Genomic DNA, 55,847 nt, shown 5'->3' on the forward strand with positions numbered 1-55,847 from the left:
CTAAGCAGATTGAAGAGATGCTGATGGAAAAAGAAAGATTGGCAGCATAAAAAAGTCTCCTATTTTAAGTTGCAATTCCAGTAACAGCTTCTTCAAAATAGCTCATACAGAAAGTGATTTCGTAAAAACCTTAGGGCTTACTCTTTTGGATGGCCGCGATATTGATTTTACCCACTCCCCTGCCGACAGCGCTTCGGTTTTGTTAAATGAAACAGCCGTTAAACGAATGGGATTAGAGAACCCAGTAGGAAAATACCTGAAATGGGGCCAGGAAACCTATACTATAGTAGGGGTGATAAAAGATTATATCATGGATTCGCCTTATGAAGATGTACAACCATTGTTAATCCTGGCGAGTAATCAATACATGTATAATATCGTGATTCGTTCTAACCCTCAGCTTCCGATGTCCCAGACTATTCAGGGTATTGAAAAAATCATAAAAAAGTTCAATCCTGCTTATCCGTTCTATTCTAAATTTGTAGATGAACAATATGCCAGGAAGTTTAACGACCAGGAAGAAATGGGAACGTTGGCGTTTATATTCTCTATGCTGGCAATTTTCATATCCTGTTTGGGTCTTTTTGGTTTAGCTTCTTATATTGCAGAAACCCGAACCAAAGAAATCGGAATCCGTAAAGTACTTGGAGCTTCTGTGACAGGTATCTGCACCATGTTGTCTAAGGACTTCGTTAAATTGGTTATCATTTCCCTGGTTGTCGCCTCGCCAATCGCATGGTGGGCAATGAACAAATGGTTGGACGATTTCACTTATCGAATCGATATGCAATGGTGGATGCTGGCTATCGCCGGAGGATTGGCAATTATTATCGCATTGCTCACCGTTAGTACGCAGTCTTTAAAAGCGGCATGGACAACCCCGGTAGATAGCTTACGGAATGAGTAAATAGTAATGAATGCGGTTATTTCACCCTTTTTCAGAAACTTATAAATTAAAACGTATTTCACAAACTAGGTGAAAATTCAAGAAATACCATCCCTCCCCTCCTAACAGATTCCAGAAACAATTTTAATCGGTTCCGTTTTTTGGTTTTTTACGGAAAGCCGTAAACTAAGAAGTAAGTAGTGCTTGCTAGGAATCAGAGAAAAATATCAATTGATATACGATCTTTTTTCGTCTCTCGCTTGGTGAATCTAATTTTTTTAGTATTTTTGTTTATACTAAACCTTAAAAATTACGGCATTCTCGGACCTAACCAGGAATTAACATTGAAAAAGATAAAAAACCAAATCGAAATATACCAAGCTAGTGATGGCCAAACGAAGATCGAGGTAACATTCGAGCAGGATACTGTGTGGCTAGATACCAACTCCATGGCGGCGATTTTGGATGTTCAACGACCGGCCATCGTTAAACATATAGGCAATATCTATAAATCTGGCGAATTAAAAGTAGAATCAACCTGTTCCATTTTGGAACAAGTTGCTGCGGATGGTAAAAAAAGAAAAATTAACTTTTATAACCTTGATATGGTTATCTCAGTGGGTTATCGAGTTAATTCTACAAAAGCAACATTATTCCGCCAGTGGGCTACCCAACGACTGAAAGAATACCTTGTGCAAGGCTACGCCATCAATGAAAAACGGTTGGCACAAAAGCAGCAAGAGGTACAGACTTTAAAAGACGGAATCCGCATTTTGGGCCGTGCCATAGAGTTTATTGAAAAAGAAGAAAAGCCAAGAAAAAAAGTTGGATACGAAATCGGAAACTCACGTTAATAAAAATTTGAATGAGGTTAAAAACGATTGATGCGTCATCATTAACACCGACGGAAATGCAAGGTTATTTGCACTACGCCATTGCACCCCGGCCGATATGTTTTGCATCCACTATTGATAAAAACGGCGAGGTTAACTTAAGTCCGTTTAGTTTTTTTAATGTGTTTAGTGTCAATCCGCCGATATGCGTTTTTTCGCCAACAAGCAGGGCGCGGGATAACACCACTAAGCATACGCTTGAAAACGTTTTGGAAATACCTGAGTGCGTGATTAATATTGTGAACTATGATATGGTTCAACAGACCTATTTAACGAGTACGGATTATCCGAAAGGAGTAAATGAGTTTTCCAAAGCGGGGTTTACTCAATTGGCTTCGGAGACGGTAAAGCCACCCAGGGTGGCGGAATCGCCTGTTCAATTGGAATGTGTAGTGAAGGATGTGATATCGTTAGGGAAAAACGGAGGAGCAGGTAATTTGGTTATTGCAGAGGTGAAACGGATTCATATCAATGAAGATATTTTGGATGCCAATGGCAAAATAGACGCTCATAAAATAGACCTGGTGGCTCGTTTAGGCGGTGATTGGTATTGTAGGGTAACCCGCGATAATTTATTTAAAATTGCCAAACCAATAGATTATGCCGGAATGGGTATCGGCGTAGATGCTTTTCCTGAAGCGGTTAAAAACTCCAACGTATTAACCGGGAATAATTTGGGCTTATTGGGGCTTGTTAAAACGCTACCATCCGATGACGAGGTGGAAGCCTTTCGCAATACCGATGAAATGAAAGAACTGCTTGATGCTGCCATCGACAGCCATACCCGCACCATACGCCTGCATTTAAAAGCCAAGCATTTATTGGATAACGGCCGTGTAATGGATGCCTGGAAAGTATTGTTGATGTAGCTTGTACACCTTGTCATTTCCAACGGGAGAGATCACCAGTTTATAGATGACCTCTAATTACGTTCACAGGTACCTGACCTGCCATCGAAGAAGTCCGTCCATCACGCCGCGGTATCACTCAACACATTAGACCCCACCACTACATTGGCGGTAATAGGTTCATGATATTCTTCGATGGTATAATTCACAAAATTTGAGAAACACCTTCACTCCCCTCTTATGTTGTCACAGAAACAAATTTAGTCGGTTCTATTTTTGGATTTTTACGGAAAACCGTAAGGAAGGAGAAGTGTATAAAAAAAGCCATCTCTTGTGACCGAGATGACTTAAAACACTCTTATATCAGTTGTAAACCTACAACTTCTCTACTACCGCCAAGGGCAGTTTTAAACTTTCGGCAATGACGTGGTTGGCTACACCTGCTTTTTTAAAAGATTGCGCAGAGGCCAATTTCTCTTGATCTGCTTTTAAGCGCTCTTTTTCAGCTGCTTTTTCAGCAGCCTTTTTCTCAGCAAGCGACATCGCGCTGTTCCATAACCATTTGTCCTGCAAACTTGCTTCGTATGCCATTCTTTCCTCCTTTGTTAAATTGGACACTTCTGCTATTTTAAAAATACGCTGAAATATCCGTTTGTTCATGAACGTTGGGATCTTATCCGCCTTACTTAGGTTATTCAATAGCCAGAACCACCGATCCTTATCCGTTTTGATTTCCTCGTCCTTTTTTACAGACCGAGCATAAAATAAAAAAAAATTAAAACACGTTTTATGCGAGCTCTCGCCCACCTTTTGAAACAAACAATAGGCGAAACTTAGGGAGTTCTAGGAATATATAGCTCAATTTACTGTAAAAAATTCTTCCCGAATCTTTGTCTATCAGGGAGATACTCTTCAAATACCGTTCCCGTTCCTTTTCATCCATCCTGAATTCCAATATGCCTATAAAAATCACTTCCGGTAGTTCAAAGTTCCAGTATTCGACCCCTTTGGGATATTGGCTGCTTATAAGCCGCGATGTACTGAACATAACCCGCTCCTTGAAGTTATCGTGGTTCATGCGCTGCATTTCCACAATGATTTCTTCTCCATTATCACTTGTACATCGCAGATCAAAAATTACTTTCTTCTGATCAGCTGTTTCGCCCAAATATTCTGTCGGGCCATATACAAGGCTTTTAATACGTTTACTACTTCCGATCAATTCATTCAAAAAAGGGATCAATATATCCTGATGGGCAGGTCTTCCAAACAAAAATTTGAATCCAAAATCACTCCCCGGATCGATATATCGACCAACAGCAGGGTTGTCCAAGTTGTTTTTAGTCATGCTTTGATATTTAGGTCATTTACAAATATACCAAAACACACCTAAATACTAAAAAAATTAGCTTTATTTTGTAGCTGATTGTCGAAAACAATACCTATTGTTAGGATGAGATTAGTTAACCTAAGATTTTCTTACTTTGCGATAAAGAAAATCTTTCTCTTCCTCAAAAATTTTGCTTACGGCTTCCATATCTATATACAGTTGATTTTACACGATCATAGCTAAAAAATTCCAGTTACTTATTCTTCAATTTCTGTAAACGTTCTTTTGCTGAAGGGATGACGTCATCATCTTCTTCATAGTTTTTAATCACACTTTCCAATGTCTTCCTCGCTTGGAGCTTATCGCCTTTGCCCGCATAGGTATCCGCAAGCAGGATGAAGCTTTTGGCCACCCAATAGTCGTATGACGCCAGGTTGTTGATCACATCAAAGGCCGTTTCCTGGGCTTTGTCGTATTCCTTGCCTTCATACTGCAGTTGCCCCATGCGGTACCGTGCTTCTGCGCCGATTGCTGTTTGGCTCTTCTGCGCCGCCAGATTCAGTTCCTTCATGGCGAGCTCCGCTTTCCCTTCCTGCAGCAGGACCCGCGCGCTGTATAAGTGTGCCTTGGCAAGGTCCTCGTCTGATGACCGATCGTAATTCTTAATCAACTTCACATACTTGGCCACCTGCTCGAAGTCGCCGATTTCGAAATAACACATCATCAGGTTTGTTACCGCGTAGCCATAATGTTTTTTATACTCTGCAGTAAGCTCAAGTTTTTTTAGGTGTACAATGGCCTCGTTGTATTCCTTCAAGCTCAGGTATAAAGCAGCCACCGTCAACAAAGTATTCTCCGTATACTGGCTCGTCCAGTCGTTCAGGATCATGTTCAGGTCGTGCAGCGCTTCCTTCGGGTGCCCGGTATGGTACAAACTCACCCCGCGGATATAACGGGCATGTTTTTCCTGTATGGGTTTCGGGAATTTATCAAAATACGCATTGATCGCTTCCACAGCTGGTCCGTACTCTCCCCTGGTAAACAAGGAACGCGCTGCCTGGAAAGCCAGGTTGTCCTGCTCCGCGGCACTCAGATCACCGATATTCGCGCCGGTCGCATAATGAATATAACTCGAAGCGTCCCCCTGATCCAGGTAGATGTTTTCAATGGAACGTAGCGCCTGCCTTGCCTCATTGCTTGTTGCGTATTTTTCCACCACCTTCTGGAAGGTGGCCAACGCCGCTTCGGTGTCATCTTTATTGTACTGGACAAGACCGATGGTCATCAATGCCCTGGGGACATAGCTGCTGCGGGGATATTGTTCGATCATCTGCTGCAGCCCTTCGATGGCGGCATCGTAATCTTCCATAGTGAAATACGTATACGGGACCTCAAAAGCCACGTCATCGGCATAGTTCGAACCGGGAAATTGTTCAACAACGGACCTTAGGGTGCTGAGCTTGGCTTCATTGTCGCCCTGCAATCCCTGGATAATGCCGCGCTGAAACAACGCATAGTCCTGATTGGGAGCTTGGCTGTTGATCAGCTGGTCATAGTATTCGTTGGCCCGGTCGTAATTGCGCAGGGACAAATAGGAATCGCCCAAACGTGCGATCACGTCATGACGTACATTTTCCTCTAGCGAACTTCCCTCGCTAACCAAAAAGCGTTCAAAATAATCGGCAGCTACGCTAAAGCTATCGTTGCGGAACGCCGCATAAGCCAGGCCATAATTTGCATAACTGTATACATTGGTGTTTCGTGCGGCGGGCAACTGGAGGAACCGGGAAAAGTTTTCCACCGCCTCCCTGTACTTGCGCACTTCATACATCGCCTCCGCTTTCCAATACGTGGCCAAGGCCGCCATTTCTGCATCGATCGGAAATTTTTCCGATCGCATGAACAGGGATATGCTGTTTTCGAAGGCACGCTCATTATAGAACTCCAATCCGCGGTAATAGGTTACCTTTTGGTAGACCCTATCGGCTTCCCGCCCCCTGTTGTCGAACGATTCCAGCATAGCTACCCCTGCATGGAAATTGCTCGTGCCCGACAAAACGGCGGCCAACAGTGTTTCCACATTCTCTGTTTTTTCAGCATCAGGTTCACGATCCGCATATTTCTGAGCGATATATTGCTGGAGGACCTCCCGCGCAGCCTGGACGGAGTCCAATTCATATAAGATTTTGGCATAGTTAAACAACCCATCCGATTTCAATGCCTGATCGAAATCCAGTCTGGACGCTTTGACAAACGCATTCCGTGCACCTTGCTTATCGCCCGTTTCTACGGCAATATGGCCCAAAGTAATTAATGCGCCCTGATAAAAGGCATCCGGATCTGCCACCTTCTCCAGAATAGCTGTTGCTCTTTCGTGTTCGCCTGCCAGGTAGGCGATGGAGCCGATCCGGAAATTATCGATATTGCTGCGTGAAGCGTCCGGATACCGTTCAATTAATTTAACGTAGTAAGCTTGTTTGAATTTGTTTTGTGCAAAATACGTGGCGGCGGCGATCTGGCGCAGCTCGACCGCAAGCGATTCCCGGTCGAATTCCATATCCGGGCTCCGGCGGATCTTTACGGCATCGGCCAGCATCGGCCGGTAATCACGGACGACATCGATGGACCCCATAGACGCAGATTGCCCTTCGTCCCGCTTCTCACTGGCTTGTCGCTTCTCTTGCTGCTGTTCTTCCTCCTCCTGCGCATAGCCCATAAGCAGCAAGGCTGAAAAGGCCGCGGTAAGCAGGTGTTTCAGGTACTTATAGCCGATCCTTTCTTTTAATATCATTGTTGGTTTGTATTTCTGAGCTCTTCCAAACATTTCTTCGTCAAGGTGATAAAATCCCAAATTACATTTCTTCATAACCAATCAAATTTACGTATTTAAAACATTTTTCACAGAATTGCACAAGGAATTAATCAAATGTAATTACGTCATCCACAATTTCCCGATCTTTGGCAATGTAAATAGCTGTCGTGCCATTAACTTCGTCGTTTATGATCGTCCAAAGATTCAGAAAATCCTTCCTTGATTTGCTTACAAGCTTCAGGGGTTTGCATACATGAGCGGAATTTGGTTTACCGACCTTTGGATTATGGAAATAAAACAAATAGCACTGGGCAGCCAGGGTTTGGTTGTACCGGTGATCGGCCTGGGCTGTATGGGTATGACGGGCTTTGAAGAAGGACATATGTATGGCCCTGCGGATGAGCAGGAAGCCATCGCGACGATTCACCGCTCGCTCGAATTGGGTGGTAATTTTTTGGATACCGCCGATCTGTACGGGCCGTTTAAAAATGAGCAGCTCATCGCTAAGGCAATCAGCGGCAAACGAGATCAGTATATTTTGGCCACCAAGTTTGGCTGGGAAATCGATGACAACAATAAAGTTACCTGGTCCATTAATGGTAAAAAGGACTACGTAAAGAAATCTATAGAACGTTCGCTAAAGAATCTCCATACCGATTACATTGATCTATATTACCTGCACCGCCTGGATAAGAATACACCGATCGAAGAAACGGTTGAAGCCATGGCCGAATTGGTTAAAGAAGGTAAAATAGGTTATATCGGTCTGTCGGAAGTATCGTCTGAGACGGTTAAGCGGGCGCATGCCGTGCACCCGATCACCGCCGTACAAAGCGAGTATTCTTTATTTGAACGAAGGGTGGAAGAACGCGGGGTGTTAGCAACATTAAACGAACTGGGCATCGGGTTTGTAGCTTACTCGCCATTGGGCCGTGGGTTTTTATCGGGACAGATAAAAAGCATCGATGACCTGCCGGAGAACGATTTCCGCAGAGCGATCCCGCGTTTCCAGGGTGAAATGTTTAATAAGAATATTGAATTGGTCGAAGCTATCGAAGCCATGGCTGAAGCAAAGAACGTCACTTCTTCTCAGCTGGCTTTGGCCTGGATCATGAGTAAAGGGATTTTACCGATCCCGGGAACGAAACGCAGAAAGTACCTGGAGCAAAACCTTGCGGCGACTACCATTGAGTTAACGGAGGCGGATCTTTCCCAACTGGAAAGCATCGTGCCTTTGGGTACGGATACGGGCGCACCTTATGATGAGTTCAGTATGGGCTTAATTGATTAACTTTGTATATGAACGCCATCAACTCCCTATCAGAATTTCACCGACTGCTGTCGTTGCCCGAACCGCGACACCCGCTGGTGAGCGTGATCAATCTGGCGGAAAGTGTTTTTTTGGAAGACGCTATCTGGAAAGGCTTCGTTAACCGCTTTTATTGCGTGGCGCTCAAACGCGAAGCCAAAGGTAAGATCCGGTACGGACAGCAGCATTATGATTACGATAAGGGTGTATTGAGTTTTACCGCGCCGAACCAGGTGCAACAACTGGACCTGCAAAATATCGAGTGCGGGTCCGGTTATCTCCTGATCTTTCACCCCGATTTCCTTTTGCACCATACTTTGGCGAACAGCGTTCATCGCTACGGTTTTTTCGATTACGCGGTTAACGAAGCGCTGCACCTGTCGGCCGAGGAAGAAGATGACCTGATTACGATCCTTCAAAAAATTGACAAGCAGTGCCAACATATTGATAAGCATACCCAGGAGATCATTCTGACGCATATCGAGAGTTTGCTAAAATACTCCAACCGTTTTTATGAGCGGCAGTTTTTGACCCGCAAGAATAATAATTCAGCACTGCTAACCAAATTCGAACGGTTGATCGACGACTACTTTAAGAGTGACGTACAGGGTTTGCTCACAGTACAATATATTGCTGCGCAGATGAACCTGTCACCGAACTACCTGAGTGATCTGCTTCGGATTCATACCGGGCAAAACACACAGCAGCATATTCATGAAAAACTGATCGCGAAAGCCAAAGAAAAACTTTCCACGACCAGTCTTTCGGTCAGCGAGATCGCCTATGCATTGGGCTTTGAACATGCCCAATCCTTTAGCACGCTTTTCAAAAAGAAGACAAATTTATCACCGTTGGAATTTCGTCAGGCTTTTAACTGATTACCGGAGATTAGCTTTTTAAAATAATAGGCTTTCTGAGAACCATCTTGAATGCGCTTTATTAAAGCTTTACTTTTATACCTCCGTTTATAACAAAGCCATCAACTGGGGCGTAAATATCGCGAAATACCGGATTGCTAATGCTTCCTGTATAAATGCTATCAAACTTGGTCTGCCGAATATCGCCGAAATTCTCAAAGTTGATGAAAACCGAAAAGCGTTCGTACAGCTTTTCTGCCATGAACCCCGGCGGTCCAGTAACTTTTCCCCGTCGCCCCATCATTGAGCGTCTGTTTCCTGAAACAAAAGGCTTCTAAGCCGATTTTCCACTGGTCCATACTTTAATTCCATTCTCTTCACACGGTCGATATTTTACCAAGCTCCTTGCATACCGAAGATTATTGTGTATTTTTAAAAGCTGTACATGACGTACTGACTGCCTTCAAAGCGTTTAAAATTATGGCTGGAAGTGAAAGAATACTCAAACTCAGTTTATTTTTCTTGATTCTATCGGTTTCATCTTTTGGGCAAAGTCCACTTCAAACACAATTTGAACAAATTGCTAAAAACACAAAAGGCAATGTCGGCGTTTGTGCATTGATTATAGAAACAGGAGAATCAATATCATTTAATGGCGACAAAGCGTTCCCCATGCAGAGCGTTTATAAGTTTCCCATTGCAATGGCAGTACTTAAAAAGGTAGATGAAGGAGAACTTTCATTAGATAAAATGATAGAAGTTGATCAATCGGAGTATATCCCTAAAAACGGCCATAGCCCGATACGGGATAACTTCCCCAAGGGCACCAATCTTACAATAAGAGACCTTTTAAAATATAATATAGAAGAAAGTGACGGCACTGCATGCGATGTGTTGCTTCGACTTTTAGGTGGAACAAAAAATGCAGAACGATACATTCATAAACTGGGAATAATGGACATCGCCATTTCGACCACTGAAATGGTGCAAGTGGCAAATGATACCATCCAGTATCAAAATTGGGCAACGCCCAAAGCGATGAGCCAACTACTGAAGACATTTTACGCAGCCGGAGACCTTTCTAAAAACAGCAGCGCGTTGCTTCTAGGATACATGTCTGTATCGTCACCTTATTTTGACCGAAGAATAAAGGGATTATTGCCGCAAGAAACAGCTGTTGCCCATAAGACTGGTACGGCAGGAACGATCAACGGCTTAACAAGAGCAACAAACGATGTAGGCATCATTACACTTCCTAATGATCAACATTTGGCCGTATCCGTTTTTATTTCTGATTCTTATGATTCTCAAAAAGAACGCGAATTAACTATTGCTAAAATTTCAAGAGCAGCTTTTGATTATTGGGCAAATCGGGATAACTCTATAGTTCGACAATAGCAGGCCGGGGAATGTCCCTTTTTTCTGAAATGTGTATGTTCATCTGCGAAATGTTGTTTTTCAAAAATATACATTTTCCTTCCGGAAAGGGTTTGTCTAAAGAACATTAAGAGAAGCCCATCGTACTTGATACGGAACTGGCTTCTGTGAGTAAAAAAATCAGATCTGGCACTTATCGTCCCTTGGACCAACGCGTTTACGATTCATTGGTGAGCGCACGGGATGAGTCAACGGTTATTTTTCTTCCAGATCAGCAATGATTATTTTTTTCATTTTCATTACTGCCTTAAAGGCATATTCCTGCTTTGCCTTGTCCTTATTAGACTCCAGTTTAAAATATTGCTCCGGGACTATTTGCCAGGAAAGCCCGTATCTGTCTTTCAGCCAGCCGCAGGGACCTTCACTGCCGCCATCGGCGGTGAGCGCTTCCCAATAATAATCTACTTCAGCTTGGTCCTTGCAGTGCACCACAAATGAAACAGCTTCGTTGAATTTGAACATTGGCCCGGCTGCTAATAGCTGGAAATCCATTCCCAGGATATGAATAGTAGCGGTATCAAATTCGCCTCCAGCTTCGGGTTGGTTTTTAAAAGCTTTGTGTGATTTCAGTTTGCCATCTTTGAAGACGGACAGGTAGTATTCTGCCGCTTTTTTAGCATCATTTTCTATCCATAAACATGGGGTTATTATTTGCTTTGCCATCGCTTTTTAATTTTAATCGTTTTTGTATAATTTAACTATTACTTGTTAATTTCATTTCAGTATTTCCATTTAGCGTCGTTTTCTTTTAGATCGCTTAGCCGGTACTCAGCTATTTTTTTAATGAGGTCGATAGCTAAGGGCTCATCATAGCGGAATTGAATGCTGTCCTTATTAGTTTTATAATTTGCCAATTCTTTCAGGAAAGGTTGCATTGCAGGTGCCGTAGGAACGAAATTCAAATGATTTTTGAATGCCGCATAGGAAAACAGAATCCTGTTTTCGACAAACGTAGGGTGTCCCCACTTTAATTCTTCTGAAGCATTCGGCGCTACTTCTTTTAAGATTTTCCGAATTTCCTTCAATTGCTGTTGTGCGTTTTCGGGTGCAGCGTTGATGTATTCATCTATATTGCTTGGTTTGGCATTTGGTTTCATAATCTTGTGTTTTAAAACATTAATCGCTATTACAAAGATGCACAACTATTTAGCAATCGTGATGTGCATTAATGACAACAAAAGGGTGATTTACGACAAACTTTATTTTGCATTACAGGCTGTGCAGAAACTTAGTGTGCCCCGGGCATTAAGATGGTTTTGTAAAGCTAACGATGGCCAAACACAGATCGAGGTAACGTTTGAAAAGATACCGTTTGGCTGAGCAACAACAGACGGCCAGTTTGTTTAAACAGAATATTAGTCTGCACATCAATAATCGTCTTTAAAGAAGGAGAGTTAAATAAGGTAGCAACTGTCAAGGAATCCTTGGTGGTTCAACTTGAAGGAAGTAGAAAGGTTAAGCGGAAAATAGATTAGTATAATCTTAATATTATCATTTCTGTTGGATATCGCCAAATCTTCACAAGGTACTATATTCCGCCAATGGGCCACTCAAAAAGACTGGTACAAAAGCAGCAAGAGGTACAGACTTTAAAAAACGGCATCTGCATTTTGGCCCGTGCCGTAGAAAATAAATATAAGAAACTGACGTAAGACTTAATTTCCTATATCCGAATGAGTTAATGTCTTAGCGATTACTTCCCGCAACCTTTCCGAATTCGCATCGCCCCATTCACCTATAGCACCGATTACAGGGATTAAGCTCTTCCCAAATTCTGTAAGGCTATATTCCACTTTTGGAGGAACCACGGGGTAAATTTTACGGGTGACAAGTTCATGCTGTTCCAGTTCCTTTAACTGAACATTCAAAACCCGACGAGACGCATCAGGTATTTTACGTTGCAATTCACTTGGTCGTTTGTGCCCTTGCCCGATAAACCAAAGTAGGCGCATCTTCCACTTGCCATATAAGACCTCGCCTATGAGGTCAAGTCCGCAATTTAAGTTCGGTGTTGTTTTCCGTTCATACATATTGCAAAGTTACACCTATGTACGAAAATGTACAGTATGGGACAAATTTATCACTATATGAATCGTTTATCCGTACTTGTGAGATCATATCATACTTCTGAAATTTGTACAAAAGAACTTTATATGGAGCAAAAAATAGATTATCAGAACGAGTTATCAGGTAAAATTGCCTTGGTAACCGGAGGTACAAAGGGCGCAGGAAAGGCAATTGCCAAGCGCCTTAAAAATGCAGGAGCTAAGGTTATTGTAACAGCGAGAAATGTACCGGAGTCTTTCGAAGAGGATTTCTTCTTCATCCCAGCAGACTTAAGCAGAGCCGAAGGAGCTGGAAAGGTGGCTGATGAAGTGTTTAAAAACTTTGGAGATATTGATATACTGGTTAACAATCTGGGCGGATCAGATACGCCTGGAGGTGGATTTGCCTCTGCAACCAACGAGAATTGGGAGGAGACGCTTCAAATTAATTTATTGGCGCCCGTACGGCTGGATAGCGCTTTTTTACCTAAAATGATAGCGAAAAAAAATGGAGTGATCATTCATATAGCGTCCATACAGGCAAAATTACCATTATATGAATCTACGCTTCCCTATGCAGCGGCAAAAGCAGGGCTGGTTAATTATAGCAAAGGATTGTCAAAGGAGGTTACGCCGAAGGGAGTGCGTGTGTTGACTGTTTCTCCCGGAGGAATCATGACCGATGCAGCCAAAAGGATGATGGAAAGGATATCCAAAAGCAATAACATTACGGTACAGGAAGCAGAACAAAGTGTCTTGGATGCTCTGAGAGGAGTTCCTTTTGGAAGATTTGCCCAACCCGAAGAGGTAGCCGAATTGGTAGGATTTTTAGTTTCCCCTAGGGCAGCTTATTTGACGGGTGCTGAATTCGTGATTGATGGGGGAACCGTTCCAACGATTTAATGGATCCGATATGTCAGCATATGTAATTTTTATCAGAGTTAAAACACTCGATAAGACCGAACTTGAAAAATATTGGTCACTGATAGAAGAGACCATGAAAGGACACCCAATTGAAGTTTTGGTACCCTATGGAAATTTTGAAGTACTTGAAGGGGAACAGATCGAAGGTGTCGTTGTCGCAAAATTCCCGGATATGAAATCGGCAAAAAAATGGTATAACAGTAAACCTTACCAGGAAGCAGCCCTACATAGACAAAAAGGAGCTATATACCACGGTATATTGGTAGAGGGTACTGCATGAAAAATAAATCAAAATATAAAAATATGAACTTACCAAAAGCAGTCGCCGATTTGGTGAAAGCCCAGGACAACTTAGATAGTACTGCGTATGCAAATTGTTTTAGAGAAGCAGCACATGTTGTTGACGAAGGCAAAACCTATGCAGGCCGAACCGCAATAAAGAACTGGATCGAAAAAGCCAACAAGGAATACAAAATTGTAATGAAACCTATTGACTTCACCACAGCGGCACAGAACCATATTTTATCAGCTGAAATTTCCGGAAAATTTCCCGGAAGCCCTATCACGTTGAAATACCATTTGGAATTGGAAGAAGGGCTGATCAAATCACTGAAAATCACCTCATAGGAAATTTATAATCCGGCAGGTTAATTCTATGGAGGCTCCGGTTATCACCAAATTTTGAAACAACACCCATGTGGACATTAAATTTTTAATTCGAAAAACGATGATTGGAAAACTTTTTATTGCCGTAACGCTACTTCTTTTATTAATACCCGAGATTCGCGCACAGAGCAGCAACAAGGGTAATCAATCCGGGATTGTATTATCGGAACGAATTCTACCTGCTCCGGAAGCTGTTTTCAAGATGTTTCAGAATGCGGGCATGAATCCTGTACCCCATGAGCTGACCGATCTGGAAATTCAAAAGGTCGAAAAGGCCTTTGCTCTTCTACCTCCCTTGCACCGAAAAATTTTACAGGAACATTTGTACAGCATCAGCTTTATGGACAATATGCCCAATACCGCACTTACATCTCCTATCGAGACAGCAGATTCGACTAAAAAGTTCAATATAACCTTCCGCGCCGAAACACTTCACGAAACGATTTCCGAGTGGGCGACTTGGAAAGAAAATACTTACTATATTCAACCGGAAGATTCTGCATATCGTATAAAAGTAGACGGTGGGAAGCTCGATGCGATTGTATATATTTTACTTCACGAAGCTACACATGTAGTAGATGCCGTTTTGAATATTACACCACATCCGGATGATAAAGATGTGGTGGTTGAACCCACACCATTTACCTCAGGCATTTGGTACAAAATGAACGTGCCAAATAAAGAATTCATCATCCCATCGTTAGAAAAAACACGCTTCAGGAGCGGCAAATCGGTGTCGGTTTGCCATGTTTCAGCAGTCTACAGCTCACTTCAACAGACACCATTTGTTTCGCTTTATAGTATGGCTTCATAGTTTGAAGATCTCGCTGAAATAGCGACAATCTACCATTTGGTAGAAAAACTTAAGCAACCGTTTCGGGTGTCGGTGATGAAAAACAATAAGGAGATTTCAAGTTATGAACCATTTAACAATGGATTAGTTAAAAGGAGAATCCGTTCATTGGCAATGTTCTATGAATCGTAAATAAAAACAACTGTTTGAACAGAAAGAAATATTCCAATTGGCAAATGAAACAAAATGAGCAATCTGCTTTCAATGCTGCTGTCAGTTGCCTACAGATTTTGACGGTACTGCTTCCGGATGTGAGGCCAATATCTTTTTCATCTCCTCCAAAACTGCAGGCTTTTCCTTGGCTATATTTTTCATCTCTACATCCGAGTTCTGGTAATCGTACAGTTCATATTCTGCTGATTCGACCGGTGCTCCGATCTTCTTCCATTCTACCAAACGGTAACGGTTCGTACGAATAGCCCGACCTAAACGTCCACCACGTGGAAAGCAATGGTAGGCATGATCGCTGATATTAGCGTTGGGATCTCGGAGCAGCGGTACAAGACTGGTACCGTCAAAGGGCTGCTCCACTCTTGGCTGCGAAAAACCGGCTAGCTCAACTAAGGTTGGATAAATATCTACTGTTTCAACAAGCTGAGAAGTTGCCGTAGCGGGCTGTGAAACACCAGGGGCAACAACAAGCAGGGGAATTTTGTTGGCCCGTTCGTAATTGACGTGTTTAGTCCATATCCCCATTTCGCCCAAATGGTAGCCGTGGTCTCCCCAGAGCACAACAATGGTGTTTTCATCAAGGCCAGACTCTTCCAAGGCGTGTAGCACCTTGCCAATCTGCGCATCCACATAACTGACTCCGGCATAATAACCATGAATAAGTTGCTGCTTTAATTCGAGCGGAAACGGATCCTGCTCTGAAGACGGCCGTATCGGCTTATACTGGTCTATTTCCGTGTCACGCTTTACTGCATATGGCGGAGCATCTTCGGGTGCTTTTTCATAAGTAGGTAAAGGGAGGTTTTCCTTTTGGTAAAGGTCCCAATATTTTTTGGGCACAGAAAATGGAAGATGGGGTCTGGCAAAGCCTACGGCAAGAAAAAAAGGTTGATCATCCTGCTTATTCTCACTCAGCTCCCTAAGCCGTTTAACCGCCCGGGCGGCCGTCCGTCCATCCGCATAAGCATCGTCAGCAACTTCTGGCGACTCCCAAGCCACTCCACGCGGCAGACCTTTTGCGCTTTGATTTGAAAACAAGGCCTCCTCTCTGGTGAAGCCCTCCTGCTTGCTCGCCGGATCGACATATTCTATTACCAGATCCTTATGATGTGGCACGCTCCACGATTGCTCATCATTGTATGTACCGTGCCCAATATGGAATACCTTACCCATCGACTCGGTGTGATAGCCTTGTCCTTTAAAAAACTGGGGCAATGTTGTGGCATTTGGGTAATAGTCACGGAAATTCTGACCAAACCCATAAATACCCGATGATGAAGATCGGCTTCCCAACATTAAATTAAACCGAGAAGGTGCACATACCGCCTGATTAGCGTAGGCCATATCAAAACGCATTCCTTTCGTTGCGAGCCTATCCATATTCGGTGTGATGGCTACCGGGTCTCCATAGGTACCTAGAGCCGGTTTTAAATCATCCACTAAAATAAACAGTATATTGGGTCGTTTTTCTTTGCTATTTTCGTCAATGGCCCATCCTGATAAGGGACACAGGGCTATAAATAAAAGTGCTACAAAGAGACCCCAGGTTTTCTTTTTCATCATCTCAATCAATAATTTACGTAATCAGTAGCTGTCGCCATCCGTACAGGTTAGCAATGTGACTGCGAATTTCAAAGCTAATAAAAAGTAAACGATATCATGGATCAATTTATAGCCTATTTGTCTCAAGTTCCCTCCTTGCTTTTCTATAGTCCATGGTGGATATTCAAACAATTCCGATTGATATTAGCATATAGTTATGCCATCAATGAAAATGGCTGGCACAAAAGGGGTTATCTGCGTTTGATAAAATTATTGCTATTTTTGCGGAAGCATTTCCAATTACATTTGTTTTAATTGATAATTCCAAACGATGTATCAAGAGATTGATTTTTTTATGATCAAAACAAAAAGCGAATCAGGGCAGTTCACGATGCAATGGATGTGTTGAGCGGTAAATGGAAAATAGCCATTATCTCCTCTATCTGCTATTACAATAAAAGGAGGTTTTCTGATATCTTAAATGATGTGGGGGGAATCTCCAACAAAATGTTAAGCAAGGAATTAAAAGAATTGGAAATCAACCGGTTGGTTAAAAGAACTGTTTTAGATACGCAACCGGTAATTGTTCAGTACCAGCTTACCGAATACGGACTCACGTTAAAGAGTATAATTGATAACCTGGCAGATTGGGGAACAGTCGGGCCCTTGGCAATTCGGCTACCAAACCGAGCTTGACAATAAGGTTGTCCATTCATTCTAGTAACTCGTCAAAATGAATTGGCAGCTTGTTAATTCGCTTACCGGTGGCATGGAATACGGCGTTTGCTATGGCTGCCGGCATGGCGACTAAGCCGATCTCCCCTACTCCTTTAACGCCTAACTCATTGATCAGCTCATCTCTTTCTTCAGCAAATATAACTTCCAATTGGTGGACGTCGGCGTGGGTGGGGATATGGTATTCGGCCAGATTAGCGTTGACATATTTGCCCAGGTTTTCATCGATAACGGACTCTTCCTGCAATGCTTTGCTGATTCCCCATACCATGGATCCACTTATCTGGCTATGGGCTGTTCTTGGATTGATAATTTTACCGGCCGCCACAGCAGTAACGGCACGGGTTACGGTAATGGTTTTTAAGTCTTTATCTACCTCCACTTCTACAAAGGATGCGCTGTGTGTCATTTTACTGTACTTCCGCAACTTTAGCAAATGAGGCTTACCCATTTTGGTGGTTTTAATGGCCTGCCCTTTATTGGCCGCCACGATTTCCTGAAAATTGATATGCACGGATGGTTCGTTCACCAGGGCGATTCTCCCGTTTCTAAAAACTAAGTCTTTTTCATCGGCATCCGCCAAAGGTGAATCGGACATCTCCTTTACTTTTTCCAACAGTTTTTTCTTAAGGGCTTTCGCTGCCATAACGATAGCCACACCGGTAGAGCTGGTCATGGATGAACCTCCCTGAAACATCGAGAAGGGCTTTTTACTATCACCATAACCGAAAATCACATCTTCAATAGGCAGTCCGAGTTCATCGGCAGCGATTTGAGTCATCACGGTAAACGTCCCGGTCCCGATATCGGTAACGGCATTGTTTATCATCAATTTTCCTTCTTTTGTGAGAATCGCCTCGATGCGCGACGGAAACTGATAAGCGTCCCACACGCCAGTGGCCATGCCATAGCCGACCAATTTATTGCCGCGTGTCATGCTGCCGGGTTCTGGATTGCGGTTGCTCCAGCCGAAGCTGTCTGCCGCCTGCCGGTAACATTCCCTGAGCGCCTTGCTGGTAAAAGGCTTTTCGGTCGACGGATCGACCTCGGCGTAATTGCGTAACCTTAGTTCAAGTGGATCGATCCCCAACTTGTAAGCCAACTGGTCCATCGTACATTCAATGGCATGCATAGCGGTTACACCGCCCGGTGCACGCATATCGGTAGGCGTAGAAAGATCGAGGGGAACCACTTTATATTCAAATCGGGTATTGGATATGGGATACAAACGGTGGCTCCAAGAGGATATGACTTCGGTATAATCTTCATAAGAGGATGTTTCCACAAAAGCCGCGTGCCTGGCGGCTGTCAACTTCCCATTTTCGTCCGTAGCGAATTGCAATTGCTGCAGATTTTGCGGCCGATGTGCCAAGGTGAACATTTGGTGGCGATCCAGCACAACCCGTACATTACGCTTTAGATGAAGCGCCGCCATTACCGATAAAAAAAGCTGATACTGAGGCCGCAGGCCTGAACCGAAGGCACCACCCACATAAGGCGCCAGCACACGCACGTCTTTATAGCGGAGACCGAACACATTCGCCACAAAAAGCTGATTATTGATGGTGCCCTGCGTTTTATCGTAAATGGTGAGTTTACCATTCCCTTCATACACGGTGGTGGTTGCGAAAAGTTCCATGGGGTTGTGGTGCTCATTGCCATGATAGTATTCGGCATCGACTTTAAACGGCGCAGCTTCGTAGGCCTTTTCAAAGTTGCCCGTAGGTGCAGGCGGCGGCGGTTTTAACGCGGTTGCTATTCCCTTCTTCGCGGGCCTTGCTTTACTCAGATTGGCCTCCACGGAAGTGACGAAAGGCTCCTCTTCATAGTCCAGCTGCACGAGGGAAGCTGCATACCGGGCGATTTCGAATTCCTCTGCTACAACCAGCGCTACGGGCTGTCCGTTAAACCGAATTTTATTGTCATGTAGGGGCTTGAACACCGTACCTGGAGGCGCATCCATATCGGCATATTGCAGATCAAACCACGCAAGCCCCGGTCGGTTTTCGTGTGTTAACACTTCTACCACACCAGGCAAAGCCTTCGCAGCGCTTGTGTCAACACGAACAATTTTGCCCTTGGTAATGGTACTGTTGACCACGTATCCATAAAGCAATTGCGGAACATGGTAATCTGCGGCATATTTAGCGGAGCCTGTGACTTTCTGCCTCCCTTCCAAACGGTTAAGCGGTTGTCCTATGTTGGGTTTAATTGCCATAATTTGTATGAGATCAAAGTGACGGTTGTGCACCCGGCCGTTGCGACTGGGGATGCAGGGCCATCATGCCGTTCCGGATGATTGCCCGCTTGGCTAGTTCTATTTTAAAACTATTGTGTTTGTATCCTTTGGCGCCCTGTAAAATAACAGCCGCTGCTTTAGCAAAATTTTCAGGCGTGGCCGGCTTGCCTTTCAACAATTCTTCCGCCTCCTTAGCCCTCCAGGGCTTGTGCGCAACACCGCCTAAAGCGATCCGCGCTTCCGTGATGACATCACCATCTAACTCAAGGCCTGTTGCTACAGACACTAAAGCGAAAGCATAAGACTGCCGGTCGCGTAGTTTTAAGTAAGAATAATTTTGCTCAAATCCTTTTACCGGAAGATCTATAGACGTAATCAGCTCGCCGTACTGCAAATTATTATCCCGCTCTGGCTGATCGCCGGGCAAGCGGTGAAAGTCGGCAAACGCTATATTACGGTCACCATTCGGACCGGTTACGTTCACAACCGCAGCAAGCGCTGCTAAGGCTACACACATGTCTGAAGGAAAAACGGCTATGCAATGCTCGCTTGCACCCAAGATGGCATGTATACGATTATATCCGTTGATAGCGGCGCAGCCTGAACCCGAAACCCGTTTGTTGCATGGCGCATTGGCATCATAAAAATAATAACAGCGCGTTCGCTGCAACAAATTACCGCCGTCTGTCGCCATGTTACGTATCTGGGCAGAGGCACCGGCAAGGATGGCTTTTGAAAGCAAAGGGTATCGCGACTCGATCAAGGGATGATAAGCCGTGTCGGCATTGGTAACCAATGCACCCAACCTCAGTCCCCCATCCGCTTTTTCGATGATTGCCCTGCAATCGGCCAACCGGTTAATATCCACCAGCAACTCCGGATGCGTGAGATTATATTTCCAGATATCTATGAGGTTTGTACCGCCGGCAATAAATGCGGCTTGGGCCTTGGTATTAAGTGCCTTTACGGCTTCGCTTGCAGTTTCAGCTCGCAGAAAAGCAAAACTATTCATACATGCCTCCGTCCTTTACTTCCATAATGGCATCAATAATACCTATGTTGGCCCCGCAACGACAAAGATTGCCGCTCATCAACTCCTTTACGTCCTCCCGTGTCTTTGCCTTCCCTTCTTTAAACAGACCTATTGCACTGCAGATTTGTCCTGGTGTGCAATACCCGCACTGAAAGGCGTCGTGATCAATAAAAGCCTGTTGTAATGGGTGTAGCTGATTACCACGAACAACGCCTTCGATGGTTGTGATCTCAGCCCCCTCTTTCAACACGGCCAAGGTGAGGCAGCTCAGTATCCGTTTGCCGTCACAAAGAACGGTGCAGGCGCCGCATTGCCCATGGTCACATCCTTTTTTGGTACCGGTAAGATCAAGGTGTTCGCGCAGTGCATCCAAGAGGCTTACCCAAGGCAGTAACAGTAGTTCGTGTTGCTCTCCGTTGACCTTTAAGCGAACCGTTTGCAGTTCGTTGAATTGGTGTTCGTTTTCCATTGGATTCAATGTCTTAGCTAAGATCCATACTTTATGAAAGATGTCATCACTAGCAATGAACAATTTAGCTTTACTATAGTTTCGGATAATTTAGCTAAGACACTGATCTCTTAGACCGAGCTCTTCACTGGTTTGCGCGAAGCATCGTTCCGCTTCAAGTTAATATGCTGCCTTGTGTTGCTTTTCTTTTTTTTCTTCTTACGGCCCAACCAAATAAATAACCCAGTGAAGGGCAAAGAAGCGCCAAAAAGAACGGCTATTACGTATATGATTTTAGTGACCAGTCCGCCTATACTTCCGGTATGGATAGGGAAGATCGTTCTTCTTACTTTCATGCCCCTGGTCTGATCGACGTATAATTCGCGGTGCACCAAGTCTCCAGTATAGGCGTTAAAGAACAAGCGATCTACGACGTTGGGCAAGAAAGCATCTTCCTGTTCTTTGGTCACCTCCAGCACATCTTCCTCTTTATCCAGAGGAAGATGCACGGTCACGGTGCCGCGATAGGGCAAGAGCTCTTGGACTTGCTGGTATGCTTTTTCGAGCACGGCCCCTTCTATAGCTGCTTTAGGTAAATGGAAGACCGTTTTCACTTTTTGCGGTCCCTTACCATCGAACAGTAAATAAATCCCATTGTTAAACCATTTGTAGCTCCAGGTAAGACCGGTCAGCGTAATTACAAACAAGATCGGAAAAAAATAGAACCCGCCCACGGCGTGGATGTCCCAGTTCAGACGCTTCGAAGAAGCGTCCCATTTGATCTTGAGGCGCTGCTTCCACATTTTTGCATTCTTTGGCCACCAGATTACCAGCCCTGTAACCAATACCAGTAGGTAGGACAAACAACACAGGCCCGTAATAGCTTTGCCAAGGTCTCCCATAAGGAGTCGACGGTGGATCTCCTCCACCACCGAAAAAAAATGGCTCTTGCCGGGCACGTAGTCGCGCAGCGCCCCGGTATAGGGGTCCAACCCCAGGAACACCCGCTCCATTCGGTCGCCTTCCGTCTGAAAAACCACGTTCCTTTCTCTGTTCTCTTCGTTGATAGTGAAGCGTGCCACCTGCTGCTTTCCTGCATATCGCCCGGCAAGCGCGGTTAGCTCGTCGAGCGACAGACGCCGGGCTCCGACAGGTCGCTCGGCCGCTTCATACAGCGTGGGATAGGAAATAACCTCCAGCTCCTCCTCAAAAACCAATAAAGCTCCTGTAACCGCGGCTATTGAAAAGATCAGCCCTACTGCCAGCCCCAACCAGAGATGAAGCCAAGCTATTATTTTTTTCAAATTCATGTTTTCGCCTTATAAAGTATAGCCAATGGAAATCAGGTAATTTCTCGGAGCTCCCGGGAACAGACGATTAAAATCAAAACCGCCCACCCAGTATGTTTTATTAAACACATTATTGAAATTGGCCTGGATTTTAAACTTATCAACCCTATAATAGATTGCCGCATTTGCCACCATATAGGCAGGCAGTTGCAAGATTGCGCTGTTCGTATTGCGGCGGGTGGCGTAGTTGCTTCCTAAAGCGACTCCCAAGCCACTCAAAGGTCCGCGGAAAAAGGAATATTTTGCCCAGACGTTCCCTTGGCTCTTAGGTGCATTCGGCACAATTGTTCCTATCTCGCTGGCATCCTCGCTCTCGGTAATTTTGGTTATGTTGTAAGAAAAATTGGCTGTCACGTTGAGGTTCTGACGAATGTTTCCGTATACCTCCAGCTCCACCCCTTTAGCCTGTTGCTGACCGATTTGGCGCAGCAAGTCCGGATTATCAGGAGCATTGGCATTCATTAGGATGTTGTTTTGCTCAATGCGATATACAGCGGTGGTGACCGCAAGGTTCCGGCTAAAAAACTCCATTTTTGCTCCGGCTTCGACCATGTTACTGATCAAGGGGTCGAAAGGTCCTCCATAAGTCTGTGGATCGCCAATGGTGCCCGCTGATTGCGGCTGATATCCTTCCGTATAGGTACCGTAGAAACTAATCGGATCAATGGGCGTATACACCAAACCTACCCGTGGGACAAAGGCCTTCTGTTGTACCCGGCGTTCTCCCTCTTTCGTATAGTTCAGCACATCCGTATAAAACTCCTGGCGGAACCCTAGTAAAGCCTGGAATTTATTCCACTTGATCTGCTCTTGCACGTATACTCCGTTCACAAAATACTTAGAAGGCGTTTCCTCGGCTGATACATTGATGTAACCAGAGATTTCAGAAATGGCATAACTCGGATTTGCTAAATCAAAGTAAGGCACGTTGGGCGCGGGGATCCCGTTCCTAAACTGATAGTTTTCAGGATGTGCAGGGTCATAAGCGCTGTAGGTGCGACTACCATCCGCACTCAAAAAACCGCTGGCATTATAGGTGGAGTTTCCTTTCGGGAAGGTCTCCTCGATATGGTCATAACCTACCAGCAATTTATGCTCGAGCGGGCCGGTTTTAAAATCGAAATTAAAATAGGTAGTTAAGTTGTCAATGTAATTCTTACGAAGGCGACGGATTGTCTGCATCCCCATCAAGGTAGGGATTTCATTACCCAAGGAGTCCACACCATAACGATTAGAAGTACGGTGCTCTAATAGGTCTTCATCATAGAACGATTTCAAGTAAGAGGCGTTGAAGGTGATGTGATCGGAAAAGTGATGTTGGAGAGAGATAGTTGAAAACAGGTTCAGTTCGTTCTGATAGTCATTCTTTCTGCCAACAGCAAAAGATACGGGGGTGGAATACAGATCCTTTCCGGCAGAAGCTCCAAAGATCGGTTGCCCGCGGTCAAGCCGTCCTTTATTATATTGATATACCAGGTCGAAATTGATCCGCGTTTTGTCATTCGGCACAAAAGAAAAAGAAGGAGCCAGCACCATGGCGGAGCCGTCCTGAAGAATACGGAACGATTCGGCATTCTGGTAGGCCAGATTTAAGCGATACAGCAAAGTCTTGGTATCATTCATTGGTCCGGTGAAGTCAACAGCCGTACGATAGGTGTTATAGCTTCCCGTTACGAAGCTGATGGCCTTGCGGGCTTCGTCTAAAGGTTTTTTCGTCACCGTATTGATTGTACCTCCGGGATCGGTATTTGCGAACAAAGCGGATGCAGGCCCTTTAATCACCTCGATCCTTTCTACATAAGGCAATAAGTTCTGTGCCCATCCCCTCGTCGAGATGCGCAGGCCATTCACCAAAGTATTGCTGGCCCGAAAACCGCGCAGCACAAAATCATTGTTATTGTAAGAATATTGGTTCACCCCACTCACATTTTTGATGGCATCGGAGGTTTTGAAAGCCAGTTGATCGTCCAGCGTCTCTTTTGTCACATAGCTGATCGACTGCGGAATTTCTTTAATGGGCGCAGCGGTTTTCGTTCCACTAAACGACACGGTGTTCTTATAACCACTTTCCTTCCTTCCGATTACTTCAACCGACTGGAGTTCTTCGTTAGCGGGTTCGAGTTGGACGGTAAAGGCTTTATCCTCCCCTTCTCGCCAAACTGTTTCTACCCGGTAGACTTTATACCCGATAAACGTGCAGTACAGGGTATGCCTACCTGGCAAAACAGGCAAGGTGAATTGTCCGTTTTCATCGGTTTTTGTGGAAAAAGACTTACGGTCTATCCATACCGTAACACCGGCGAACGGTTCGCCAGAATCGCTCTTTACCACTCCGCGTACCCTAGTTTGCTGCCTAGCAGCCAAGACGGGAGAAGACGGAAATAGCAGTAAATAAAAGGAACACGCTAGAAATACGCAAAAATGCTTCATAATACAGTATTATTTAAACTAATTCTAAATAGAAGCAAAAATAGAAAAAGAAACCAATTATTTAGAATTAGTTCAAATACTGATCAAAAGATATTTTATATCAACTTATTGTCGCTAATCAGAAATATAAAATCGTAAGCTATGGATGCCATGGCGTTGACCGCTCTTTAGCGAATCAAACCATTTTGAAAAGCTAAAAAACAATAGTCCAAATCATGAGATCCGCAATATTCATGACCTATATCCGGACTAAAAGATTGACGTACAGGCAGAACAAGAAGCTTTACTCCGCCACGAAACGATTCTCTTCCAATATCCATTCTACTGGCTAAGCTTAGCCGCAATCCTCAAGCATTGGATCGACGAGGTTTTCCAGTATCAGTTCGCTTATGGTTGCCTAAGTTCAGTTTGTCAGTACAAATCTCCTGTATTCTCTTTTTAGGCTATATATTATGGTATTTCCAATCTCTTAACAATATACGGGTACGAATGCCGAAATATCGTTAGGCTGACGGTTTACACGACTTCCTCTGAAGCATCTGAACGAAACACTGAATGTGGAGCTGAAAGCTACCGTAGTAAAGTAGAACTAGACGGCTAAAGGTATGGACGTGCTATTTCGTCTGCCCGTGTCAAGTTCACCTCGCGCTTACTTATGTCGGCGTTTTGCAAAGCGGACTCTAAGGCGTCTTTGTCGAGATCCTGACAATAGGCCGGTTCCCCGGGTTGCTGCCTCCAAGATTCAGACAGTGAGCCGGCGTCGATGGCGTCAAAGCCGATCTGTTCAATAAGGCTCGTGACTACTCGCTTTTCCCGCTCGTCATTTCCGGCAACCGATAGCGCAATGCGATTCGGGCTTCCTGGAGGAACAGCCTTCGAAGCTAAGCTTAATGCAACAATATTGTTAAAAGCTTTAATTACAGAATGGCCAAGTACTTTGCCTACCCATTCGCTATCTGTTAGTCCGCCACTGATATCCGTATTTTGTCCATCGCGGGAAGGATAGTAATTACCTGCATCAATGATGACCGCCCTAGAGGCCGATAGTATTTTTATAGGGAGAGTCGGTATCGCTTTCTCTGGGGTCGCGAGGATGACGATGTCTTTAGCACCAGCCGCTACTTCTGTGGTCACAGGAGTAGCGGCTGTTTTCTCTGCAATTTCGCCTAATGATTCCGGGCCTCTGGAATTAGCAATGGCAACCTGATGTCCAAGCTTTGTCAAATGTCCGGCTAGTGTACTACCTATATTGCCGGAGCCTATTATTCCGATATTCATTTTCTTTTTTATTAGTAAACATTAAACCCGAAAATGCGTTTCCAATTCCTCATTTTATTTTCCTAAAAGCCGGCTTGGGTAACTCCAAGTGGCCCCTTAACGTATCGGCTTCATACTCTTTGCGGAATATGCCTCGCTCTTGTAATATGGGAACAACCAATTCAATGAAATCCCGCAAACCGTGCGGATGATCCTACCGGAGAATCAACATATCGATCGCACCTGCTTCATACCATTGCTGGACTTGGTCGGCAACTTTTTCGGCTGCTCCAAAAAATGCCGGGATTGGAATGCTGCTATTCGGGAGTAAGTTCGCCAGCTCCAAGTATTTATCGCGCGCTTCCTGCTCAGTCCGGCCTACAATCGGATTTTGCGATTGGGATATGATAAAGTCATCCGGTCGTCTGCCTTTTTCGATCAGAAGACGCCTTAGTTCATGGGCGATAGCCACCGATTCCTGCAGCGTACTGCCATGGGTAAACACACCGTCTGTATAGCTGGTTGCATGCTCCATAAAGGTGTAGGAGGTACCGGCAGTATAGAGCACCGGCCGCCCCTGCATGGAACGGCTAATATTTAGGGGGCCTTCAACCGAGAAATATTTACCACTGTAATTCACCTTATGCATTTTATAGGGGTTTAAAAATATGCCGCTTCGTTTGTCACGAATAAAGGCATCATCCTCATATGTATCCCATAAACCCAATACGATCTCCATAAACTCCTTATTCATGGGATATTGGTCGGCTTTCCCCAGATGGCCGCGACTAAAATTCACCATGCCGCCCGGGTTGGAAGTTATGGCATTTAAGGAAGCACGGCCTTTGCTTATCTTGTCTAACGATAGAATCTGCCGAGCAACGCTATACGGATCGGCATAGGAAGTAGAAACGGTAGCCGATAAACCGATCGTTTTAGTGTGCATACTCAGGGCCGACATAATTGTAACACCTTCAAACATGCTGAGATAATGCGGAATGTTGCCCGGGCCGACGTGGCTGACATCAACCAAAAACAGTGTATCAAATTTGGCTGACTCAGCCAGCTTTGCCTGTTGAATATAAAAATCGATGTTTTCGCTGGCATCCGATGGCATATCGGGATGCTGCCAGCCTACATAATTCCAGCCCAGTCCGTCTATATTTGCCGCCAGCTTTAATTTTTTCCTTTTATTGCTCATCCTAAAGGGCGATTTGACTTTTCTCTTCATTGATGTCGTCCATCACCTCTTTAAAAAGTTTGATGGACTTAATACGATCTTCCACCTGATATGTAATAGTCACGGTGATAAGTTCATCCACTTGTGTGAGTTCTATAAACTCTTTTATCTGCCTTTTCACCGTTTGCTTACTTCCTACAAAAGAGTACTTGAGCATTTGTGCCAAGGTGGGATGCTTTAACGCAGCCCGTAATTCGGAGGTCAAGGTAGTAGACGGCTGGACCCCTTCATGCACACCGGTCAGTACGCCGAAAAACATCCGAATGTGCGTTGTGAACAACCTTTCTGCTTCTTCATCTGTATCAGCAACATAGATATTCGCCCCTGCTATGGTGTAAGGACTTTCCAAAAATTTGGAAGGTTGAAACTCCTGTTCGTAAATGCGCAAAGCATTATGCAAATGAGTGGACGCAAAATGACTCGCAAAAGCATAAGGTAAGCCTAATTGCGCCGCAATATGCGCTCCATCGGTGCTCGACCCTAAAATGTAGAGCGGAACCTTCCGACCTTCCGCAACGGTGGCTCTAACTTTCGCCATTTTATTTTCTGTCGAAAAATACCGTTGGATTTTTCCAATTTCAATTGGAAAAGAATGCGCTGCCTCCATAAAATCAGAGCGAATGGCACGGGCAGTTTCATGATCGGTGCCAGGCGCTCGGCCGAGTCCGAGATCAATGCGGTCGGGGTACAAATGAGCCAAGGTGCCAAATTGCTCAGCAATGATCAAAGGCGAATGATTGGGAAGCATAATACCGCCCGACCCGACCCTAATTTTGAAAGTATTTTCGGCTATATATCCAATAAGCAGCGAAGTTGCGCTACTACCTATGAATTCAGCATTATGATGTTCGGCGAGCCAAAAACGTTTGTAATTAAGGCTTTCCGCCTGCTTGGCTACTTCCAAGGAATCGCTTAGCGTCTGTTTAATGGTTCCGTCTTTGGGAACATTGGCCAATTCCAAAATAGAATAAGCTATATCTTGATTTTTCATTTCTTGTATTTTCAGAAAGATTCTTGCAAAGTTAAGGCACACGAACTTTCTTTTGTATAGTACTTTCCCAAAAGAAAGTAAAAAAGATGGAATAATGACCCTATATGGACATATGTCTGTTAAGGAATCATTTGCAAACTCAGGATAAAAGACTTTCCTTTGTATAGTTCTTACCTAAAAGAAAGTTCATTCAATAAAGGATATGGCTGTAAAAAAAGAGTATTGCGATTGTCTGAATACGGTGAAGCCTGTACGGGATGCACTCGACGTGATTAATGGCAAATGGAAATTGCCGATCATCATTTCTGTGGGCGTAGGCAATGACCGCTTCACCGATATTCAGGACAGTATTCCCGGTATCACGCCGAAGGTTTTGGCAAAAGAGCTGAAAGATTTGGAACAACACCGCCTGATTAAACGACATATTGTAGAAGAATACCCTGTAAAGATTTCATATAAATTGGAACCTTATGCCGACACTTTAACTCCCATCATCTATGCACTGAAAGATTGGGGACTAAACCACCGCGCAAAAATTCTGGAAAGGGATAAATCAAGTACGGGATAGCGGAAGCTCGGTTCTATGGCGCGAGTATGGGAAGCCCCACTAGGAAAACAAGAAAATATAACTTGATGTATAGCCGCATATCTTCCTATTTATTGGTTTCTGCTTTAATGAAAAACAGATTATTCCAACCTAAGTTTAAAGAGATGTTAAATCCGTTGACATAACTTGCGAAGCCCTAGCCAGCTGAGTCTGTTTCCCAACGAAAACTTCTTCGGCCCTACTTTTTATGAGTGCTAATTCTTTCGGATTCAAATAGCCGAATTCCAATAAAAAATCCAATAATCGTTCATATGCGAAAGTTAGGGGTTTCTTTTAATAGGAGCTCCGACCGATATCCGCGGCGCTTTTAAAAAGAATTGCTCCGGAAGCAGGTAGTCTTACATGGCGTCGACGAGCTATTCGAATGAATTGATCTTTTCACGCACTGCGCCGACAGAAAATTTGTCAATTTTTCGCCTTTTCATCGTTACACCTCATTGGTCACCCTTGCAAACTTATTCCGGTACTCAATTGGCGTAAGCCCTGTGATCTTTTTAAAAATATCTCTAAATGCCTTCGTATCGGTATAACCTACGTCAAACATGGTTTCAGTTACATTCTTCCTTGATGCTTCGAAAAACTTCTTAGCGGCTTCTATTCGGACTCGTTGTATATACTCTACGGCGGTATTGTTGGTCGCTTCTTTAAATTTTCTTTCAAATGTTCTACGGCTGGTGTTAATTAAGTTTGCCAAAGTTTCTATCGTTATTTTATTGTGATAGTGTTCTTCGATGTAATCCTGTACTTTCTTAATATCATCATCGCGGTGGTTTCTTTGACCCTTAAATATCGCGAACTGAGATTGACTATCCCTGCCGATATCCAACGCAAAATATTTTGAAATCATTATTGCTGTTTCTCTATCAGCAAACTTTTCAACCAGGTATAATATCAAATTCCATAAACTGCTTGCCCCGCCGCTACTGTAAATATTATCATGTTCTGTTATGATAGCGCCGTATTCTACTTCTACATTGGGGTACCTCTCTTTAAATTCGTTAATATGTGCCCAATGCGTCGAGCATTTTTTACCGTTGAGCAAACCCGTTTCAGCTAAAAGGAAAGCACCGATACATAAACTGGCAATGCTTGCACCTTTCTCGTGCAACTTTTTAAAATAAGGTATGGCTTCTGCATTAGCCTGGACTCCTTTTGCGGTATCGCCGAACACCGGCGGTATGATAAGCAAGTCGGTTTCGCTCACCTCTTTAAGCAGCCTATTGGTCTTTATTGTGTATTCGCCGTTATTAGCAGGCACATAATCTTTTAAACCTACATACTCAACGTGGAAAATGGGCGGTTTTCCAAATGCGGTTAAAAACTCATTGGCCGTATTAAAGGTTCTGAATGGCGGTGTAACGGCCTCAATTACCCCATACTCCGGTACAAAAACAGAAATTTTCATTAATAATTGGTATTAAGCCGCAAGATATAAATTAGTTTTGTCATAATTCACCCCTAAAGTTGTCATTTTCACAACAGTCCCGATCTTCAATTCTATTGTAATTTTGAATTATAAATTTTTTCAACAACAAAATCGAACAGAATGGCACAAGCAACAAAAATCACAGTAGAAGCAACAGCAAATGCTCCCGTCGCAAAAGTTTGGACAACATGGAATACACCGAGTGACATTATGCAATGGAACACGCCTGACCCGAGCTGGCATACGTCAAGTAGTGAAAACGACCTGCGGGTTGGCGGCAAATTTAAAATAGAATGGAAGCAAAAGATGGCAGCTTCGGTTTCGACTTTGAAGGTGTTTATGACAAGGTGGAACTGTATAAGGAAATCACTTATACCATGGCCGATGGAAGAAAGGTAACCACCCTGTTCACAGAGCAGCATGGTAAAACAAATATAGAAACTCAATTTGATGCTGAAACAGAAAACGACCCAGCGTTTCAGAAACAAGGATGGCAAGCCATCTTGAACAATTTTGTAAAATATGTTGAATCCATTGATTAACAACCCTTAAAACTAACAAAATGAGGAAAACTAAAATAATCTTTTGGGTGGCAACTACCATCATTATACTTTGGGAAGGTATAATGCCACTTGGCACCCTGCTGTTTGCACCACAGTATGTAAATGCAGGGACAAAACCTTTGGGCTATCCTGATTACTTTGCCTACACGCTTATCATCTGTAAGATACTTGGCGTTTTAGCAATTTCCTTCCCTAAAACGCCAAGTAAGCTAAAGGAGTGGGCTTACGCCGGGCTCACTTTCAATTTGATCTTTGCATTCATCAGTCATGTATCTGTAGATAAAAACGTTGGGTATATGCTGATGCCGATTGTAGTGCTGGGCATTCTTGCAGTCTCTTACGTCTATAACTACAAATCCGAATTAATGACTAAGACCGATTATCATGTGCTAACCTAGTAAATGAAATTCTTGAGGTCTTATCTAATATGATTAACCATACCCGTAGCCGATCAGTAAATGCCGTCTTCATTACGTTTTCCGGTAATTGCAGAAAAGCCCTCACTTATTACCAAAGCTGCTTTGGAGGCGAACTGCAATTTGAAACATTTGATAAAGACCTACATGGTTATGCGCAAATCCCTATCATTGTTGGGTCGCTGGTTTCCGATAGCCTTATTATTTATGGTACCGACTTGGTACACAATGAAGGACGAATACTTGGGAACTATATGTCTATCTTTCTATTGTGTGCCAATACGCATGATAGGAAGGTACTTATTGAAAAGCTGCTATCAAATAAAGGAGAGCGCTCCGCCAAGCATTACGATGAGCAACAACTCGTTGAAGTAACGGATGCTTTTGATGTTAGGTGGGTACTGGGTGTTTAGGCCTCCAAACAATACTCCCGCCGAGCAGAAGAAGTGGATGATTTGGTACAGGACATCTAGCTAAAGTCCGCTTAGCTTGTCAGTGAGATATTCTTTTTCCTCCCATACAGATAGGCGATGTTGAAAATCACGACCGCCATAAAGATCATTCCAAAGGCAATAATCTGTACCGTATTGATCGGCTCCTTATAATAGAGAACCGCCAATAAGAAACTGATAATGGGATTTAAGTACAGCAGGGTACCGACAATGGAAGAATCCAAGCCTTTTAAGGCATAGATATTGAGGAACAGCGGAATAATAGTATAGCCCACTGCAATGATGGCAACAAAGCTATAGAAGGTGGTTGTTTTCGGAACGGTAGTATCAATAACCGTTAGGATCGGAAGCAACAGAATGGTGCTCACAATGATGTGAATGCTGAGCGTAAAGAATTTGTCGAGCTGAAATTTGTTTTTTTGGAGTACCAGGTAAATCGCATACGACACGGCAATCACCATGCTGTAAATGAGATCCATAAAATGGCCGTAGGCAAGGATAAGGCAGCTGATCACGCTTAATAATACGGCAAACCATTGCCCTTTGTTCAACTTCTCGTGTAAGAAAAGGCTGGCCAGAACGGTCGTTAAGATGGGGCATAGCAGATACGCCAAAGAGGTGGCGTTGACACTCACTGCGTTCATCACGTAGATAAACGAGAACCAATTCAATCCGAGCATAACGGCGCTGAAAAGTACGTTCAGCGCTAGCTTCACCCTCTCCTTTCTGCTCGTTGTTTTGAGATAACGCACACTGACAGCGGTTTGCTTCCTTCTAAAAATCAAACAGACTGCAATGATGCTGATCGCGGCAAAGATAACCCGGTGAATAAGAACGTCCAAAGCCTCATAAGCACTTAAAGGTCTTAATACCAATGCGAAAGTACCCCAGATTGCAAAGGCTAATATGGCAGATAGATAATGTTTCATGAAGGTATAATAGCCACTACTTTATCTGACAGCTAATGGCTCTAAAAACTGTCTTTGTTCGGACGAATATACTCCATTTTATTCAAAGTCGACAGCCGCATTTTGTAGGCTTAGCAAATTTAGGCCACCGCCCCTCGCGGTTGCCGACTACATGTCAGGAGCCGTTGAATATAACGTAAAGCAGCAGCTACACGGGTTCAATATCCATTCTTCGCAACAGACCTTCTTGTAATAAGATAAACATGCTTTACTATTCCATCAAATAACACGTTGTCTTGCAAATCCTTTACTATTTGGTGAACCCTCACTTCAAGTGTTCCATCTTGTCTTTTTACTAATCCCGTTGGTTCTACTTTTGGATTTATTTCCGACCACTGCCTTGTCCAATATCTACGTATCTCATCGTGTCCATTTACATAACCGCCTTCAAAGGCTTTTGGCCACTCTACATCTGGATGAAATGTTGAATGTGCGGAATCAATGTCCCTTGAGTTGAAAGTTGAATATGCTTTTCTAACTAATTTCTGGATCCGAATATCCATATTTCTTGTCTTATTCTATTGTTTATTCGTTTCGGACTTCTACCGCATCTCAGGTGTCAATGGAAAATCGACAGAAATCCTGTTTCAAATGGATTTGATTAACCAGCCGCTTAAATACCGATTTGGTAAAACGCACAAAAGTACTCTTTTCTTTATCGTATCCCACCCAATCAGAAGTGTTCACAAATCTACAGCTGGGCGCCCCTTGGACGTTACCCTTTACCAAGGTGTATCGTTCTGGATTTTGTTCATATATTTCTGCGGTAATCTTATTCATCGCGTTTCTCTTTATATCAGTAATTCAATTTCTTGACCGTCTTAGTCGGGTGAGACATAGATTCCTTACATTTTTAATTACGTTAACTGTAAACGCTTTGGTGACCACCCTATCAACCAGCTGGTTTCGGAGGCTTTTGTTAAAAAATCAAAATAAGTTCAATAAAATTTGGAAACAAAACTTTATTAGTTACATTTGCGTTGTAAGTATTTATTATGAAAGCGGATACGAAATTTGCAACAGCCATTCACATATGCCTTTATCTGCAGTATAGGGGAGAAAAGCTTCTCTCTTCGCAGGAAATGGCTGCAAGTGTGGACACGAATCCGGTCGTAATTAGGCGGGTACTTGCTGATCTGCGCAAAAAAGATATTGTCGGCAGTGTTGCGGGCAGCCAGGGTGGTTTCTATCTGAAAAGATCGATTGATAAAATAAACCTATGGGACATCTACCAAGCAGTAAATGACAGAGAGCTCTTTCAAAGGCCTAAAGTGAACGAGGAATGCCCAGTGAGCAGCAATCTGGCACACCTGTTAAAGTTGCCGTTTCAAACGGCAGAACAGGGCATGCGGCCGGGCCTCGAAAAAATAACAGTGTCAGCACTCTATGCCGAGCTGAAAGATATATTAAAGACATCATCTAAATTCTGTTAATAGTCCGCGCACGATATATATCAGGATTTTTTTATTATAGACAACTGTAACAAATAAAGTTTTATTTAACATTTTAAAAATCAAAAATCATGAAAAATTCATCAGCAACATTATCAGCCAGAGATGTATCATCGGCAAGCTACTCTCCGCAAGAAAACAGAACACTTGGCTTTGATACCGTTAAGGCTACCAAATTAAACGCATTTGGAATAGTCGTTTCGCGCTACGGACTGGCGCTTATTATTTTAATCTTCGGCGTTTTCAAATTTACCAACTTCGAGGCCGAGGCGATTCAACCGCTTGTAGCTAACAGCCCATTAATGTCATGGCTTTATCAACTTACCGATTTAAGGGGGGCATCCGCATTGATTGGAATCGCAGAAATTGCTCTGGCCGTGATGATTGCATTACGGGCATGGTTCCCCACGATATCTGCATTAGGTAGTTTGGGAGCTATCCTGATGTTTATTACCAGTTTGAGCTTTCTGATATCAACTCCCGGTATGTGGACGATTATGGAAGGTTTACCGGTGCCGACAGACGGTGGTTTTGTTATGAAGGATATCGTCCTGCTTGGAGTTTCTATATGGACAGCAGGTGAAGCATTACTAATCGCCCAATCAAAAAAAACGCAACTGAAACATAAGTAATGTAAATGGCGACAGGCTGGCCGCTACGTGCTAGCCCGTCGACTACTGAAATGAGCATTTATATTGGTTCGAATTAATTCATTACTGGCCAGTCAGCATTGCTCTATGCCTTCTCCCCTCGCGCGCTAAATTAGACGAAATCGGTCGACTTGCTAAGTTGCTCATTAGCCGTCAACTGTTCCTTTAGTGTTTCAATCTTATTTTTAGCCATATTTAAAGCGTCGGTTCCTAAAAATAGATGAAGCGGACGCTGATCACTTTCGGCAACCTGGATAAGGACAGACGCCGCCTTTTCAGGATCACCGGGCTGATTTCCCGGAATCTGTTCTTGATGTATAGTTTCCAACTCTCTTGCCTCTTTGTATTCGGCAATGGACTTTTCTGCCAGACGCAGGGATCCTTTAAGTAAAAAGTTCGTTTTGAAATAACCTAGATAGACGACGGTGGCAGTGATACCAAGTGACTTCACTTCGGCGGACAGGGCTTCCGTAAATCCCGCTACCGCAAATTTTGTGGCGTTGTAAACGCCCCAACCTGGGAATGTGCCCAAAAATCCGGCGATCGAAGAAATATTAAAGAAAGCTCCGGATTTATTTTTCCGGAAGTAAGGCATTACGTTTCGGATAACATTTAGGGATCCGAAAACGTTAACCTCGAAGTTTTTTCTTGCTTCATCATCGCTAAGTTCTTCAAGAGTTCCTAACTGTCCGTAACCTGCGTTATTAACCACCACATCAATTGTTCCAAATGTATTAACGATCGTCGAAATTGCGTGCGCAACACTTCCGTCATCGGTGAGCGTTGTTTCAAGTGGTAGAAATTGTTCACTGCGATCCCCTGCTTCGCTGGTTAAGGTATTTAAGTCCCTTGAAGTGGCCGCCACCTTGTAGCCCGCTGTGAGTAATTTTTTAACCAAAGTCAGTCCTAATCCTTTTGAGGCGCCAGTAACTAACGATACTTTATTTGTGTCCATAATGCATTAAATTATGGTACAAAGTAACCTAGATTAGGCTATGAGGTGTTTGTTTGAATCACAGGGATACTTGCGAGTTTCAAATATGGGATCCTGTAAAGGCATTTTTTCGGAACAATGAGGGCGATATCAGTTCCTTTTTCTTAAAAAAAGCAGTGAAAGCCGCCGGGCCGGAAAACCCAAGACCAAAGCTGATACTGCTGATATCCCAGTCAGTTTGAACAAGAAGGGATTTCGCCTCGTATATTAGCCGTTCTTGAATGTGCTCTCTTAAGGTTTTGCCCGTATGTTGCTTGACAAGCGAGTTCAGGTAATTAGGATGAACATTTAGGTGTTCTGCAAATTCGGACGCTGTTTTCAGTTTCACTGTATGACATCGGTTATCCAATCGGAAAGACGACTCCAGAAGTGAAAGAAAACCGTAAATATAGCGGTAGCTTTCTGGTACATCACGCGTCGGTAATTTTTTTCCGGCACGCTTCGCCGCAACGAGGATTAATTGAAGATGCAGCAACAGCGCTTGCTTTTTGTCATCATAGTCTTCCTGTACTTCCTTAACTATAAATTCAAAGTATTCGTTAATATTTTGAGATTGGCTATCCGATAATCGGACAACGGATGCTGCCGGCTTAAAGTAAGGGTAATTTCGGAACAACTGAAGCACATGATCGGCATCGTGCTCAAAATATTTGGGGTGAATGAGGCAAAAGTGCCCGCCAGTATCGGCAGAAGTGGTTTGCCAAGACATAATTTCATCGGGATGTAGGAAGGCAATATCACCTGGTCCCATATCGTACTGATACAAGCCTATCGTAAGAATGCCTGTTCCCTTGGTCATGTGGAAGATTTTATAAAACTGACGCCGGTTTGGTGAAATGTAGTCAGCAACCGGATAGTCATCCCTCTTCTTTATCACAAAGTGATTGCTATTAAGCGGATAATGCTGTACTTCTAAAAAGGAACGTTTATATCCAGCTGTTGCAAAGGCATCGATCTCCAATCGGGGAATTGCTTGCTTTTCCATCTTCTAAGTTAACTTAAATTTTTAATAATAAAACAAAGCAAATCGCTTGCGGATTATAGATGATCATCATTCAGTTATGCAGCTTTGCTTTTAGCATACGTGAAGCATGCGTATCCCCCCCTCCAGCCCCATCTACAAAGTAGATGTGTCGGTCTACGTGATATGAAACATAGCAAGACAGGGTTTTGAGTACTTCTGTGACCAATGAACCAGGAATTAGAAAAGTCGCGCCGTCGCCTCCGAAAAAAAAGGAATAACAACTTTATGCTTATGAGAAATATTCAGCACACATACGATACTTCCCGTAGCAATTAGGTTGACGGTTCTTTGCAGTCCACGGGCTACAGCGTCAGAAGATCTGCGAATATCGGTGATTACTATCTGCCAGTCTGATGGAACAGGCCGAAAACATGTTTCCCGGCCAAGCATCTCTCCTATTGGTGCATGATGGACAGGCAATGATTCATAAAAGCGATCTTCCATGCATGTTAATTTAAGAGGCATCAACGTATTTGGCAGCAACATGTCGGCACCAATACGGTGAAAGAAATGAACGATACCGACAAATAATTTGGACCAAGGCTTTTTAACGTGCATCTGTAGGTTCACATATGATAGTTATTTCGGTTTCTTTATCAAATCTTTAACCGCACGCTCATATTTATAGTCGGCTACCAATCCGGGGCGCGTATTTTCGTTTTCTGGGTTTCCATCGCCGTAACCTTTGGCGGCCAGCAATACAGGGTAATATTGATAAAAAACGTTGCCGTCTATCGCAGTCTGATTGTGACACGAAGCACACTGTGCGCCTAAAGGTACGGCCGTTTCATTGAGTATCAGCTTTTCAAAGTCGGCAAAACCAAAATAGTTCCAACCCTCAAATATTTGATGCCGCTGTCAGTGCTTTAGTTTTAATCGACATATTTGTATATGTTTATCGTTAGGTAGTCAACTCAGCTGCTATGATTTGCGCTTAGCCAAATTGTCCTCACGCTTTGACGGATTGATCAGTTGCTTTTCCATTTATTCGTCTACCTTTTCGTTTAACTTTGTAAGTCTCTAAGCACCGTGTTCAATTGTGAGTCTCTCGCAGATTGACCAGCATTGTATGCCGATTACTCAATTGATCTTTTTTGAAAAGATCGTTTTAAGCTTTAGTCGGTTTTAAACAAAGAACCTTAAATTTTATAAATCGGAAGAAATGCGGACAGTATTCATCGTCAGTGCCGCTCTAAGACTAACTGATGCTGAAAAAGAAGTCTTTGATATCTTTCGCAAGTAATCCGGGTTGCTCTGTAGCAGCAAAATGTCCGCCCCTTGGCATATCCGTCCAATGCTGGATGTTAAACCCTCTCTCAATATAGGATCTCGGCGGCGTGGGCAGCTCCTTTGGAAACTTAGCAAACGCAACGGGTACTTTTACCATTTCACCTTGACGAAAAGCCAACGGCTTTTTGCTGTTTTCATTATAAATTCTCATAGATGAATGAATAGTTTGCGTAATCCAGTAAAGTGTGACATTAGCAAGCAGTTCATCTTTTGTAAATGCATTTTCAATATCCCCGCCGTTATCGCTCCAACCGTTGAACTTTTCGATAATCCAGGCACACAGCCCCATTGGAGAATCATTTAGTCCATATGCTGCCGTCAACGGTTTTGTAGCGTGTAAGTAAGCATAGGCGCCCTCCCGGGCAGACCATTCCGCTATGGTATTTTGAAACGCTAAAAACTCGTCAGCGCGTTCTTCGCCTTCAGCCAAATAAGGTTCATATGATCCTGAAATATAGTTTAAATGTAGCCCTATAACATTTTGAGGATGGTTTAGAGCTAACCATGTGCTAATACCGGAGCCAATATCGCCCCCTTGTGCACCATATCGCTCATATCCCAGTTCTGTCATTAGGCGGTGCCAAAGACCCGCCACGAAAGCACTGTTGCACCCAGAAGCTGTCGGCTTTCCTGAGAACCCGAATCCAGGTACCGACGGGATAACGAGGTCGAAGGAAGCTTGCGGATCCTCCGTCAGCAGCGGGATCAGCTTCATCATTTCCAAAAATGAGCCTGGCCAGCCGTGTGTAATCAGTAAAGGCAAGCGGCTTTTGCCCTTTCCCTTGATATGGAGAAAATGGATATCGTGACCATTAATATCAGCGACGAAATTGGGATAAGCGTTGACCTCACGTTCAACTTTTCGCCAGTCGAATTCATGCTGCCAATAATGGTATAGTTGTTTCATATAAGAAAGGTCTGCCCCATAACTCCAGCCCGAACCTGCTAAGGAGTCAGGCCAACGGGTTATCTGCAATCTTAACTTCAAATCATCCAAGACTTCTTGAGGAACTATGATTGAAAATGGTTTGATCATAACATTATTTGAATTCAGGTTTCTAACAATAGCATCCTTGCATTTATGTTTAAAGGCATGGAAAGCTGCAAGAGCCAGCAGTAAAAATACCTCATTAAATAATGTAAAAAAATGCTTATTTTGGAGTTATTAATGAATTAAACGCATTAGTGATGGACATACAGCAAATAAGGAACTTTTTAACGTTATCAGAAGAGCTTCATTTCTGGCGGACAGCAGAAATAACGAACATCACACAGTCGGCACTCAGCAGACAAATCCAAGGGATGGAAGAAGAATTGGGCGTCCGTCTCTTTGAACGTAATAAGCGGAATGTAAGCCTGACGGCATCAGGAACCTTCCTTAAAGAAAAGTGAACAGCCCTGCTAGATGATCTTGATCATGTGCATAGTTTTGCCCGAAAGATCAGCAATGGTGAAACAGGGCATATCAAGATTGCACATCCAGATTCAATATCTTCATCTATAATACCTGACTTCGTCTCCGGTTTAGCTGAAAGATATCCTGAAATAAGCATCGAACTTGTTCAACTGCTTTATAAAAATATAGAAGAATCCTTATTGGACTACAAGTTAGACATGGCTTTTACCAGACAGCTCAGCAACCTTCACGGAATTTGTTCCAGTATGATCAGTCGACAGTCAGTGGCTCTTTTTGTGCCGGAAAACTCTCCATTACGCTGCCCTGAAGATATCACAGGCTCCGCATTAACGGGACGAAGGTTCATACTTCCTGTAGCTGAACGTCGCAGTCGGTTCTACTTCTTTGTCCAGGAAATTTTGGAATATTATGGTGCAGTCCCGCAAGCTTCGTATTATTCAGATTTCGGTTCGAGCACGCTTGGCTTGGTTTCAAGAGGTCTTGGTATGGCGATATTACCCAGCGGATTTATTCATCATGGCACACCGGGGGTGCGTGCGATAGAAATACAGTTTCACAGTGAACTGTATATCAGTTGGCGGATCGATGAAAAAAATCCCTCAATATTAAATGTAATCAAGGCCTTGGCAGAAATGTTTCCTTTAACAAAGGTATATGCTGATCCCGTGTAGCCTAACCAAGCTCCCGACCGTACAAAATCCAAAATACAACCCTTACCGATTTTTAACCCCAGATTCTTTAGGTGCTATGCAGCGGAAAGTCCGGCCTGCCCTGCGCCGATAATAACTATTTTGGCTTTATATCGCAAGTTGTTTGCCATAGCGAACCTTGCTCAGCGCCACCCCAATCCGGGCGCCACATGCTTCAATATAGCAGACAGCAGATGCACATTGTAATCCACGCCTAAGGTGTTGGGGATCGTCAAAAGAAGTGTATCTGCTTCTTGGATGGCTTCGTCCTGTTCCAATTCCCTGATGAGTTGATCGGGCTCGGCGGCATAAGTCCGTCCGAAAATAGCGCGTTTGTCCTTTTCGATCATACCGATTTTATCGCTTCGATCGGCTCCCTGTCCGAAATAATACCGATCTCGATCATTTACCAAGGCAAAAATTGATCGGCTCACCGAAGCCCTTGGCTCACGCTGATGTCCTGCCTTTTTCCAGGCTTCTTTGTACAACCTAATCTGCTCTGCTTGCTGAACATGAAAGGGCTTACCACTTTCGTCGTATTTCAAGGTGGAGCTTTGCAGGTACATACCGTTCTCGGCCGCCCAAACGGCTGTAGCATTGGAGGCCGCACCCCACCAAATGCGTTCGCGCAAACCCGCTGCATGCGGCTCTAAGCGCAACAGGCCCGGCGGATTTGGAAACATCGGATACGGGTTAGGCTCGGCAAAGCCCACGCCCTTTAGTTTTTCCAAAAACTCCAGGGCCTTGCGGCGTCCCATGTCGGCGTCGGTCTCCCCTTCCGCCGGTTCATAACCGAAATAACGCCAGCCATCGATAACTTGCTCTGGCGAACCTCTACTGATTCCCAGTTGCAATCGACCGCCCGAAATCAGGTCGGCAGCCCCCGCATCTTCCACCATATACAGTGGATTTTCATAACGCATATCAATCACACCCGTGCCGATCTCTATTTTGTTTGTCTTGGCCCCGATGGCCGAGAGCAGTGGAAACGGCGATGCCAGCTGAGCCGCAAAATGATGTACTCGAAAATAAGCACCATCTAGACCGATTTCTTCAGCAGCGACAGCCAGTTCAATGGACTGAAGTAAAGTGTCCCTTGCTGTACGGGTGCTGTAGGCAGGATGATCGGACCAATGTCCAAACGAAAGAAATCCTATTTTTTTCATAAATTGTTAACGGTAAGAACCTTTCTTTAGTTGTCGCCCTTATGTCTAAAATTGAGAGCCCACAAAAATACTAGCCAAATATACTTAAATATCGAGAATGGAAAGCGAATGTTATGCTTATAGAATTCGGCCTCCGTTCAAAAAAATGTTAATTAACGTATTATTACTTTGAAATACAAAGTACTTTTTATAGCTTTGTTTAACTTTAAAATGAATCGTTATGAAAACTACTTCAGTAATGAAGCCCATTCACCGGGCTTTGGGAACCTCTATCTTGGTAGGGGCAGCGCTTGCTCTACTTTTTATAGCGGCTTTTGTGTTTCCGGTTGAGGGTAATCCCGCATGGGGAAAGTTATGGAAAATCAGGCCGCTCATCATTGTTCCCTTGGCTGGCGCGGCTGGCGGCGCAATTTTTTACTTTCTCCGACACCTAGTTTATCAGGGCGGCTGGAAAAAGATAGTCGTTACTATCGTAGGCATCTTGGTTTATATTTTCGGACTATGGGTGGGCACGGTATTGGGCCTAGACGGCACCTTATGGAATTAAGGAAACAGACCTACGTGATGATCTGGTAGCGCCAGCAGAGGCCTGCTATCACTAAAAAAATCTTATACGTAAAATAATAATGGAAAATTTAGCCTAACGAGCTAAAAACCGTATTTTTGCAAAAAAAGCAATAAAAACAGATGCGGAATAAGATACTGATTCTTGATGACGATGAAGATATCCTTTACTTTTGCTCGGTAGTGTTTGAGAATTTAGACTTTGAGGTGGTATCTTCTCCTCATAGTAAAGACATTATCGAACAAGTGGAGCAAGCCCAGCCAGACATTATTTTGATCGATAACTGGATACCGGGATTAGGTGGTGTGAAAGCGACCCAGACACTTAAAAGTACGCCAAATCTAAGTGATATTCCTATCATTCTGTTTTCGGCAAACAGCAATTTACCCGCATTGGCAGAAGAAGCGGGAGCAGACAGTTTCCTTAAAAAACCATTTGACCTCGATGAGTTAGAAAGTTTAGCCTTATCTTTATTAAGTAACAAAGCATAGGACATATGCCTCTTCGTAAGATTATCCATGTCGATATGGATGCTTTTTATGCATCCATAGAACAACGCGATAATCCTATCTATAGAGGCATGCCTATTGTTGTTGGAGGTCTCCCCGATCAACGCGGTGTGGTGGCAACGGCAAGTTACGAAGCGAGGGCCTATGGTATCCATTCGGCTATGTCTTCCCGAAAAGCCCAAAACCTCTGTCCGCAGCTCATATTTGTACGCCCCAGATTCGACACTTATAAATCGGTTTCCAACGAAATCCGGGCTATCTTCCGTCGGTATACCGATATTATTGAGCCTCTTTCTTTGGACGAAGCTTATTTAGACGTTACGGAAGACAAGCTTGGGATGGGGTCCGCTATAGAAATAGCACGCCAGATTAAGGCGGCTATTAAGAAAGAACTTCGTTTAACGGCCTCTGCCGGTGTTTCCACCAATAAATTTGTCGCTAAAATAGCTTCTGACATGAACAAGCCCGATGGGCTCACCTTTATAGGCCCCTCGAAGATCGAAGCCTTTATGGAGGCGTTACCTATTCAGAAATTCTACGGCATTGGAAAAGTGACTGCCAAGAGAATGAACAGCCTACAGATTTTTAATGGAGCGGATTTAAAGAAGTTATCCAAAGCTCATTTAATAAACCTATTCGGTAAAGCGGGGAATTTCTATTACAATATTGTGCGAGGCATTGATGAGCGACCTGTTCAAACTTTCCGCGAACTTAAATCAATCGGCGCGGAAGACACATTCAGCAGCGATTTAACGAAAGAGGAAGAACTTATCAACGAGTTGAAAATAATAGCAAAACGCGTAGTGAAAAGGCTCGATGTTAAAAAAGTACTGGGAAGTACCATTACTGTGAAAATAAAATTTGCCGACTTTAAACAAATCACTCGAAATTATACCCATACAAGCCCCATCAGTTTGGATCAGCTCGAGAGCTACGCAATTGATCTCCTGAAAGCAGCGCCTATTGAAGGGAAAGCTGTACGGCTGTTAGGCATAACAGTTTCCAACTTTCAACTGCCCGGACCGGCGGCCAACCAGCTCTCATTGTTCTAAAAGCACGTCAAAATCGCCGAAAACAAAGAGGACTGTCTTAAAATAAGTACAGCCTCTAAAAAAATACAAAAAATTACAAGTGTCTGTTTTTCAGTTATTTGTGTTTTTTGGCGTACCAATTGCGATTTGACCAACAACAATAGAAAGTTAAAAATTAGGAAATCATGAAAAAGTTATTATTATCGATTACAGCTTTACTTTTCGCAACAGGAGCCTTCGCGCAACAAGAAATGGGCTTCGGTTTGAAGGCCGGCTTGAACTTTCCGAAGTATAATTTTTCCAATGACGGAGAGAGTGTATCTTCCACCGGGTCGACTACCAACTTCCACGTTACAGCGTTCTTAGATGCGCCTATTGCGACAGATTGGTTTTACGTACAACCGGGGATATCCCTGCAGGGAAAAGGTGGCAAGCTGGCGGAGACTAACTCCGGCACCTACAAACAAAACACGATGTGGATTGAAATCCCCGTTAATTTTGTGGCAAAATTCCCTACCGCTGACGCGGGTAGCTTCTTTTTAGGCGCCGGGCCCTATGTAGCGTTCGGAATTTCAGGTAAAAACAAATTTGAATCCAATAATGGAAGCGAGACTTCAACGGATATTCCGGATTTTGAATTTGGAGGCGATGGTGCATTGAAATCGACGGATTTCGGTCTGAATTTTATCGGCGGATTTGAATTTAGCAATGGCTTGATGATTCACGGCGGTTACGGTTTAGGTTTAACCAACTTAAATGCCCGCTATGAAGGTACAGATATGAAACAAACCAACCGCGTTTGGACCGTCGGTTTAGGATTTAGAATCTAAACCCCACATGTCTAGAAAAGAAAAAGCTATCGGGTTTTCCGATAGCTTTTTCTTTTTTTAAAGCAAATTTATTTAGTAATCAAGCGCCATTCGAAACATCAAAGCGCCGACGGTCAGGTTCGTTCGGCTATCAATTAAAATGGCTGCTCCATTTGCACGATTATCATCGTACAGATCAAAAGGCAGCACATCCGCCGTTTTAAGTAGAACTCGACCTATGTCGTTTAGTTTAAATTCATGAACGCTGTGTTTTTCAAGCGTGTTGATGTCAACGTTGTAAACAATCTCTTGAATCTTGCAACGCGATAATTTACTATTATGCTGAATAAGGTAAGTAAGCGACGGATCCAGCGGCCGAGTGTCCATCCAACAAAGATCAGCCTCAACCACCTGCGACTGGTAAGGCAAGCTGGTACTATTTACAATCACATCACCTCGGCTGATATCAATGTCATCCTTTAAATGGAGCGTCACCGATTGGCCTGCAAAAGTCTCACTCAGCTCTTTGTCGAACTGCTCAATTTTACTGATGGTAGATTTCAGGCCTGATGGCAAAACCGTTATCTCATCTCCCACCTTGAGGGTACCGCTAGCCACTTTTCCTGCATATCCACGGTAGTCGTGCAGGTCTTCTGTCTGCGGACGAATAACCCATTGCACCGGGAGCCGGGCGTAGGCTACGTCTAAATCGCTGCTCACGTCGACGTTTTCTAAATAGTTTAACAGGCTTTCCCCCTGATACCAAGACATATGATCCGATTTTTGTACCACATTGTCGCCCCGTAATGCACTAACAGGTATGTAATTTACGTTTTGCAAATTCAGTTGATGGGCTAAAGCCTTATATTTTAGAACAATGGCATCGAAAACCGTTTCACTGTAGTCGACCATATCCATTTTATTGATACACACGATGAGGTGCTTAATGCCAAGCAGAGATGCAAGATAAGAATGGCGAATTGTTTGTTCGACTACGCCATTACGGGCGTCTACCAAGATGATCGCCAGGTCGGCTGTAGAGGCGCCGGTCACCATATTTCTGGTATACTGAATATGCCCGGGCGTATCGGCAATAATAAACTTACGCTTCTCTGTTTGAAAATATTTATAGGCTACATCAATGGTGATCCCTTGCTCGCGCTCGGCCCTTAAGCCATCGGTCAATATGGCCAAGTCGATGCTGCCATCATCATTTTTACGATTGGAATTTTGTAAAGCCTCCAACTGATCGGCCAAAATAGAATCTGTGTCATAAAGCATCCGCCCAATAAGCGTACTTTTACCGTCGTCTACACTGCCCGCCGTAAAGAATTTTAATATATTCATTTTCTTTTTAGTATTTGTACCTATAGGCACCTATATTTCTTTTTCTCTTTTTGCTGTTTATCTAATATGCTGTCGCTATAATGACAGGCATTGATTGATTAAAAGTATCCACCTTTCTTGCGGTCTTCCATTGCCGCTTCCGATACTTTATCATCCATCCGCGCTCCGCGCTCACTTATTTTGGATTGACTGATTTCATCAATGATATCGTCTATCAGTACAGCACCCGACTCCACCGCTGCCGTACAGGTCATATCCCCTACCGTGCGGAAACGGACTTGTTTTCTCGTGACAACATCTTCTTCGTCCATATTCAGGAATGGCGAAGCTGCCATGAGCTGGCCATTCCGCGTGATGCAATCACGCTCATGCGCAAAATAAATCGATGGCAGCTCGATACCTTCCCGACGTATATAATTCCAAACGTCCAGCTCTGTCCAGTTGCTGATAGGAAAAACCCGCACGTTTTCTCCTTTATGGATTTTGCCGTTGTATATATTCCACAGCTCCGGCCGTTGGCGTTTCGGATCCCATTGACCAAACTCATCCCTAACGGAAAAAATACGCTCCTTAGCGCGCGCTTTTTCCTCATCTCTTCTGGCACCGCCAATACATGCATCAAATCCATGCTTAGCAATGGTATCGAGCAATGTCACCGTTTGAAGGGCATTCCGACTTGCGTTCTTTCCTTTTTGTTCGATGACCTTTCCCTGATCGATTGATTCCTGTACATAGCCGACAATAAGCTTCTCGCCAATACGCTCAATCATTTTATCGCGATACGCTATTGTTTCCTCAAAATTGTGCCCCGTGTCTATATGAACCAGCGGAAACGGAAATTTACCGGGTCTGAACGCCTTTTCAGCTAAACGCACTAAGGTAATAGAATCTTTTCCTCCAGAAAAAAGAAGCGCAGGCTTTTCAAATTGACCAGCCACTTCTCTTAGAATATGAATGGCCTCTGCTTCTAGCTGATCTAAATAATCTAAACTGTTTTTACTCATTTTATTTACATTATGATTGAGCGGCATGTAGACCGCATTCTTTCTTTGATTGATCTTCCCACCACCAACGTCCGGCCCGGAAATCTTCTCCCTCGCGCACCGCTCTCGTGCAGGGTGCACAACCGATACTTGGGAAACCTTTGTCGTGCAAGGTATTGTAGACGATATGATTTTCCTTTATAAATGCTTTAACGTCCGCTAAGCTCCAATCAAAAATAGGATGAAACTTGATGATCTGATTGCCTTCGTCCCACTCCAAATTTCCCATCCCTTGTCGGTTAGCCGATTGTTCCGCACGAATTCCAGTAATCCAACAACCGTTTCCTTCCAAGGCACGCTTCAGTGGTTCGATTTTGCGAATATAGCAGCATTCCTTTCTGTTTTCAACAGATTCATAAAAACTACTCGGCCCTTTGGTGCTCACCATTTCTTCAACCAGCGTTTTTTCAGGATAATAGGCATGGATGGGTTTGTTATAGATTTCTAAGGTTCGGTTCCAAACATAGTAAGTCTCCGGAAACAGTCTTCCTGTCTCTAACGTAAAAACCTTTATAGGTATATTATTGCTGAAGATGATATGGGTCAGTGCCTGATCTTCCCAACCAAAGCTGGTGGAAAAGACAATTCTGCCACTAAATTCTTCGGCCAAAAGCCTCAAAGAGGCTACTATATCCAGTCCCTTCAATCTTTCTTTCAAATCAATTAAGTTCATTTTGATCTTATTTTTTCTTGTCTGTCTATTTGCCTATTTTTCACGGTGCTGTTAACCAACCAGCAAATGCGTTACAAACAATACAATATTTCTTAAACTGACAATCAGGACGATGATCCCTACAAGCATCATTATCGCTTTTGCAGATATCCTGTTCGACACCTTCGCAGCAATCGGAGCCGCTAGAGCGCTTCCGATGATCAGACCCAAAACAGCTTCCCAATGGGCGCCTCCCAACATGGAGATAAAAGTAAGCGAGCTTAATATAGCGATAAAAAACCGGGTAATCTTCACAGTTCCCAACGAAAATAAGGGATGCCTGCCTCCGGCTATTAAATTGGACAATACAATGGATCCCCATCCGCCACCAAACGCCGCGTCTATAAAACCGCCGACAAAGCCCAATAAGCCTATCCGCTCAATTTTCTTACCTTTCTTCTGCTTTTTTATGTTAAAGGCCTTCATGAGGATAACTATTCCGAGTATCCCTGTATACAAAGCTACTAAAGGTTTTGTATAGGCACTATAATGTTCTAGTGACGATAGTAAATAAGCCCCTATCACCGCTCCGATTACACCGGGAATGATCAAAAGTTTAAAAAGTTTCCAATTGACGTTTCCCATTCTGTAATGCATCCATCCGGCGATTCCGTTACTGAGCACTTCGGACAAATGTATTCCCATACTTGCCGGCGCCGGCGGAATTCCCATTGCCAAAGAGAAAGACGAGGAAGTCACTCCGTAAGACATGCCAATGGCACCATCAACCATCGCGAAAACAAAACCAGCCCCCAAAAAGTAGTAAAATATAGGGTTAATGTCCGTTAAAAACGACTGAAATTCCGGCTCCTTATGCCAAAATACGAGGACGCCGACAGCCACCGAAAAGATAATAGCGAGCCAAATTAGCCATTTAAAATTACGGCGAACGCCCTCTACTGGCGCTTCCGGGGCTATCAAGGGGGCTGTTACCGCATTTAGCTTTTTAACCTTATCGGAAAAATCACCTGTGAGCTTCGCACGCAATGCGCTCATTTGTTGAAGCGTCTGATCAATCTCCTCCGGAATACTGTCGGCCAGCACTTCCTTCAGGCGTTTTGCTATCGTCGGCGACTTTCCATTTGTTGAAATCGCTATTTTAAGATCGCCTTTTTTCACAATAGATCCGAGATAGAAGTCACAGAGCGCGGGTTTGTCGGCCACATTAACCAAAAGATTTCTTTTGGCAGCGTCGTTTTTGATCTCCTTATTCAATTGGTTGTTATTGGTGGCGGCCACCACCAGCTGCATGCCCTCCATATCGGATGGCTCAAAAGCCTTCTGTACAATTTCAAGTTGCTTATAGCGCTCGGCTAAGGCAAATATCTCGGGAATAATGTCTTTCGCTACGACTCTGATTTTTACCTGTGGGCTATTTCCGATAAGCGCTTGCAACTTTTCGAAGCCGACAGGTCCGCCTCCTATGAGTAGGAGTTTTAAATCGTTCAATTTCAAAAAAACCGGAAACAGTTGGTTTCCGATTTCTCCTGCATCGGGCGCAGCTAAAAAAGCGGCATCATTCTCCAATAATTGAGGCATACTCCTTTACAATCGATTTATAGGATGGGTGTAAAGAAACTACATCCCCGAACACTAAAAGAGCCGGCGCTGTAACGGTTTCCTTTTGAGATTTTTCTATGATCGTATCTACATGGCCCAACACCAATTTCTCTTCTTGGGTTGAACCTTTTTGTATAATCGCAACTGGTAGGCTTCCTTTGCCTGCAGATTTAAAGATATCCACAATTTCGGCGAGTTTTTTCAAGCCCATGAGTACCACGATCGTTGCATTGGTTTGCGCGGCTTGGTACACATCTTTAGATACCTCTCCTGCAGAAGTGGTACCTGTAATTACCCAAAAGCTCTCGCTTACTCCCCGATGGGTAACAGGAATCTGCTGCAGACCGGGAACGCCTATAGAGCTAGAAATTCCGGGGACAATCGCGATAGGTATATGCTTAGAGGCAGCAAACTCCAACTCTTCATATCCTCGTCCAAACACAAAAGAATCGCCCCCTTTCAAACGAACAACATGCCCATAATTCAATGCGTAATCAACCATTAACCTATTAACGGCATCCTGTGAATAACTATGATCGCCCGAGCGCTTTCCTACATAAACCTTGGTTGCAGTCGGACGAATAAAATCAAGAAGTTCATCGCCTACCAACGCATCGTACAGAACGACGTCTGCGTCTTGTAAGGCTTTCAGCCCCTTTAAGGTAATAAGCTCCGGATCGCCTGGCCCTGCCCCTACTAATGTGATCCGTGGCTCCCTTTTATTTGTTATATCATTCATGATTGTAATATCGTTTCCCGTTTAGTTTTAATTAATGTTAAAAATTCTTCGGCACTTGCCAAATAAGTCCGAGCGAAATCAGCGGTCGGTTCTTCCTTGTTGATTTTCAACACCATTTCAGCAAAGCTCGTCGGTAAGACAAACTCACCTGTCCCTACATACTTTGCATCAAAATCGTTTATAACCCCGATATGGGTACTGCTATTAACTCCTTTATCCAATAACATCGCTTTTGCGCTGCTTACTAAGGTGCTATAAGCGTGATAGATCGCGTCAGACCAAGCTTCGTTGCTTAACGCTTGTTTAGCCCATGTCAGCTTCTCTTCCGCTTCAAAAAGTAAAGTAGCTACCAGATCAATTACCACACCTGCACACTCGCCAACACCTATAGCCGTTTTGAAAGTTTCCTCATGCCCCCAATCCACAAATTCATTTTCCCGTAGGGTGCTCAAATCTGCAAGCGGCTTCAGCAACTGATAAAAGTAATCTTTTCCTTGACGGTCGTAATATTGCTGAAATCGCTCTCCTGCTTTCACATTTGCTTTATAATCGTCTAATAAAGCTCTCAAGACATCCGTTGCACGCTTCGATGGCGTTTTTATGACGCGTTCCGCAGCTCGGCCGACACCATCGCCCACAGTACCACCTCCCAGCATTACCTGAACGGCCGGAACAACTTTTCCCGCAGCTTTCAATGAACTGCCGTGGAAACCGATTTCCGCAAGTCCGTGCTGGCCACAGGAGTTCATACAACCACTGATTTTGATCTTGATATCCTTATTAAAAACAAATTCGGGATACTCTTCGTAGACAAGATCTTCCAGTACAGCCGCCAAGGTCATACTGTTCGAAATCCCTAAGTTACAGGTATCTGTACCCGGACAAGTGGTAACATCTGCCACGGAATCAAAACCGATTTTTGCAAAACCGATCTTATTGAGCGCATGAAATAATGCCGGCAGATTCTCTTTCCTCACATACTTCAACAATAAACCTTGATTTTGGGTAATTCGGATCTCATCGGCTACTAAAGGGCGGATAAGCGCTATAAAATTTCGCGCCACGTCCGTTTTGATATCCCCTATAAGCACCTTAATGAATACTCCGTAAAAGCCTTTTTGCTTTTGTTCAAACACATTGGTTTTTAACCAATATTCATACTGAAGAAGTTCCTCCTCGGGTATATCTTCTTTTGTTGCTACGCTGGGGATTACCGGCGTGTCGACGGTATTGATATCGATCGGGAAAACTTTGTTCCGTGTAGCGATTTTTTCTTCCTCAATCAGTCTAAGCACCTCCTCTAGGCCCAATTTCTGGATCAGGTACTTCATTCGTGCTTTATTTCGGTTGTTACGTTCACCATAACGATCAAACACGCGTACGACGGCTTCTATAAAAGGTATTAATTGATCTTCCGGCAGGAACTCATACACCAGGTTAGCTAAAATCGGCTGTGCGCCCAGTCCGCCTCCAATTACCACCTTAAAGCCACGTTTTCCGCTTTCGTCTATTTTCGGTATCAGACCCACGTCGTGCACATAGCTAAAAGCTGTATCCTTTTCACTGGAGGAAAAAGCAATCTTAAATTTTCGGCCCATTTCCTGACAAATCGGATTCCGAAGAAAGTAGTCAAACGTTGCATAAGCATAAGGCGAAACGTCAAAAGGCTCTTCAGGATCGATGCCAGCAGTAGGCGAAGCCGTCACGTTTCTTACCGTATTACCACAGGCTTCCCGAATGGTAACATCGTCTGCTGCTAATTTAGCCCAAAGCTCAGGCGTCCGGTCTAAGCTGACATAATGGATCTGTATATCCTGGCGGGTGGTTAAGTGCAAATTGCCGCTACCATATTCGTCGGCAATATCGGCTATCCGCAAAAACTGTTTAAAAGTCACCTTTCCAAATGGAAGCTTAATTCGGACCATCTGCACACCCGGTTGGCGCTGACCGTAAATACCTCTAGCCAATCGCAGACTTCTGAATTTCTCTTCATGAATAGCCCCCTGTCTAAAACCATGGATTTTTTTCTCAAGATCTATAATATCTTGCTCCACTATTGGATTCTCTAATTCCGTTCTGAAACTTTGCATCGTTTACTCTTATTAAATGTTGAGATTGGATCTTTAACCACAAGCCCGACCTCATCGATTGCTAAAAACACAAAAAAAACCTATCAACATTAAGAAATCATCAACATAAAAATGACTAAAAAACTGACTTCTTAATATTTCTATTAAGCAAATATATAAAGTATACCGTATTAGTAGTATTAAATTCCAACTTTTTTTATTTTTTTTTACAAAAAGTCGCTTTACCAACTGCCTTGAAATATGCGCATGCAACGCGGTTTTTACGCCGTTTTTTGCTCCGTTATATAGCATCTAAACTAAGTATTTCTTTAGACAAAAACTATAAACGCACGCGTCAATGTGTTATACGCTGCTTCTCAAAAAAGAACCAAAGACCAACATCTTTGGCACGGCATTGCATATGCAGCGCATTTTATCTAAGTTTGAACCGCCGAATCCTGTTGGTAGAAGGCGGTATCAAGACATTAAGTTTTGCTGATGAAACAAGGAACATCGATCGTATTAATAAGCTGTATATGCTTTTTCTACTTAACCAATTTGGTATCTGCGAAACAGCGATATAGTTTAGACAACTTTATCGTCAAAGAAAACCTGATTAAGAATAATAAATTGGCAATCATTGCTTGCGATTCGCTGGATGAGCCGACCGACCAACTTAACGGGACATTCTTATTTGTGATCAACGGATTTAAACAGCAGCTCTCTTTTTCGGAGGGCGTTGCGATTTCGCCGCATGAAATCGATAAGTCATCCTTCGTATTCTTAAAACACAAAAACGAGCATGGCACCCACAGCAAGCTCTATTATGTGCTAAAAAACGATGACGGATTAAAACCGATAAAAATAAATTGGGTTTTTCTTCTATTGGTCCCGCTTGCTATTGTATTCGTAGCAACGATTTACAAACGGCTCATTTTCTTGGCTATTATTGCACTGATTGCCTTTTTCTACTTTAATTATAACAAAGGGTTGAGTTTTGAAGGCCTTTTTGAAACTGTCGCTGCCGGGATAAAGAGCTTTTTTTAAAAATGCACAGACGCTTCGACTTCGCTCAGCATGGCATCGTCATAGGAAAGTTGTGCTGTTATGAATAGGTAAACACTTATTCAACTAATAACCAACAACTAAGTGCCGACAACTAAAACGGCATACCGATACCGAAATTATACTGGATGAAATTATAGGGATCGGGGCCATTAGTAAGTTGGTAATTGCGCTTAAATTCGCGACTGTTAAATAAATCCCTAATCACCCATTGATCTGCTCCTTCAAACTGCGGATCTTTGACTTTAATCCCGGCATCAAACCGGAACACAAAATACTGCAGGTCAAACCGCAGGCCGGCCCCTGCCCCGATGGCCATTTGGCCTAAAAACTTATTAAATTTAAATTCCCCGCCGGGATTTTCTACACTCTCTTTTAGTCGCCATATATTACCGATATCCGTAAAAGTGGCGCCCTTCAGTTTAGCACCGAAGAAATTGTTCAGTAGTTTAAATCGATACTCAAAATTACTTACAATTTTGATCTCTCCGAGCTGATCTAAATTCCTTAGCCTATTACGGAGCTCCGTCGTCAAGACGGCGCGGTTATAATTACCGGGGCCCAGCGTTCGTGCCTGCCAAGCACGTTGATCGTTCATACCGCCACCGAAGAATTGCTTTTCAAATATCAGAAACTCTTGGTTGTTTCCGAAAGGGACACCGATGCCCGCGTTGATACGTGCGACAAACTGCCGTTCTCCACCCAGATAACGGTAAACTCTAAAATCGACCTCTGATTTGATATACTGCAGATAAGGCACATTAAATATGGTGTTTTGTCCGATATCATTCTTTCTAAAGGAGATGAGCTTACTTAATAAGTTCAGGGTATTGCCACTTAGATCTAAAAGCCCCCGGAAATAGAGAAAGTTGTCGTAGGTATTCAGCCGTAAGGTATTAAAGGTGTAGGTGTATTGACTACCAATGCCGAAATAAGCGCGGTCATTACTTTTTACGTACAGTTCGTATCCCGCATTTTGCAACGAATCTTTAAATGTATTGTCTAATCGACCCAGCCTATATTCCAGCGATATAGGCGTTACACTATGCAATTTATATTTCGTATCATACCAATTATAAGAAACGGAGTTAATGACATAACGGTTGCTATACGTATTCAGCTGATCGAATATTTGCCAATTGGTGGAAAAAACGGTATGTGGCATTCCGTTTTTTCCCATCAACGGGATGGGAAAAGGTACAATCAGCCTGGGGATTGACAGATTAGCTCCGAACTGCAGATCGCGATTCCATATCCTGCTCCAAAGAGGTCCGCCCAGTTGGGAGTCGAACAAAATACCATAACGGGCTTTTATTTCCAGTTGTTCCGATCCGCCAAACAAATTGCGATTGGTATAGGTATTACCAATATTGAAGCCACTACGCCCGGAGGTGAACACATATTCGCCTTCCACGCGATTGGACATGCGCTTCATGGGAGTCAGCTCATAGTTGACAATAAGATTAGTTGAATCTTTTTTCTCATAGGTAGCTCTGATTCCGCGAAAACTGTTGAGTTCGTATAATCGATCGTAGGTTAAATTCTCCTTTTCAATATCGAAAATGTCTCCTTTTTTGGGATAGATATAACGGGCGAGCGGCTTTGGACGAAAACGATGCGTATAATCGGCTACTTCCAGTCCATTAGGCAATTTGGCTTTGGCAGGCTCGCTGTCTCCTAACTCGCCATTACTATTTTTTATGACGACGAAACTACTATCGATCTTGAAAACCGTATGTCCACGCTTCCCTTCCGGATTGTCGATAAAAAGTCTGAGATCGGCCTGACTGCTATTCATGTTGGTATCCACCTCGAAACGAACGTATTGCCGAACATAATCGTAATAACCATTCCTCTTCATTAAGCTGTAGATAGACTCGCGTTCTTTTACCAAACTGTCGGTATCAAAACGCATACCCGGATGCAGTGTTTGAAAGTGGGTTATATGTTGTCTGTATAAGCTGTCCACTTGTGGATCAGCGATTTCACGTTCAATATAGCGTATTTTGAAAACGCCTCCCTGCTGCACGTCGAAATGTATGTGGGCCTTTTTACGTTTGATAAAAATATGGCTTGTTACTGCTGCATTGAAATACCCTTTAGAGGCTAAAAAACGCTGAATCTGACTTCTCGAAATTTCCACCAAAGAGCTATCCAATATGCTGGGGGATTCGCCAACGTTCCTTATTTTATCGGTGCGGTACTTTCCGTTTTTGCTGTTTGCAAAATTGTAAATGAACAGGTTTATTTTTGAATTAGGTCGGATTTCACGCTGAATGTACTCGGAGGCCCCTTCTTTAAATTCTTTATTTATACCATTTAACTTTACCTTTGTGACCAATGCCTGATCATCATTCAACAGTCTGGTAGATCTACAAGACGTAAAAAGCACTGATGCAAGCACTATAGTTGAATAAAAGTATAAGTAAGATAATTGCAATGCTCCCAAAGTCTCAGCTTCAATTTATTAAATCCTTACATCAAAAAAAGTTCAGAAAAGAACACGGTCTCTTTATTGTAGAAGGTCTCAAATCCATAACGGACTTTTTTTACTCGGACCATATAATACACAGTATTTACTCCATCCCAAAAGTAGAGCCAAAGATCGATATTTTCGGAAAGAAAATAAAACATTATCCGATTTCGGATCGCGATCTACAAACAATCAGCACCTTAAAAACCCCTCAAGGGATGTTGGCCTTGGTAGAAATACCGAATCGGCGTCATTTCGATAAAGGCGGATTAAGAAACCAATATTCGATTGTTTTAGACACGATTCAGGATCCCGGCAACATGGGAACCATTATAAGGACGGCAGATTGGTTCGGCGTTCGGCACATTATCTGTTCGCCCGAAACGGTAGACATCTATAATCCCAAGGTGGTGCAGGCAACCATGGGCTCCTTAGCGCGTGTTTCTGTTTTATATACCGATTTGCGCCCGTTTCTCAAAGACATCCAACTGCCCGTATACGCGGCGGTACTGAATGG

General features: G+C 43.6%; 60 protein-coding genes (1 of these 60 running past the window's edge). 27 read left to right on the forward strand and 33 right to left on the reverse strand.

What is annotated here, in order from left to right:
• Positions 1-97: 97 nt before the first annotated feature.
• From EPX21_RS13710 to EPX21_RS13720, 3 genes are all read left to right on the forward strand, one after another.
• Complete coding sequence (locus EPX21_RS13710; RefSeq protein ID WP_255502214.1) at positions 98-907, forward strand: ABC transporter permease; 810 nt, start codon at positions 98-100, stop codon at positions 905-907.
• Between the two features lie 323 nt (positions 908-1,230).
• Positions 1,231-1,740, forward strand: coding sequence for a virulence RhuM family protein (locus EPX21_RS13715; protein ID WP_206106073.1), 510 nt, complete (start codon positions 1,231-1,233; stop codon positions 1,738-1,740).
• Positions 1,741-1,751: 11 nt separating this feature from the next.
• Complete coding sequence (locus EPX21_RS13720) at positions 1,752-2,648, forward strand: flavin reductase family protein (RefSeq protein WP_134090266.1); 897 nt, start codon at positions 1,752-1,754, stop codon at positions 2,646-2,648.
• A 354-nt stretch (positions 2,649-3,002) separates the two neighbouring features.
• Here the strand turns inward: EPX21_RS13720 and EPX21_RS23105 are convergent, their stop codons facing one another.
• From EPX21_RS23105 to EPX21_RS13730, 3 genes are all read right to left on the reverse strand, one after another.
• Positions 3,003-3,434, reverse strand: a complete 432-nt coding sequence (locus tag EPX21_RS23105; protein ID WP_240768687.1) for an Rpn family recombination-promoting nuclease/putative transposase — start codon at positions 3,432-3,434, stop codon at positions 3,003-3,005.
• The gene (locus EPX21_RS23110; protein ID WP_240768688.1) at positions 3,415-3,975 is read right to left on the reverse strand and encodes an Rpn family recombination-promoting nuclease/putative transposase; all 561 of its coding nucleotides are present in this window, start codon (positions 3,973-3,975) and stop codon (positions 3,415-3,417) included. The genes EPX21_RS23105 and EPX21_RS23110 overlap by 20 nt, the downstream gene beginning before the upstream one ends.
• 235 nt (positions 3,976-4,210) lie before the next feature.
• Positions 4,211-6,823: a tetratricopeptide repeat protein gene (locus tag EPX21_RS13730; RefSeq protein WP_240768689.1), complete on the reverse strand. Its 2,613-nt coding sequence runs from the start codon at positions 6,821-6,823 to the stop codon at positions 4,211-4,213.
• Between the two features lie 232 nt (positions 6,824-7,055).
• Between EPX21_RS13730 and EPX21_RS13735 the strand changes: the two genes are divergently transcribed.
• A complete protein-coding gene (locus tag EPX21_RS13735) occupies positions 7,056-8,060 on the forward strand; it encodes an aldo/keto reductase (protein ID WP_134090267.1) in 1,005 nt (334 codons plus the stop codon).
• 8 nt (positions 8,061-8,068) lie between these two features.
• Positions 8,069-8,956: an AraC family transcriptional regulator gene (locus EPX21_RS13740; protein ID WP_134090268.1), complete on the forward strand. Its 888-nt coding sequence runs from the start codon at positions 8,069-8,071 to the stop codon at positions 8,954-8,956.
• Positions 8,957-9,017: 61 nt separating this feature from the next.
• Here EPX21_RS13740 and EPX21_RS13745 read toward each other — a convergent pair whose 3' ends face one another.
• The gene (locus tag EPX21_RS13745; protein WP_240768690.1) at positions 9,018-9,197 is read right to left on the reverse strand and encodes a hypothetical protein; all 180 of its coding nucleotides are present in this window, start codon (positions 9,195-9,197) and stop codon (positions 9,018-9,020) included.
• 218 nt (positions 9,198-9,415) lie between these two features.
• On the opposite strand from EPX21_RS13745, the gene bla reads away from it, so the two are divergent.
• Complete coding sequence (gene bla / locus EPX21_RS13750; RefSeq protein ID WP_134090269.1) at positions 9,416-10,333, forward strand: class A beta-lactamase; 918 nt, start codon at positions 9,416-9,418, stop codon at positions 10,331-10,333.
• Positions 10,334-10,567: 234 nt separating this feature from the next.
• Here bla and EPX21_RS13755 read toward each other — a convergent pair whose 3' ends face one another.
• The 3 genes from EPX21_RS13755 to EPX21_RS13770 form a co-directional block, all read right to left on the reverse strand.
• Positions 10,568-11,035 (reverse strand): VOC family protein, encoded by a 468-nt coding sequence (locus tag EPX21_RS13755; RefSeq protein WP_134090270.1) that lies wholly within the window; start codon positions 11,033-11,035, stop codon positions 10,568-10,570.
• 56 nt (positions 11,036-11,091) lie between these two features.
• Positions 11,092-11,469, reverse strand: coding sequence for an iron chaperone (locus EPX21_RS13760; protein WP_134090271.1), 378 nt, complete (start codon positions 11,467-11,469; stop codon positions 11,092-11,094).
• Positions 11,470-12,027: 558 nt separating this feature from the next.
• On the reverse strand, positions 12,028-12,402 hold the full coding sequence (locus EPX21_RS13770; RefSeq protein WP_134090272.1) for a helix-turn-helix domain-containing protein: 375 nt from the start codon (positions 12,400-12,402) through the stop codon (positions 12,028-12,030).
• Positions 12,403-12,525: 123 nt separating this feature from the next.
• Between EPX21_RS13770 and EPX21_RS13775 the strand changes: the two genes are divergently transcribed.
• The 4 genes from EPX21_RS13775 to EPX21_RS13790 all read left to right on the forward strand — a co-directional run bounded on the left by EPX21_RS13775 (position 12,526) and on the right by EPX21_RS13790 (position 14,821).
• On the forward strand, positions 12,526-13,320 hold the full coding sequence (locus tag EPX21_RS13775) for an SDR family oxidoreductase (RefSeq protein ID WP_206106074.1): 795 nt from the start codon (positions 12,526-12,528) through the stop codon (positions 13,318-13,320).
• 10 nt (positions 13,321-13,330) lie between these two features.
• The gene (locus EPX21_RS13780; protein WP_134090273.1) at positions 13,331-13,621 is read left to right on the forward strand and encodes a DUF1330 domain-containing protein; all 291 of its coding nucleotides are present in this window, start codon (positions 13,331-13,333) and stop codon (positions 13,619-13,621) included.
• A gap of 23 nt (positions 13,622-13,644) precedes the next feature.
• Complete coding sequence (locus EPX21_RS13785; RefSeq protein ID WP_134090274.1) at positions 13,645-13,968, forward strand: nuclear transport factor 2 family protein; 324 nt, start codon at positions 13,645-13,647, stop codon at positions 13,966-13,968.
• Between the two features lie 100 nt (positions 13,969-14,068).
• Positions 14,069-14,821, forward strand: coding sequence for a hypothetical protein (locus EPX21_RS13790; RefSeq protein ID WP_206106075.1), 753 nt, complete (start codon positions 14,069-14,071; stop codon positions 14,819-14,821).
• 252 nt (positions 14,822-15,073) lie between these two features.
• Here EPX21_RS13790 and EPX21_RS13795 read toward each other — a convergent pair whose 3' ends face one another.
• The gene (locus tag EPX21_RS13795; RefSeq protein WP_134090275.1) at positions 15,074-16,594 is read right to left on the reverse strand and encodes a sulfatase; all 1,521 of its coding nucleotides are present in this window, start codon (positions 16,592-16,594) and stop codon (positions 15,074-15,076) included.
• Positions 16,595-16,969: 375 nt separating this feature from the next.
• Between EPX21_RS13795 and EPX21_RS13800 the strand changes: the two genes are divergently transcribed.
• Positions 16,970-17,269 carry a helix-turn-helix domain-containing protein gene (locus EPX21_RS13800; RefSeq protein WP_134090276.1) on the forward strand — a complete coding sequence of 100 codons (300 nt, stop codon included), beginning with the start codon at positions 16,970-16,972 and terminating at the stop codon, positions 17,267-17,269.
• Positions 17,270-17,285: 16 nt separating this feature from the next.
• Here EPX21_RS13800 and EPX21_RS13805 read toward each other — a convergent pair whose 3' ends face one another.
• The 5 genes from EPX21_RS13805 to EPX21_RS13825 form a co-directional block, all read right to left on the reverse strand.
• Positions 17,286-19,526: a xanthine dehydrogenase family protein molybdopterin-binding subunit gene (locus EPX21_RS13805; protein ID WP_134090277.1), complete on the reverse strand. Its 2,241-nt coding sequence runs from the start codon at positions 19,524-19,526 to the stop codon at positions 17,286-17,288.
• Positions 19,527-19,539: 13 nt separating this feature from the next.
• Entirely contained in the window at positions 19,540-20,559 is a 1,020-nt protein-coding gene (locus EPX21_RS13810) for a xanthine dehydrogenase family protein subunit M (protein ID WP_134090278.1), read from the reverse strand.
• A complete protein-coding gene (locus EPX21_RS13815) occupies positions 20,552-21,049 on the reverse strand; it encodes a (2Fe-2S)-binding protein (RefSeq protein WP_134090279.1) in 498 nt (165 codons plus the stop codon). The genes EPX21_RS13810 and EPX21_RS13815 overlap by 8 nt, the downstream gene beginning before the upstream one ends.
• A 110-nt stretch (positions 21,050-21,159) precedes the next feature.
• Entirely contained in the window at positions 21,160-22,338 is a 1,179-nt protein-coding gene (locus tag EPX21_RS13820; protein ID WP_134090280.1) for a PepSY domain-containing protein, read from the reverse strand.
• 9 nt (positions 22,339-22,347) lie between these two features.
• Positions 22,348-24,807: a TonB-dependent receptor gene (locus EPX21_RS13825; RefSeq protein WP_134090281.1), complete on the reverse strand. Its 2,460-nt coding sequence runs from the start codon at positions 24,805-24,807 to the stop codon at positions 22,348-22,350.
• Between the two features lie 301 nt (positions 24,808-25,108).
• Here EPX21_RS13825 and EPX21_RS23495 point away from each other — a divergent pair, with 301 nt between their 5' ends.
• A complete protein-coding gene (locus EPX21_RS23495; protein WP_370450992.1) occupies positions 25,109-25,249 on the forward strand; it encodes an NAD(P)H-dependent oxidoreductase in 141 nt (46 codons plus the stop codon).
• Positions 25,250-25,404: 155 nt separating this feature from the next.
• On the opposite strand, the gene EPX21_RS13840 is transcribed toward EPX21_RS23495, so the two are convergent.
• The 3 genes from EPX21_RS13840 to EPX21_RS13850 all read right to left on the reverse strand — a co-directional run bounded on the left by EPX21_RS13840 (position 25,405) and on the right by EPX21_RS13850 (position 28,295).
• Entirely contained in the window at positions 25,405-26,085 is a 681-nt protein-coding gene (locus tag EPX21_RS13840; RefSeq protein WP_134090282.1) for an NADPH-dependent F420 reductase, read from the reverse strand.
• A 193-nt stretch (positions 26,086-26,278) separates the two neighbouring features.
• Positions 26,279-27,295, reverse strand: a complete 1,017-nt coding sequence (locus tag EPX21_RS13845) for an NtaA/DmoA family FMN-dependent monooxygenase (RefSeq protein ID WP_206106076.1) — start codon at positions 27,293-27,295, stop codon at positions 26,279-26,281.
• Positions 27,267-28,295: an LLM class flavin-dependent oxidoreductase gene (locus tag EPX21_RS13850; protein ID WP_134090283.1), complete on the reverse strand. Its 1,029-nt coding sequence runs from the start codon at positions 28,293-28,295 to the stop codon at positions 27,267-27,269. Before EPX21_RS13850 ends, EPX21_RS13845 begins: the two co-directional genes overlap by 29 nt.
• Before the next feature lie 202 nt (positions 28,296-28,497).
• Here EPX21_RS13850 and EPX21_RS13855 point away from each other — a divergent pair, with 202 nt between their 5' ends.
• A complete protein-coding gene (locus EPX21_RS13855) occupies positions 28,498-28,863 on the forward strand; it encodes a helix-turn-helix domain-containing protein (RefSeq protein ID WP_134090284.1) in 366 nt (121 codons plus the stop codon).
• A 466-nt stretch (positions 28,864-29,329) separates the two neighbouring features.
• On the opposite strand, the gene EPX21_RS13860 is transcribed toward EPX21_RS13855, so the two are convergent.
• Positions 29,330-30,307, reverse strand: a complete 978-nt coding sequence (locus EPX21_RS13860) for a GlxA family transcriptional regulator (protein ID WP_134090285.1) — start codon at positions 30,305-30,307, stop codon at positions 29,330-29,332.
• A gap of 141 nt (positions 30,308-30,448) precedes the next feature.
• Between EPX21_RS13860 and EPX21_RS13865 the strand changes: the two genes are divergently transcribed.
• From EPX21_RS13865 to EPX21_RS13875, 4 genes are read left to right on the forward strand one after another with little or no spacing between them, the layout of a single operon-like run.
• Complete coding sequence (locus EPX21_RS13865) at positions 30,449-30,727, forward strand: SRPBCC domain-containing protein (protein ID WP_370450990.1); 279 nt, start codon at positions 30,449-30,451, stop codon at positions 30,725-30,727.
• Positions 30,622-30,870: an SRPBCC domain-containing protein gene (locus EPX21_RS23500; RefSeq protein WP_370450991.1), complete on the forward strand. Its 249-nt coding sequence runs from the start codon at positions 30,622-30,624 to the stop codon at positions 30,868-30,870. The genes EPX21_RS13865 and EPX21_RS23500 overlap by 106 nt, the downstream gene beginning before the upstream one ends.
• A 20-nt stretch (positions 30,871-30,890) precedes the next feature.
• A complete protein-coding gene (locus EPX21_RS13870; RefSeq protein ID WP_134090286.1) occupies positions 30,891-31,289 on the forward strand; it encodes a DoxX family protein in 399 nt (132 codons plus the stop codon).
• Between the two features lie 29 nt (positions 31,290-31,318).
• Positions 31,319-31,720 (forward strand): glyoxalase, encoded by a 402-nt coding sequence (locus tag EPX21_RS13875; RefSeq protein ID WP_134090287.1) that lies wholly within the window; start codon positions 31,319-31,321, stop codon positions 31,718-31,720.
• 71 nt (positions 31,721-31,791) lie between these two features.
• Here EPX21_RS13875 and EPX21_RS13880 read toward each other — a convergent pair whose 3' ends face one another.
• From EPX21_RS13880 to EPX21_RS13890, 3 genes are all read right to left on the reverse strand, one after another.
• Positions 31,792-32,688: an EamA family transporter gene (locus EPX21_RS13880; protein ID WP_134090288.1), complete on the reverse strand. Its 897-nt coding sequence runs from the start codon at positions 32,686-32,688 to the stop codon at positions 31,792-31,794.
• 197 nt (positions 32,689-32,885) lie between these two features.
• Entirely contained in the window at positions 32,886-33,230 is a 345-nt protein-coding gene (locus tag EPX21_RS13885; protein WP_134090289.1) for a nuclear transport factor 2 family protein, read from the reverse strand.
• Positions 33,231-33,279: 49 nt separating this feature from the next.
• Positions 33,280-33,507, reverse strand: coding sequence for a hypothetical protein (locus EPX21_RS13890; RefSeq protein WP_134090290.1), 228 nt, complete (start codon positions 33,505-33,507; stop codon positions 33,280-33,282).
• 215 nt (positions 33,508-33,722) lie between these two features.
• Between EPX21_RS13890 and EPX21_RS13895 the strand changes: the two genes are divergently transcribed.
• Both EPX21_RS13895 and EPX21_RS13900 read left to right on the forward strand, forming a co-directional pair.
• Positions 33,723-34,160, forward strand: a complete 438-nt coding sequence (locus EPX21_RS13895; protein WP_134090291.1) for an Rrf2 family transcriptional regulator — start codon at positions 33,723-33,725, stop codon at positions 34,158-34,160.
• Between the two features lie 89 nt (positions 34,161-34,249).
• A complete protein-coding gene (locus EPX21_RS13900; RefSeq protein WP_134090292.1) occupies positions 34,250-34,810 on the forward strand; it encodes a YkgB family protein in 561 nt (186 codons plus the stop codon).
• Positions 34,811-34,940: 130 nt separating this feature from the next.
• On the opposite strand, the gene EPX21_RS13905 is transcribed toward EPX21_RS13900, so the two are convergent.
• The 5 genes from EPX21_RS13905 to EPX21_RS13925 form a co-directional block, all read right to left on the reverse strand.
• Positions 34,941-35,783, reverse strand: a complete 843-nt coding sequence (locus EPX21_RS13905; RefSeq protein WP_134090293.1) for an SDR family NAD(P)-dependent oxidoreductase — start codon at positions 35,781-35,783, stop codon at positions 34,941-34,943.
• A 79-nt stretch (positions 35,784-35,862) separates the two neighbouring features.
• Positions 35,863-36,807 carry an AraC family transcriptional regulator gene (locus tag EPX21_RS13910; protein ID WP_134090294.1) on the reverse strand — a complete coding sequence of 315 codons (945 nt, stop codon included), beginning with the start codon at positions 36,805-36,807 and terminating at the stop codon, positions 35,863-35,865.
• Between the two features lie 70 nt (positions 36,808-36,877).
• On the reverse strand, positions 36,878-37,012 hold the full coding sequence (locus EPX21_RS23505; protein WP_166670771.1) for a DUF3095 family protein: 135 nt from the start codon (positions 37,010-37,012) through the stop codon (positions 36,878-36,880).
• An 11-nt stretch (positions 37,013-37,023) separates the two neighbouring features.
• A complete protein-coding gene (locus tag EPX21_RS13920; RefSeq protein ID WP_134090295.1) occupies positions 37,024-37,416 on the reverse strand; it encodes a DUF3095 family protein in 393 nt (130 codons plus the stop codon).
• A gap of 628 nt (positions 37,417-38,044) precedes the next feature.
• Entirely contained in the window at positions 38,045-39,172 is a 1,128-nt protein-coding gene (locus EPX21_RS13925; RefSeq protein ID WP_134090296.1) for an epoxide hydrolase family protein, read from the reverse strand.
• A 152-nt stretch (positions 39,173-39,324) separates the two neighbouring features.
• Here EPX21_RS13925 and EPX21_RS13930 point away from each other — a divergent pair, with 152 nt between their 5' ends.
• On the forward strand, positions 39,325-39,528 hold the full coding sequence (locus EPX21_RS13930; RefSeq protein WP_134090297.1) for a LysR family transcriptional regulator: 204 nt from the start codon (positions 39,325-39,327) through the stop codon (positions 39,526-39,528).
• Positions 39,529-39,555: 27 nt separating this feature from the next.
• Positions 39,556-40,224 carry a LysR family substrate-binding domain-containing protein gene (locus EPX21_RS13935; RefSeq protein ID WP_166670772.1) on the forward strand — a complete coding sequence of 223 codons (669 nt, stop codon included), beginning with the start codon at positions 39,556-39,558 and terminating at the stop codon, positions 40,222-40,224.
• A 161-nt stretch (positions 40,225-40,385) separates the two neighbouring features.
• Here the strand turns inward: EPX21_RS13935 and EPX21_RS13940 are convergent, their stop codons facing one another.
• On the reverse strand, positions 40,386-41,408 hold the full coding sequence (locus EPX21_RS13940) for an LLM class flavin-dependent oxidoreductase (protein WP_134090299.1): 1,023 nt from the start codon (positions 41,406-41,408) through the stop codon (positions 40,386-40,388).
• A gap of 220 nt (positions 41,409-41,628) precedes the next feature.
• Here EPX21_RS13940 and EPX21_RS13945 point away from each other — a divergent pair, with 220 nt between their 5' ends.
• The 4 genes from EPX21_RS13945 to EPX21_RS13960 all read left to right on the forward strand — a co-directional run bounded on the left by EPX21_RS13945 (position 41,629) and on the right by EPX21_RS13960 (position 44,343).
• Positions 41,629-41,955, forward strand: coding sequence for a potassium transporter KefB (locus EPX21_RS13945; protein ID WP_134090300.1), 327 nt, complete (start codon positions 41,629-41,631; stop codon positions 41,953-41,955).
• A 140-nt stretch (positions 41,956-42,095) separates the two neighbouring features.
• Positions 42,096-42,464, forward strand: a complete 369-nt coding sequence (locus tag EPX21_RS13950) for a PleD family two-component system response regulator (RefSeq protein WP_134090301.1) — start codon at positions 42,096-42,098, stop codon at positions 42,462-42,464.
• A gap of 5 nt (positions 42,465-42,469) precedes the next feature.
• Positions 42,470-43,534 (forward strand): DNA polymerase IV, encoded by a 1,065-nt coding sequence (gene dinB / locus EPX21_RS13955; protein WP_134090302.1) that lies wholly within the window; start codon positions 42,470-42,472, stop codon positions 43,532-43,534.
• A gap of 164 nt (positions 43,535-43,698) precedes the next feature.
• A complete protein-coding gene (locus tag EPX21_RS13960) occupies positions 43,699-44,343 on the forward strand; it encodes a porin family protein (RefSeq protein WP_134090303.1) in 645 nt (214 codons plus the stop codon).
• 72 nt (positions 44,344-44,415) lie between these two features.
• Here EPX21_RS13960 and EPX21_RS13965 read toward each other — a convergent pair whose 3' ends face one another.
• The 6 genes from EPX21_RS13965 to EPX21_RS13990 form a co-directional block, all read right to left on the reverse strand.
• Positions 44,416-45,669: a sulfate adenylyltransferase subunit 1 gene (locus EPX21_RS13965; protein ID WP_134090304.1), complete on the reverse strand. Its 1,254-nt coding sequence runs from the start codon at positions 45,667-45,669 to the stop codon at positions 44,416-44,418.
• Between the two features lie 98 nt (positions 45,670-45,767).
• Positions 45,768-46,673: a sulfate adenylyltransferase subunit CysD gene (gene cysD / locus EPX21_RS13970; RefSeq protein ID WP_134090305.1), complete on the reverse strand. Its 906-nt coding sequence runs from the start codon at positions 46,671-46,673 to the stop codon at positions 45,768-45,770.
• Between the two features lie 10 nt (positions 46,674-46,683).
• Positions 46,684-47,385 carry a phosphoadenylyl-sulfate reductase gene (locus EPX21_RS13975; protein ID WP_240768691.1) on the reverse strand — a complete coding sequence of 234 codons (702 nt, stop codon included), beginning with the start codon at positions 47,383-47,385 and terminating at the stop codon, positions 46,684-46,686.
• Positions 47,386-47,436: 51 nt separating this feature from the next.
• Complete coding sequence (locus tag EPX21_RS13980; protein ID WP_134090307.1) at positions 47,437-48,963, reverse strand: TSUP family transporter; 1,527 nt, start codon at positions 48,961-48,963, stop codon at positions 47,437-47,439.
• Entirely contained in the window at positions 48,941-49,723 is a 783-nt protein-coding gene (gene cobA, locus EPX21_RS13985) for a uroporphyrinogen-III C-methyltransferase (protein WP_134090308.1), read from the reverse strand. The genes EPX21_RS13980 and cobA overlap by 23 nt, the downstream gene beginning before the upstream one ends.
• Complete coding sequence (locus EPX21_RS13990; RefSeq protein ID WP_134090309.1) at positions 49,720-51,813, reverse strand: HEPN domain-containing protein; 2,094 nt, start codon at positions 51,811-51,813, stop codon at positions 49,720-49,722. Before EPX21_RS13990 ends, cobA begins: the two co-directional genes overlap by 4 nt.
• A gap of 477 nt (positions 51,814-52,290) precedes the next feature.
• Between EPX21_RS13990 and EPX21_RS13995 the strand changes: the two genes are divergently transcribed.
• Complete coding sequence (locus EPX21_RS13995) at positions 52,291-52,839, forward strand: hypothetical protein (protein WP_134090310.1); 549 nt, start codon at positions 52,291-52,293, stop codon at positions 52,837-52,839.
• Positions 52,840-52,951: 112 nt separating this feature from the next.
• Here EPX21_RS13995 and EPX21_RS14000 read toward each other — a convergent pair whose 3' ends face one another.
• On the reverse strand, positions 52,952-55,261 hold the full coding sequence (locus tag EPX21_RS14000) for a BamA/TamA family outer membrane protein (protein WP_240768692.1): 2,310 nt from the start codon (positions 55,259-55,261) through the stop codon (positions 52,952-52,954).
• Positions 55,262-55,296: 35 nt separating this feature from the next.
• Here EPX21_RS14000 and EPX21_RS14005 point away from each other — a divergent pair, with 35 nt between their 5' ends.
• Positions 55,297-55,847 carry the 5' portion of an RNA methyltransferase gene (locus EPX21_RS14005; protein WP_134090311.1) on the forward strand. 193 nt of this gene lie beyond the right edge of the window, so the window shows 551 of its 744 coding nt (coding positions 1-551); its start codon is at positions 55,297-55,299; its stop codon lies off the right edge, out of view.

Origin of the sequence: Olivibacter sp. XZL3 (assembly GCF_004368405.1) — a bacterium.
Lineage (GTDB): Bacteria > Bacteroidota > Bacteroidia > Sphingobacteriales > Sphingobacteriaceae > Olivibacter.

What these genes read in the sequence shown, in the direction of transcription:
- EPX21_RS13720 (WP_134090266.1), top strand. Translation starts at nt 1,752, where the DNA reads ATGAGGTTAAAAACGATTGATGCGTCATCATTAACACCGACGGAAATG.
- EPX21_RS23110 (WP_240768688.1), bottom strand. Translation starts at nt 3,975, where the DNA reads ATGACTAAAAACAACTTGGACAACCCTGCTGTTGGTCGATATATCGAT.
- EPX21_RS13730 (WP_240768689.1), bottom strand. Translation starts at nt 6,823, where the DNA reads ATGAAGAAATGTAATTTGGGATTTTATCACCTTGACGAAGAAATGTTT.
- EPX21_RS13735 (WP_134090267.1), top strand. Translation starts at nt 7,056, where the DNA reads ATGGAAATAAAACAAATAGCACTGGGCAGCCAGGGTTTGGTTGTACCG.
- EPX21_RS13740 (WP_134090268.1), top strand. Translation starts at nt 8,069, where the DNA reads ATGAACGCCATCAACTCCCTATCAGAATTTCACCGACTGCTGTCGTTG.
- EPX21_RS13745 (WP_240768690.1), bottom strand. Translation starts at nt 9,197, where the DNA reads ATGGCAGAAAAGCTGTACGAACGCTTTTCGGTTTTCATCAACTTTGAG.
- bla (WP_134090269.1), top strand. Translation starts at nt 9,416, where the DNA reads ATGGCTGGAAGTGAAAGAATACTCAAACTCAGTTTATTTTTCTTGATT.
- EPX21_RS13755 (WP_134090270.1), bottom strand. Translation starts at nt 11,035, where the DNA reads ATGGCAAAGCAAATAATAACCCCATGTTTATGGATAGAAAATGATGCT.
- EPX21_RS13760 (WP_134090271.1), bottom strand. Translation starts at nt 11,469, where the DNA reads ATGAAACCAAATGCCAAACCAAGCAATATAGATGAATACATCAACGCT.
- EPX21_RS13770 (WP_134090272.1), bottom strand. Translation starts at nt 12,402, where the DNA reads ATGTATGAACGGAAAACAACACCGAACTTAAATTGCGGACTTGACCTC.
- EPX21_RS13775 (WP_206106074.1), top strand. Translation starts at nt 12,526, where the DNA reads ATGGAGCAAAAAATAGATTATCAGAACGAGTTATCAGGTAAAATTGCC.
- EPX21_RS13780 (WP_134090273.1), top strand. Translation starts at nt 13,331, where the DNA reads ATGTCAGCATATGTAATTTTTATCAGAGTTAAAACACTCGATAAGACC.
- EPX21_RS13785 (WP_134090274.1), top strand. Translation starts at nt 13,645, where the DNA reads ATGAACTTACCAAAAGCAGTCGCCGATTTGGTGAAAGCCCAGGACAAC.
- EPX21_RS13790 (WP_206106075.1), top strand. Translation starts at nt 14,069, where the DNA reads ATGATTGGAAAACTTTTTATTGCCGTAACGCTACTTCTTTTATTAATA.
- EPX21_RS13795 (WP_134090275.1), bottom strand. Translation starts at nt 16,594, where the DNA reads ATGATGAAAAAGAAAACCTGGGGTCTCTTTGTAGCACTTTTATTTATA.
- EPX21_RS13800 (WP_134090276.1), top strand. Translation starts at nt 16,970, where the DNA reads ATGGATGTGTTGAGCGGTAAATGGAAAATAGCCATTATCTCCTCTATC.
- EPX21_RS13805 (WP_134090277.1), bottom strand. Translation starts at nt 19,526, where the DNA reads ATGGCAATTAAACCCAACATAGGACAACCGCTTAACCGTTTGGAAGGG.
- EPX21_RS13810 (WP_134090278.1), bottom strand. Translation starts at nt 20,559, where the DNA reads ATGAATAGTTTTGCTTTTCTGCGAGCTGAAACTGCAAGCGAAGCCGTA.
- EPX21_RS13815 (WP_134090279.1), bottom strand. Translation starts at nt 21,049, where the DNA reads ATGGAAAACGAACACCAATTCAACGAACTGCAAACGGTTCGCTTAAAG.
- EPX21_RS13820 (WP_134090280.1), bottom strand. Translation starts at nt 22,338, where the DNA reads ATGAATTTGAAAAAAATAATAGCTTGGCTTCATCTCTGGTTGGGGCTG.
- EPX21_RS13825 (WP_134090281.1), bottom strand. Translation starts at nt 24,807, where the DNA reads ATGAAGCATTTTTGCGTATTTCTAGCGTGTTCCTTTTATTTACTGCTA.
- EPX21_RS13840 (WP_134090282.1), bottom strand. Translation starts at nt 26,085, where the DNA reads ATGAATATCGGAATAATAGGCTCCGGCAATATAGGTAGTACACTAGCC.
- EPX21_RS13845 (WP_206106076.1), bottom strand. Translation starts at nt 27,295, where the DNA reads ATGAAGAGAAAAGTCAAATCGCCCTTTAGGATGAGCAATAAAAGGAAA.
- EPX21_RS13850 (WP_134090283.1), bottom strand. Translation starts at nt 28,295, where the DNA reads ATGAAAAATCAAGATATAGCTTATTCTATTTTGGAATTGGCCAATGTT.
- EPX21_RS13855 (WP_134090284.1), top strand. Translation starts at nt 28,498, where the DNA reads ATGGCTGTAAAAAAAGAGTATTGCGATTGTCTGAATACGGTGAAGCCT.
- EPX21_RS13860 (WP_134090285.1), bottom strand. Translation starts at nt 30,307, where the DNA reads ATGAAAATTTCTGTTTTTGTACCGGAGTATGGGGTAATTGAGGCCGTT.
- EPX21_RS13865 (WP_370450990.1), top strand. Translation starts at nt 30,449, where the DNA reads ATGGCACAAGCAACAAAAATCACAGTAGAAGCAACAGCAAATGCTCCC.
- EPX21_RS23500 (WP_370450991.1), top strand. Translation starts at nt 30,622, where the DNA reads ATGGAAGCAAAAGATGGCAGCTTCGGTTTCGACTTTGAAGGTGTTTAT.
- EPX21_RS13870 (WP_134090286.1), top strand. Translation starts at nt 30,891, where the DNA reads ATGAGGAAAACTAAAATAATCTTTTGGGTGGCAACTACCATCATTATA.
- EPX21_RS13875 (WP_134090287.1), top strand. Translation starts at nt 31,319, where the DNA reads ATGATTAACCATACCCGTAGCCGATCAGTAAATGCCGTCTTCATTACG.
- EPX21_RS13880 (WP_134090288.1), bottom strand. Translation starts at nt 32,688, where the DNA reads ATGAAACATTATCTATCTGCCATATTAGCCTTTGCAATCTGGGGTACT.
- EPX21_RS13885 (WP_134090289.1), bottom strand. Translation starts at nt 33,230, where the DNA reads ATGGATATTCGGATCCAGAAATTAGTTAGAAAAGCATATTCAACTTTC.
- EPX21_RS13890 (WP_134090290.1), bottom strand. Translation starts at nt 33,507, where the DNA reads ATGAATAAGATTACCGCAGAAATATATGAACAAAATCCAGAACGATAC.
- EPX21_RS13895 (WP_134090291.1), top strand. Translation starts at nt 33,723, where the DNA reads ATGAAAGCGGATACGAAATTTGCAACAGCCATTCACATATGCCTTTAT.
- EPX21_RS13900 (WP_134090292.1), top strand. Translation starts at nt 34,250, where the DNA reads ATGAAAAATTCATCAGCAACATTATCAGCCAGAGATGTATCATCGGCA.
- EPX21_RS13905 (WP_134090293.1), bottom strand. Translation starts at nt 35,783, where the DNA reads ATGGACACAAATAAAGTATCGTTAGTTACTGGCGCCTCAAAAGGATTA.
- EPX21_RS13910 (WP_134090294.1), bottom strand. Translation starts at nt 36,807, where the DNA reads ATGGAAAAGCAAGCAATTCCCCGATTGGAGATCGATGCCTTTGCAACA.
- EPX21_RS13925 (WP_134090296.1), bottom strand. Translation starts at nt 39,172, where the DNA reads ATGATCAAACCATTTTCAATCATAGTTCCTCAAGAAGTCTTGGATGAT.
- EPX21_RS13930 (WP_134090297.1), top strand. Translation starts at nt 39,325, where the DNA reads ATGGACATACAGCAAATAAGGAACTTTTTAACGTTATCAGAAGAGCTT.
- EPX21_RS13940 (WP_134090299.1), bottom strand. Translation starts at nt 41,408, where the DNA reads ATGAAAAAAATAGGATTTCTTTCGTTTGGACATTGGTCCGATCATCCT.
- EPX21_RS13945 (WP_134090300.1), top strand. Translation starts at nt 41,629, where the DNA reads ATGAAAACTACTTCAGTAATGAAGCCCATTCACCGGGCTTTGGGAACC.
- EPX21_RS13950 (WP_134090301.1), top strand. Translation starts at nt 42,096, where the DNA reads ATGCGGAATAAGATACTGATTCTTGATGACGATGAAGATATCCTTTAC.
- dinB (WP_134090302.1), top strand. Translation starts at nt 42,470, where the DNA reads ATGCCTCTTCGTAAGATTATCCATGTCGATATGGATGCTTTTTATGCA.
- EPX21_RS13960 (WP_134090303.1), top strand. Translation starts at nt 43,699, where the DNA reads ATGAAAAAGTTATTATTATCGATTACAGCTTTACTTTTCGCAACAGGA.
- EPX21_RS13965 (WP_134090304.1), bottom strand. Translation starts at nt 45,669, where the DNA reads ATGAATATATTAAAATTCTTTACGGCGGGCAGTGTAGACGACGGTAAA.
- cysD (WP_134090305.1), bottom strand. Translation starts at nt 46,673, where the DNA reads ATGAGTAAAAACAGTTTAGATTATTTAGATCAGCTAGAAGCAGAGGCC.
- EPX21_RS13975 (WP_240768691.1), bottom strand. Translation starts at nt 47,385, where the DNA reads ATGAACTTAATTGATTTGAAAGAAAGATTGAAGGGACTGGATATAGTA.
- EPX21_RS13980 (WP_134090307.1), bottom strand. Translation starts at nt 48,963, where the DNA reads ATGCCTCAATTATTGGAGAATGATGCCGCTTTTTTAGCTGCGCCCGAT.
- cobA (WP_134090308.1), bottom strand. Translation starts at nt 49,723, where the DNA reads ATGAATGATATAACAAATAAAAGGGAGCCACGGATCACATTAGTAGGG.
- EPX21_RS13990 (WP_134090309.1), bottom strand. Translation starts at nt 51,813, where the DNA reads ATGCAAAGTTTCAGAACGGAATTAGAGAATCCAATAGTGGAGCAAGAT.
- EPX21_RS13995 (WP_134090310.1), top strand. Translation starts at nt 52,291, where the DNA reads ATGAAACAAGGAACATCGATCGTATTAATAAGCTGTATATGCTTTTTC.